Source organism: Bacillus sp. T17B1 (genome assembly GCF_026796395.1).
GTDB lineage: Bacteria > Bacillota > Bacilli > Bacillales > Bacillaceae > Bacillus > Bacillus spizizenii_A.
This window is the reverse complement of the sequence record NZ_JALAYA010000001.1, coordinates 173,014-229,707: the sequence shown is the minus strand read 5'-3', so window position 1 is coordinate 229,707 and position 56,694 is coordinate 173,014. Positions and strand designations below refer to the sequence as shown.

Below are 56,694 nucleotides of genomic sequence, written 5' to 3'. Positions count from 1 at the left end.
GAACAAAGGGAACAACAGCCAGCGGAATTGGAAGAGCCTGTGTTCCAGGGTGAACAAAATGAAGAGCAAACAGCACCAAGGTCTCTGACAGAGGCAATATCTGAGACCGAAGTATCTGAAGAGCCGTCTGACAGCTCAGTAAACAATCGTCATGAAATCGCGGCAGAAGCTGCTGAGACCCGATCTGTTCAAGAAGAGCAAGTGGAAATTCAACAAGAAGGGCCTTCCTTATTTGCTGATCATGAGCATTCAGCATCTGAGATTCTGACACAAGCAGAAACTAATGCGAATGAATCAGAAGTGCCATCAGAAGACAGCTTAGTAAATATTCAGACCGATATTCCGGGAGAAGCTGAGGATACGAAGATAGATGTTCAGCCAGAAAGCCAGACACAATCGGTGCAGAATGACAGCCGGGAGCAGGGTTCCAGATCGTTTCCTGCAGCCCATGAAAATCGGCAGGAAATCCATGCGAACGAAACACATGCAGCCATAGAGAAGCCGCAAAAAAGGCCTGTCATGCAGGAGAAACGGACTGAACGAAGCGCATCTCCGCAAAAAGGGCCGTCCGTTCCTTTTAATGTCATGATGCTGAAAAGGGATACGCATAAACAGCAAAAAGCAGAGGAGCGCCGCGGCAGCTATGTGTTTCCGAATGTCGCACTGCTTGATGTTCCGCCAGCACAAGTTCAGGATGATACTGCTTGGATTGAAGAACAGCGTCAGCTTCTTGATTTGACTCTGAAAAATTTCAATGTCCGCGCCAATGTTGTCCATGTGACCCAGGGACCGTCTGTCACAAGATTTGAAGTGCATCCTGAGCCAGGCGTAAAGGTGAATAAAATCACCAACTTATCTGATGATATTAAACTCAGCCTGTCCGCAAGAGATATTCGGATTGAAGCGCCGATTCCGGGGAAAAACACAATCGGAATTGAAGTGCCGAACCGCTCGAGCAAGGTGGTTGATTTGCGCCAAATGATTCGCAGCTCAGCCTTCAGGACAAGCAAGTCACCGCTCACGGCTGCGCTGGGATTGGATATCTCAGGAAACCCTGTCGTCATCGACTTAAAGAAAATGCCGCATGGTTTGATTGCGGGCGCCACTGGCTCGGGAAAAAGCGTTTGCATCAATACAATATTAGTCAGCCTGCTGTATAAAGCCGATCCGAGTGAGGTAAAAGTGCTGCTGATTGATCCGAAAATGGTAGAGCTGGCTCCTTACAACAAAATTCCTCATCTCGTCAGCCCAGTCATTACAGACGCCAAAGCGGCTACGGCTGCGTTAAAGTGGGTCGTTGAGGAAATGGAGCGGCGCTATGAGCTGTTTGCCCATTCAGGTGTTCGCGATATTGACCGCTTTAATCAATTAACCGCTGATCATCACACGGGCGAAAAGCTGCCGTATTTAGTTGTGGTTATTGATGAGCTTGCTGATTTGATGATGGTGGCTCCAAATGATGTGGAAGAGAGCATTGCGCGGATTGCCCAAAAAGCCAGAGCGTGCGGAATTCATCTGCTTGTCGCAACTCAGCGGCCGTCAGTCGATGTCATCACCGGCCTGATTAAGGCGAATATCCCGACGAGAATCGCATTTTCTGTCTCAAGCCAGGTTGATTCCCGAACGATCATTGACATCGCCGGTGCAGAAAAGCTTCTCGGAAAAGGGGATATGCTCTTTTTGGAAAACGGCTCGGGAAAACCTGTCCGCCTTCAAGGTAACTTTGTGTCGGACCGCGAAATCGACCGTGTTGTTTCCCACGTCAGAAAACAAATGCCGCCAACCTATTTATTTGAACAAGAAGAGCTTGTAAGACAAGGATCAGCCCTGAAAGAAGAGGATGAACTGTTTTACGAAGCGTGTGAGTTTGTTGTTGAGCAAAACAGCGCGAGCACTTCAAGTCTGCAAAGAAGATTCAGAATCGGATACAATCGCGCGGCAAGGCTGATTGATATGATGGAAGCGGAAGGCATGATCTCTGAGGCAAAAGGAAGCAAACCTCGAGAGGTGCTGATCACAGCAAGTGACTTAATAAACGAATAATAAATGTTCATTTTCACACCAAACATGGTATGATAGTGTTTAGAGCATTTAACAGCTATGCCGCTTTACAGCAGGTGCGCATAGACAATTCTTGATATCTAGGTTTAATCGGAAAGAAATAACCGGATACTAAATATAACAAAACATATAAAATACGCCGCTAAGGAGGCTTTTCAGCCGCCGCGGTCGCAAATTGAAATGAGCGTCATATACTGGGGAGCAGATAGACGTTTGTTGGAGGTACAATTATGACTGTTTATCATTTTGTTGGAATAAAAGGGACCGGTATGAGTCCGCTTGCCCAAATACTTCATGATAATGGATATACTGTCCAAGGATCGGATATCGAAAAATTTATTTTTACGCAAACAGCGCTTGAAAAAAGAAATATCACGATTCTTCCTTTTAGCGCGGATAATATCAAACCCGGCATGACAGTTATCGCCGGAAACGCATTCCCAGACACGCATCCTGAAATTGAAAAAGCCATGTCTGACGGAATTCCGGTGGTACGTTATCATAAGTTTTTAGGCGACTACATGAAAAAATTCACTAGTGTTGCCGTTACCGGTGCACACGGCAAAACGTCGACTACGGGTCTGCTGGCTCATGTGATCCAAAGCGCAAAACCGACGTCTTTCTTAATTGGGGACGGAACAGGCCAGGGAAATGAAAACAGCGAATACTTTGTGTTTGAAGCGTGTGAATATCGCCGCCATTTCTTAAGCTATCAGCCAGACTACGCAATCATGACAAATATTGATTTTGATCATCCTGATTACTTCTCAAGCATTGACGATGTGTTTGACGCTTTCCAAGAGATGGCTCTTCAAGTCAACAAAGGAATTATTGCCTGCGGAGACGATGAGCATCTGCCGAAAATCCATGCCAACGTACCTGTTGTATATTACGGCACGGGGGAAGAAAATGATTTTCAAGCCAGAAACATCGTGAAAAGCACGGAAGGGACAACTTTCGATGTATTTGTACGCAATACATTCTATGATACGTTTTATATTCCTGCGTACGGCCACCACAATGTATTAAACTCATTGGCGGTCATTGCGTTATGTCATTATGAAGAAATTGATTCCAGCATCATTAAGCATGCCCTCAAATCATTCGGCGGCGTCAAACGCAGATTCAATGAGAAGCAGCTCGGGGATCAAGTGCTGATAGATGACTACGCTCATCACCCGACAGAAATAAAAGTGACAATTGAGGCTGCAAGGCAGAAATACCCTGATCGTGAAATCGTCGCGGTGTTTCAGCCTCATACATTTACGCGGACGCAGCAATTCCTTGACGAATTCGCAGAAAGCCTGAGCGGAGCTGACTGTGTGTATTTATGTGATATTTTTGGCTCAGCCCGGGAGAATGCAGGAAAGCTGACAATCGGCGACCTGCAGGGAAAAATTCATAATGCAAAGCTGATTAAAGAAGATGACACATCTGTTTTAAAAGCTCATGAAAAAGCCGTTCTCATCTTTATGGGAGCAGGAGATATCCAAAAATATATGAGAGCCTACGAAAACGTCATGGCATAATAAAAAGCAGTGATCTCACTGCTTTTTATTTATCTGAAGGGAACAGCTTGTTAAAGGATTTTCTTACATAATGAAGAATAATATGTATACAGCCCAGTACACATGTTTATGATTGAAGAAAACGGGTAAACAGCAGTATATCCTGCAGCAAGGAGGTTTGAGATGATTATCATTCTTTATTTAAGCGTTGCACTCATCGCAGTCGCATTTCTGGTATTAGTGATCTACTTGTCTAAAACATTGAAGTCACTGCAGCTGACACTAAAAAACGTCGCATCCACTCTCGAAGGGCTGGAGGGACAAATGAAGGGCATCACAACTGAAACAGCCGAGCTATTACATAAGACCAACCGCCTGGCTGAAGATATTCAAGAAAAATCAGAAAAGCTGAACACGGTCGTTCATGCTGTTCAAGGGGTGGGAACTTCTGTACAGCAGTTCAATACATCCATGAAACAGGCGGCAGGGTCTGTATCGGCATCAGTAAGAGAAAATCAAGACAAGATCAATCAAGTTGTCACATGGAGCCAAGCAGCAATGGAAATTTGGGAGAAATGGAAACTAAGAAAAAAATCAACTCTCTAAGAGAAAAAAATACTATGAGGAGGAATAATGATGAGCAAAGATGGAATTAATAGTAAAGATTTTTTAATCGGAACTCTAATCGGGGGAATCATCGGTGCCACTACAGCTCTTTTTCTAGCGCCTAAATCAGGCAAAGAACTTCGTGACGATCTCGGCAGCCAAGCTGTTGCTTTGCGAGATAAAACTGACAAAATGACAGCAGATGCGAAGGAAAAAGGCACACAATATGTCAGCATCGCAAAAGACAAAACATCTAACATCACACAGCTTGTAGCAGATCAGTCAGGGCAGATCATGAACAAGGTCAAGGATTTAAAAGACCGTTCCAAATCTGAAAAAACAGATTCAACAACTGATATGCAAGAGATGAGAGAAGAAGTGATGCAGGCGGCCGATGAAACAAAAGATCAAGTCCTCCAGACGAAAGAGGATGTAAAAGACGAACTGAAAGATGCACAAAAACAGGCTGAGCATATCAATCGCTGAGCAGGGAAGGAAGAGCTTGAGTCATGGCAAAACAGCTTATTCAATCTGAAGAAGAATTCAAACGGATTGCAGAACAGGAAGGCACCTTCGTCTTCTTTAAACACAGCATCACATGCCCGATCAGCCAGGCAGCATTTCATGAGTTTGATGCCTTTGCAAATCAGCATGAGGATGTGCCGGCTTATTACCTGCAAGTACAAGAAGCTCGGCCGCTGTCAAATTTCATCGCAGAAACATACAGCGTAAAGCACGAAAGCCCTCAGGTTTTCGTCATCCAAAACGGCGAGGTTAAATGGCATACCTCACATTCACAAATTACAGAAGCGGCTATTGAGCAGCATTTGTCATAAAAAAAGCGTCCAGATTATAATCTGGACGCTTTTTTTTGAAAAAACTCTTGAACATTGCCCTCACATCATGTAGGATTACTTCATAGATTACTTTATCGCTTAAAAGCGTTTTGGTAATAAAGCGGTGTTTTTATAAAATTTTTTGTATTTCAGTATTTCCATTTGGAATTACTTATAGTAAGATGCATGATAACTACAAAATAAAAAGTGAATGTGCAGGGAAAGGATGAAAAAAATGAGCAACACAGAGTTAGAGCTTTTAAGGCAGAAAGCAGACGAATTAAACCTACAAATATTAAAATTAATCAACGAACGCGGAAATGTTGTAAAAGAGATCGGTAAAGCGAAGGAAGCACAGGGTGTTAACCGATTTGACCCTGTCAGAGAACGCACAATGTTAAACAACATCATTGAAAACAATGACGGACCGTTCGAAAATTCTACCATCCAGCACATTTTTAAAGAGATATTTAAAGCCGGTTTAGAGCTTCAGGAAGAAGATCATAGCAAAGCGCTGCTTGTCTCCCGTAAGAAAAAACCTGAAGATACAATTGTAGATATCAAAGGTGAAAAAATCGGAGACGGCCAGCAAAGATTCATTGTCGGCCCATGTGCGGTAGAGAGCTACGAGCAGGTGGCTGAAGTGGCTGCAGCTGCGAAAAAACAAGGAATTAAAATTTTGCGCGGAGGAGCCTTTAAGCCTCGTACGAGCCCATACGATTTCCAAGGTCTTGGTATTGAAGGCCTGCAAATTTTAAAACGTGTAGCGGACGAATTTGATCTGGCAGTGATCAGTGAAATCGTAACTCCGGCTCATATCGAAGAAGCGCTTGACTACATTGATGTGATTCAAATCGGAGCGCGGAACATGCAAAACTTTGAATTGCTGAAAGCGGCCGGCGCAGTGAAAAAGCCAGTGCTTCTGAAGCGCGGACTTGCTGCAACGATCTCTGAATTTATCAATGCTGCTGAATACATCATGTCACAAGGAAATGACCAAATCATCCTTTGTGAGCGCGGTATCAGAACATACGAAACAGCAACAAGAAACACACTGGATATTTCTGCCGTGCCGATTTTGAAACAAGAAACGCATTTGCCTGTCTTTGTTGATGTTACGCATTCAACTGGCCGCCGCGACCTCTTGCTTCCGACAGCTAAAGCCGCTTTAGCGATTGGTGCAGACGGCGTAATGGCTGAGGTTCACCCTGATCCGTCAGTCGCACTTTCTGACTCTGCTCAGCAAATGGCGATTCCTGAATTCGAGAAATGGTTGAATGAACTGAAACCTATGGTGAAAGTCAACGCTTAATTGAACAATCCAAAAGGCCGCGTCAGCGGCCTTTTTTATGCTTTCTCGTTTAATTAGTTATAAAATCCAAGTATACGTTTTCATCATCTATAAAAACGTGTATAATTTCATGAGAAGTAATTAAATTTGATGAATAATGAAAAATAATGTACACTACTGACTTACGCTTACAAATCATAAACGACATAAATTCGGACATTATGACATTTCTCTACATAAAGTGTTTATGCTATAGATAAGGATAAGTGTATCCAGTAAAAGGAGTGGTTTTAGGATGAGCAATATTACGATCTACGATGTAGCGAGAGAAGCTAATGTAAGCATGGCAACCGTTTCCCGTGTCGTGAACGGCAACCCGAATGTAAAACCGACAACGCGAAAAAAAGTCTTGGAAGCCATTGACCGTCTCGGCTACCGTCCAAACGCGGTGGCAAGAGGGCTGGCAAGCAAAAAAACAACAACTGTAGGTGTCATCATTCCCGATATCTCAAGCATTTTCTATTCAGAGCTTGCGCGCGGAATTGAAGATATCGCAACAATGTATAAATACAATATTATTTTAAGCAACTCCGACCAAAACATGGAGAAAGAATTGCACCTGTTAAACACAATGCTCGGCAAACAAGTAGACGGCATCGTGTTTATGGGCGGAAACATTACGGACGAGCATGTTGAGGAATTTAAGCGTTCTCCAGTGCCGATCGTACTTGCTGCTTCTGTAGAAGAGCAGGGGGAAACACCGTCAGTCGCGATCGATTACGAACAGGCGATTTATGATGCAGTGAAGCTATTGGTAGATAAAGGGCATACAGATATCGCATTCGTCTCCGGACCAATGACAGAACCGATCAATCGTTCGAAAAAACTGCAAGGCTATAAACGTGCGCTTGAAGAATCGAACCTTCCGTTTAATGAACAATTTGTCGCTGAAGGTGATTACACATATGATTCCGGACTTGAAGCGCTGCAGCATCTGATGAACCTGGACAAAAAACCGACTGCCATTCTTTCTGCAACTGATGAGATGGCACTCGGGATTATCCATGCAGCTCAGGATCAAGGCTTATCCATTCCTGAGGATCTCGAGATTATCGGCTTTGATAATACGAGATTAAGCCTCATGGTTCGTCCGCAGCTTTCAACGGTTGTTCAGCCAACATATGATATTGGCGCCGTAGCAATGAGGCTGTTGACGAAACTCATGAATAAAGAGCCCGTTGAAGAGCATATCGTCGAACTGCCGCACCGCATAGAGCTAAGAAAGTCAACCAAGTCATAAGAAAAACAAGAGAGCAAGCTTCACCATTAAGGTGAATTCTTGCTTTTTTAATGGGGAGAAATGATGAAACGTTTTGATTATCTTACACCTGTTGGTTTTGTGTTAGGAACGATTATTATTATTATAGGGATTATCTCGGGATCGGGAGTAAGCGGTTTCCGCTCTTTTCTTGATCTGACCTCTTTCTTCATCGTAACAGGGGGACTATGCGCCGCTGTTTTTATCAGTTTTCCGCCGAGAGAGCTGAAAAAAGCGCCCTCTGTGTTAAAGCAGGCATTTATCCGCCAGGAAGACAATGTGAAAGATCTTGTGAAAACCTTTGTCTCTCTTTCCGATCACGCGCGTAAACACGGGCTTTTATCATTAGATGATCAGACTCGGGAAATCAAAGATCCATTCATGAAAAAAGGGCTGCTTCTAGCAATTGACGGCTGGGATGAAGAAACGATTCGACTCGTCATGGATTCAGAAATCGCAGCAATGGAGGAGCGGCACCGCAAAGGACGGCGTGTTTTTGAAAAAGCGGGGGAATTCGCTCCGGCATGGGGAATGATCGGAACACTCGTCGGGCTCGTGCTGATGCTCAAAAACTTAAATGATCCACATATGCTTGGACCGAATATGGCCGTCGCACTTCTGACGACCTTATACGGTTCATTACTGGCAAACATGGTCTTCAACCCGATTGCTGCTAAGCTCGAAGAAAAAACAGAAAGTGAAATCTTTATCAAGCAGGTAATGGTGGAAGGTATTATCGGAATCCAATCCGGAAAAAACCCGCGCAATCTTGAAAGCCAGCTTGTCGTTTTCAGCTCCCGGGAAGAATGGCAAAAACAGCCAAATCAAGCAAAAGCAAAAAAGGGATCTGTACATGAAGCTTAGAAGAGAACGTTTTGATAGAAGGAATGGAAGCGGGAAAAACAGCCATTCTTCCTCGAGCTGGATGGTCACCTTTTCAGATTTGATCACTTTGATCCTTGTTTTCTTTATTTTACTTTTTTCCATGTCCCAAATTGATCTGCAAAAATTTAAAGCGGCAGTTGATTCGATCCAAAAGGAAGGCAGCGGACTCCAGCCGGACCAAACGTCCATAGAAAAAAAGGCTACCTCGCCAGCCGGTGCGAAGAAGCAAGAGAATCAGCAGGATCAGCTTCTCAAGAAAGTAAATACATATATAAAAGACAATCATTTGAAGGCCCAAATGACAGCCAAACGGGATGAACGCGGTGTCGTGCTCGTTCTGCAGGAGGCTGCACTGTTTGATTCAGGTGAGGCAAAGGTGCTGAAAAATGCTGAAACACTTCTTCACCAAATCGCTGTTTTTCTTCAAGTAATTCCAAATGACATTCAGGTGGAGGGCCATACAGACAGCCGAAACATTTCGACATACCGATATCCGTCTAATTGGGAGCTGTCGGCAGCGCGGGCGAGCGGAGTGATTCAATATTTCACATCAAAAGAAAAACTTCCCTCCAAGCGCTTTATCGCTGTCGGTTATGCAGATACAAAGCCTGTAAAGGATAACAAGACAAACGAACATATGAAGGAAAACCGGCGTGTGGAAATTGTCATCAAAAAATAAAAAACGACCTCTTCGTAAAGGTCGTTTTTTATTTTGTTCTTTGCTGCTGCTGCTCAGATCGTATTGCATATAATGCTTTTCTGACAGTTTGTGCATTTTTTTCTGTAATTTCTGGCTTGCGGGGAATCGGGGGATATAAATCGGCAGGATCGCTCCAGCTGGACGGAAGGGTGACGGGGCATTGTTTTTGCCATTTAGCGATCCAATCCTGCGGGATATCGTTTCCTGGATCAATTCCCTTCATCTCAAGCCATATTCTGGCCCAGGCACGGGGCACGACACGCCAAATATCATAGCCGCCGCCTCCTACTGCAATCCATCTTCCTTCGCAATACTGGTGCGCTAACGTGTGTGCAAGCCGGGGAATTTCTTCGTATATGTTGATTGTTGCAGATAAATGCGTCAGCGGGTCATAGTAATGGGCATCGGCGCCGTTTTGGCTGATAATGACATCCGGCTGGAAATAAGCGGCTACTTCAGAAGCCGCTGTCTGGTAAGCCTCAAGAAATGAGTCATCCTCTGTAAAAGCGTCAAGCGGGATATTAAAGGAATACCCATATCCTTTTCCGCTGCCTTTTTCCTGGATTTGGCCGGTTCCGGGGAATAAATACCTTCCTGTCTCATGAATGGACAGCGTGCATACGTCAGGATTATCGTAAAATGTAAATTGCACACCGTCTCCATGGTGGGCGTCCGTGTCAATATAAAGCACTCTGGCTCTGTATTTTTTCTGGATATATTGAATCGCCACAGCACTGTCGTTGTATATGCAAAACCCCGAAGCTCTCCCCCGAAAGCCGTGATGCAGGCCCCCTCCAAGGTTGGCGGCATGCAGTGCTTGTCCTGACATCACCCAGTCTGCGGCCGTTAAGGTCCCGCCGACTAAGAGTGATGCCGCTTCGTGCATGCCGGCAAAGACAGGTGTATCTTCTGTGCCGAGCCCGTAGCTTTCTCCTTCTTCAGCGGGAAGTTTTCCCGCGCCCGCAAGCTTGACCGCCTGAATATAATCGTCCGTATGGACAAGGGCCAGCTCCAGTTCTTCCGCGAGTCTGGGACTGACAATGTCTCCGTCATCAAAAGCATTGATCGTCTTGAGCAAGTCGTAAGTTAACAGAACCCGCTGCTGATTAAATGGATGTTCCTGATGAAACATATAGGTTTGATACGATGGAGAATAGATAAATACACTGTCTCTCATAGCAAATCCCTTTGCTCTGAAGGCCATATGACATGGTGCCTATTTCTTTGTAATGCCTGCAAAAACGGCAGCGGATTCATCGTTTTTACACGGAAGACAAGCACTTTTACACCGGGATCATCATGCGGATAAACAAGCACGCTTAATATTTTCACTTGAAGGTCTTGGCAAAGGCTGCTGATCTCCGCGAGGCTTTTGGTGATGTCGTTCACTTTTATTTCGATTTGCGATCCGGGCTGGTCAGCGCCTGTCAATTTGACAAATGTCCGGAGCAAATCGGTTTTTGTCAAAATGCCTACTAATTTTTGATGCTGCACCACTGGGAGACAGCCGATGCCATGCTCGTAGAACACAGCGGATATTTCTTCGACAAAATCTAACGGGTGGGCGCAGACAACATCTTTTTTCATAATTGAATCTACGCTTCGGGTGAGAAATTGGCACCGTTTGCTTTCTTCTTCAAAAATACTCGGGCTGGCCTGTTTCATGTCCCTGTCTGTAATCATGCCGATCACATGGAGATTTTCGTCTACAACAGGCAGATGCCTGATATGGAACTCCTTCAGTTTGCATATTGCTGTTTCAAGCGTATCCGTCTTCGTTAATGTAATGACATCCCTTTTCATGATTTGCTCAACAATCATTATTTTTTCCCCTTTGTCAGTGTCAGTTAATACATATAACGATGATAAAAACGGAGCCTGTCAAATTGTTCAATTGATTCTTGGCTGACGTTTTTTCCGATGCGGGCCATCAGACAGTTTGCAGGGTGGGAGCTGATCTCCGGCTCATCCGTTGCAAACCAGACCAATCCGCCTGCATTCATCATCTTTTCCATCATCTTTCTATATTCCCACACGTCTTTTTTCATCCCTTTTAAATCCCAATGCCAGTAATATTCCGTCGTCATCACGATGTAGTTTTCCATTTGTTCATCCATCATGCTGACGATCAGAAGCGTCTTTCCGACAGAACACCCCCGATAGGCCGGCGCCACCTCAATGGCACCGAGCTCAAGCAAATCCTCCATATTTCCTTCAGACCATCTTTCGAGCGGGTCAGGATATAAATACGTCACATAGCCGACAATGGTTCGGCTGTCTCTGGCAATTATAATGCGTCCTTCGGGAAGGCCTGCAATATCGACTAGCGCTTCATGCTGCTCACGGGGCGGGCGAAATGCGGTTAAATCGTTATGAAACTCGTAACCTGCTAAATCCTCTGGAGAGACAGGCCCTTCTATCAGTAAGGAGCCGGTTGCTGTTTTGATGTTTGCTGAATGGTATGTTTTATGATGTTCCACTGATCCACCGTCCCATCAATTCTTATAAAAATACATGCCTTCTTTAAGAATAACAAATTATAAAGCGTTTTCAATACGGTTTATATTTTAAAAATTGAGAAGAATATGAATATATACTATAATAAATGTGACAACTTCAGCAAAGGGGGATGTTTGGGCATGAATTTGAAAGCGTTACCAGCAGTGGAAGGGGATTATCATTTAAAAAATTATGAAGAAACGTACCGGCATTTTGATTGGGCCGAGGCAGAGAAACATTTCTCCTGGCATGAGACAGGGAAACTAAATGCGGCATATGAAGCGATTGACCGTCATGCCGAATCGTTTCGAAAAAACAAAGTAGCGCTTTATTATAAAGACGCAAACCGGAATGAAAAATACACATTTAAAGAAATGAAGGAAGAATCAAACAGAGCTGGGAATGTGCTGAAACGGTATGGAAATGTGGAAAAAGGGGACCGCGTTTTTATTTTTATGCCGAGACAACCCGAGCTTTATTTTATTATGCTTGGCGCTATCAAAATTGGGGCTATCGCCGGACCGCTGTTCGAAGCATTTATGGAGGGAGCGGTGAAGGACCGGCTTGAAAACAGCGAGGCGAAGGTTGTTGTCACAACGCCTGAGCTTTTAGAGAGAATACCGGCTGACAAACTGCCTCACTTACAGCATATATTTGTAGTCGGCGGAGAAGCTGAGAGCGGTACAAACATCATTCATTATGATGAAGCGGCTAAACAGGAGAGCACAAGACTGGATATCGAATGGATGGACAAAAAAGACGGCTATCTGCTTCACTATACATCTGGTTCCACTGGAACGCCAAAGGGTGTGCTTCATGTCCATGAAGCGATGATTCAGCAATATCAGACAGGAAAGTGGGTCCTTGATTTAAAGGAAGAAGATATTTACTGGTGCACAGCTGATCCGGGCTGGGTGACAGGTACGGTATACGGCATTTTTGCACCGTGGCTGAACGGAGCGACAAATGTCATCGTCGGCGGCCGTTTCAGCCCGGAAAGCTGGTATGGAACGATTGAGCAGCTTGGCGTCAACGTCTGGTACAGCGCGCCGACCGCTTTTCGAATGTTAATGGGAGCGGGAGATGAGATGGCTGCGAAATATGATTTAACCTCACTTCGGCATGTGCTCAGTGTCGGTGAGCCGTTAAATCCGGAAGTCATTAGATGGGGGCACAAAGTCTTTAACAAACGAATTCATGATACATGGTGGATGACAGAAACGGGCAGCCAGCTTATCTGCAACTATCCTTGCATGGATATCAAACCGGGTTCAATGGGTAAGCCGATTCCTGGTGTGGAGGCAGCAATCGTTGACAATCAGGGCAACGAGCTTCCGCCGTACCGAATGGGCAATCTCGCCATTAAAAAGGGCTGGCCTTCCATGATGCACACCATTTGGAATAACCCTGAAAAGTACGAATCGTATTTCATGCCGGGCGGCTGGTATGTGTCTGGCGATTCTGCTTATATGGATGATGAGGGGTATTTCTGGTTCCAAGGCAGAGTTGATGACGTCATCATGACATCCGGTGAGCGAGTCGGCCCATTTGAGGTAGAAAGCAAGCTTGTCGAACACCCGGCCATTGCAGAAGCAGGCGTGATTGGAAAGCCTGATCCGGTGCGGGGAGAAATCATTAAAGCTTTTATCGCACTCAGAGAAGGATTTGAGCCGTCTGATAAACTGAAAGAAGAGATCCGCCTATTTGTGAAGCAGGGTCTTGCAGCCCATGCGGCTCCGCGTGAAATTGAATTTAAAGATAAGCTCCCGAAAACCCGGAGCGGAAAGATCATGAGACGCGTGCTGAAGGCGTGGGAGCTGAATCTGCCGGCTGGAGATCTGTCAACGATGGAGGATTAAAAGGCGACGTTGACACGGAATTTTATTTATGTTAAAAATGATATAGCTTCATATGAAAAGGTAAAGATTGAGACAAGTAGAATATCCTTACGTCCCAGAGAGCTGATGGCCGGTGAAAATCAGCACAGACGGATATCTCGAATACACTCATGAACCGCTTTTGCAAACAAAGCCTGCCAGGCTTTCAGTAGTGAAAGAACGGACCTGATCCGTTATCAGGCAAAGTGATAAGACGAATGTTTTGCATTCTCTTATTAGTAGGGTGGTACCGCGATAATTAATCGTCCCTTCGTGTAAACGAAGGGGCGTTTTTATTTTAATCAAAAAAGGAGCTTTATCTCATGACAAACTTACTTGAAGACTTATCCTTCCGCGGATTGATTCAGCAAATGACAGATGAAGAGGGATTAAATAAACAGCTGAATGAAGAGAAAATCCGCCTGTACTCAGGCTTTGATCCGACAGCAGACAGCTTGCATATCGGACACTTGCTGCCTATTTTAACACTTCGCCGTTTCCAGCTTGCGGGGCATCATCCGATTGCGCTTGTGGGCGGCGCGACGGGCCTTATTGGCGATCCGAGCGGAAAAAAAGCGGAGCGTACATTAAATACTGCTGACATCGTATCCGAATGGTCCCAAAAAATCAAAAACCAGCTGTCCAGATTTCTGGATTTTGATGCTGCAGAAAATCCTGCTGTCATCGCCAACAACTTTGACTGGATCGGCAAAATGAATGTGATCGACTTCCTTCGTGATGTCGGTAAAAACTTCGGCATCAATTACATGCTGGCAAAAGACACGGTCAGCTCAAGAATTGAATCCGGCATTTCATACACGGAATTCAGCTACATGATTCTTCAATCTTATGATTTCTTAAATCTGTACAGAGACAAAAACTGTAAGCTGCAAATCGGCGGAAGCGATCAATGGGGCAACATTACAGCGGGTCTTGAACTGATCAGAAAATCAGAAGAAGAAGGGGCAAAAGCGTTCGGTCTTACCATTCCGCTTGTCACAAAAGCAGACGGCACGAAGTTCGGAAAAACGGAAGGCGGCGCTATCTGGCTTGATAAGGAAAAAACATCGCCGTATGAATTCTATCAATTCTGGATCAACACAGATGACCGTGACGTTGTGAAATACTTAAAATACTTTACGTTCCTATCAAAAGAGGAAATTGAAGCATACGCTGAGAAAACAGAAACGGCGCCTGAAAAGCGAGAAGCGCAAAAGCGCCTGGCAGAAGAAGTGACAGCGCTCGTTCATGGACGTGAGGCGCTGGAACAAGCTATTAATATATCCGAAGCATTGTTCAGCGGCAATATTAAAGAGCTTTCTGCCCAAGACGTAAAAGTCGGCTTTAAAGATGTTCCATCTATGGAAGCTGACAGCAGCCAGGAGCTTTCACTTGTAGATGTATTGGTGCAATCTAAATTATCTCCATCTAAACGCCAAGCCCGTGAAGACATTCAAAACGGAGCTGTTTACATTAACGGCGAACGCCAGACGGAAATCAATTATATCTTATCGGCTGGAGACCGCATCGAAGGCCAATTTACTGTCCTACGCCGCGGGAAGAAAAAATACTTCCTTGTAACTTATAAATAAGAAAAAAATCCTTTGCCGCTAAGGGCAAAGGATCTTTTTTTGTTTAGCGCATAGCAAAGACAGGAAAAGAGTATATTAGATAGGGCAAACACGATCAATCACCACCTTTTACAGAAAGGAGCGCTCACCGTGAATCTCATGTTTACGATTGCAAAAGAAAGGCTGCAGCGGGATTATTGGGAGCAGCAGGCGCGAGATAGTGTTGGCCAGCAAGAGGTAAAAGACGAAACAGACGATAAAAAAACCCCGACCGCATAGCGGCAGGGGTTTTTAAAACGATTAACGAGAGTAGAACTCAATAACGTTATAAACCCTAGTATTGATAGGTTTTAGAGGGCTCTTTTTAAAAACCTCCCTCAATCTTTAAAATTCTTCACACATGTAGCCTCTGTTTTACTTCCTCTATATAATAATCATGCCCTGTCACTTCCTAGATTAAAAATCTGAGCTATCTCTGTATAAATGATCAGAACAGATGTCAATAAGGTTAGATTTTTTAGATTATTCACAAGCTAAAGCGTGACGGTATTTATGGACCTAAGACTAAGGCGAAAATTGAAGGGAAATTGAAATAATAAAAGAGCCTCTCATATATTGAGGGGCTCTAAATTGCAATCCTTCTGATTTAATCTTCCCAGTCTTCATCTTCTTCCCAGTTTTCTTTAGATTCCTCAAGATCCTCCATTAAAAACTCTAAAAAGTTACGGGCCACAGTTCGACCGTAACCCTCTTGATTGTCCCAAAGGATAACCGGACATTCTCCATCATCATCCATTCTGTTTGTATCAAGGCAATAAGAAAATTCATCTATATATTCGATAACCACAATTCCATTAATTAAATCATAGTACTTCCTGTATTCTTCAGTCACTGTAACCACTCTTGCAGTAGCTTTACCATGACCTAGTATATTTACTCCGTAAACTCCACCAGATCCATATTTCTCAAGAAACCATTTATAACTGTTGGGTAACTTAACGTTTAGTTTTTCCTCTATAGCATTAATTTTATCAATGCTGATTCCACCCGTAAAATCGTCTTCTTCTGCATTCTCTTTAATAAATTGCTCAACTTGTGAATAGTTCATTAAAATCACCTCTTACTCTTGATTCTCGAATTGTCTAGCTCTCCATTTCCAATATCTCTTTCTAAAATTATTGTACTGCTTTTCAAGTATTGGATCATTTCTAAAGCTCTGTCCATTTCCCTTCAAGCCATGCAGCACTTTACTATATTTGTTGTGCCAGTTTTCAGGTATTTCAAGCATTGTACCACTCTCTTCTTGGATAAGGTGATGCAAATTAACTTTAGTTCCATCATTAGCGTAAGGAGCATCTCCTTTTTTCATTATCTGAAGATTCGTTTTCCCTGTATCTGGGTCTACTCTGTTAATATCAATGTCTTTCATTGTGTATACTCTCCGGCTTACATCTCTAACTTCACCTTTAACCTTTACTTTGCCGTCTATTTCAACAGCACTGTACTTTTCTTTATTTAACCAAGGAAGATTTATTGCCTTACCTGTAAATGGCTTTCTTGTTTCATCTAATTTTTTAGCAAGCTGAAGTAGCCTATCTTTTGCGCTCACATCGTTGATGACATTATACGGCACACCACCTGCTACAACTACATCTTCACGCATGACAAACGGTTTAATTGCTGTTAGTGGATCAGGAGTTTCATCCAGTTTTTTAGACACTTTTTTGACTGCAGCTTTTCCGGCTGTTTTCACTCCTATTTTAGCAACTGAACCAGCACCTTTTAAAGCAAAGATGTTTACTGCTGCACACGTAATCCAGTGAGCCGTTGATTCTGCGTCTCCGTTCTTTACGTCTCTAATATAGGAGGTTATTATTGCATCTTTAATTGAATTGAACGTGGAATCATAGTGATAAACTGCAACTGCAGAATTAATAAGCATGTCGACAGGATGATTGTGTGCCATATAGTCTAATGTTTCAGCTGTCATATCATAAAGAGCTGTAACAGTACCTTTGGCTCCAGCCATCAACTCACGTGTGTTTTCAATTTGTGTGAAATACCTCTGTTGATCTTTAGTAAGATTCTCAAAACCAATGGTTTTTGCCATTGAGTAAAATTCATCGGCATCCGCATAATCGTAGTTTTTTAGTCTTTTTTTCAGTTTTTCAATTTCTCGTTCTTTTTCTTCCTTCTTCTTAATCGTCAAATAAGCTTCTGTACGTTTTTCAATATCGCCTTTTTTCTTATGTATGTCGCTTTCTCTATACGCTTTGGCATTATAGTGAATAGGTGTAGCATTTTTCCCTTTACCTGTTGATTCTTGAAGTTTTTTAAAATCTTGCTGAATGAATTGTTCGTTAGGCTCTGTTAGTGCATATTCAGTTGTTAAATCATCATCTACTTCTCGAATTTTATCAATTGTTTTTTCACGTTTCTTATCTGCACTGGCAAGTTCATCTTTAAAGTTTTCTGTTGAAAACAAATCAAGTGGTAGGATATCGTCAATATCGTTCAGAATGTCCTTCATTGCTTTCTTCTGTTCGGACATAATAGCCTTTGATTTCTTATATGCATTTGCAAGTTCATGCTCTAAAAAAGACTCCTCGACGTATGCATCTGATAAGCTGGCTTCCTCAACAACACCAGAGATACTTGTAAGGAAAGCAATTTTCATATCGATAAGATCAATCCATTGATCTGTAACACCGACATGATCATGATAAAATGCTTTGATATTGTTTGCACCTTTACCTGAAAACTCGCTGTCATCCAGGTTAGCTACGTCTTTAAATGCTTTTCTGAGCTTAACCATTTGTGATCTGAGTTCCTTGTACTCTTTTGCACGTTTATCCGCTTCAGAAAGTAATGACTTTGCTTCAAATACCTTCATACCATTCTCCTTTTTTCTGACACTCAATACTCAAAATTTTACCATAGTTTAGGAGAGTTAACGGCTTTAAGATCGGACAAATACCAGAAATCCTCCAATAGAAGTAGTTATTTTTACTCAATTCATTGTCCGAAAAAAGACATTTCCTTATAATCGATATACAAGACCTAGGTGATCTGTTCTTTCGCATCCTAAAAATAGGCATATTATCCCTTGAGTTTGATTGCGTCATCACGAAAGCAGAATTGCGCTATGTCGAAAATTTTTTCTATATATTACATTTAATGTTAAAGTTGTGTTAACATTTGTTTGATAATTTAGAATTTTGACAGAAAGAGGGGTTTATTATGAGTAAACTTGCTTCTGAATATGTTGCTAATTTCTTAAATGAATGGTATATGGCCATAAAACAGCAGAATGTTGAGGCTGCTGAAAAATATTTTAAAGAAGTCAAATCTTTATTTGATGACATGGAAGAAGACCAGGAAGTATTGATGTATTACTCTCTACTTGAAGAGAGACATAAAATGATGATGTATCAAGTAAAAGGAACAGACTTTCCAAAGCATTCCTACTTCAACAAAAGACATGCAAGAGAAATTCAAAAAACAGATAACATGATAGAGTACTATTTCTTTTTGTTTGAAGCGTTATTCGAATCCTACAATCGGAACTTTGAGAATGCCATAAGCTTATTTAAAATTGCTGAGAAAAAGTTATCGATTATTCCTGATGAAATTGAAGTCGCTGAGTTTTATTCTAAAGTGGCATCAATGTACATGATGCTCCGGCAAAGTATTGTTTCATTAAATTATATAAACAACGCACTCAACATTTATAAAGGGAATGAAAATTACAAAAGGAAGTATGCAACTGCTCTTATGGTTGTTGGAACTAACTATACAGATCTAGGCCAATTTGATAAAGCTGAAGAAGCTTATTTCCAAGCCATTAGAATTTCAAAAGAGCTTGATGATAAATTTTTCGAAGCGCAAATTCATCACAATTTAAGTATTACATACTCAGCAGCAAACAGATCCCAAGACTGTCTCAACGCACTGAGAAAAGCCATAAGAAATAAAGAGTGGCGACAATCAGTTTATTACATTAACTCTCTTTACATGGCTACCAAAGAGTTATTCCTCATGGGTCAAAAAGATAAAGCTGTATATTATTACAAAAAGGGACAGGAAAATTTAACCCAGAAAGAGAATAAAGTGTATGAGGCTAAAATAAACATCATTTATGCACTTCTTCAAGATAATCAAAACGAAACCATTGAGCAATGTTGGAGTTACATTCATTTCCTTCAAGAAAAGAATGACTTAGACAGTGTTCTTGATCTTTCCTTGATTATCTCTCAGTACTGTGAGGAGAAAGAATGTTATAAGGATGCTCTTGAATTTTCTAAGCGAGCTATTTTAGCCGAAAAGAAAATGAGGCAGTTGGAGGGAATAGGATGAAAAGATTAATACTTCGTGTATCTGTTACAGCTATTATCTTAAGCGGGTTAGCTGCTGGCGCTAGTTTGTTTACTCAGTCAGACATTCAATTTAGTGAAAAACCAGTCGGAACTGATATCCAAATTGCAGAGAGACCGGTTGGAACTTAATAAAAAGTGAGGGGCATAAGATGACAAAAGGCGTTAAAATAACGTTATGGAGCATCCTAGCCGTATTCATCGTGTTAGCAATAATAGGAGTTGTATCTTATTATCAGACTCCGTCAGCGTAAAAAGCAGATCTCTAAAGTGCAGCCCTATAATGGGCTTTTTTGTTTTAGATAAGAACTTAGGTTACTAAGTGCGAGGTGAAAAAGATGAGCAAAGAAATAAATACAAAAGAGCTTGATAAGGAACTAAAAAAGAGTGCTTAAAATGTTGATGATGTATTAGAGGTTTATGAACAGCATGAAGGCGAACCTAATATTAAATCTGGTGTACCTTGTCCTTCATGTCAAAAAAAATCAACTAATTATGTTTGTAACTGGAATGGGAACAAGCATGTACACTTTATTTGTGAATGTGGCCATCGAGTATACCAATGAAAAAGTTATTATATGAAAGGGGAGAAGCGTCCGTCCAAAATTTTTTATGCCTCCAAACCTCCCCCAAACCTCCCCCAAATAATTATGGAAGAATACACAATTCTACATAGCAGAATATAAAAGAAAAACCCTAGAAACGTTGATTTATCAAGGTTTCTAGGGTTTAGGTGAATGCTCTTTAAAGAGCACTTCAATTAACGAGAGTAGAACTCAACGATAAGCGCTTCGTTAATTTCCGGAGCAAGTTCAGAACGCTCAGGAAGACGAGTGAAAGTACCTTCAAGCTTTTCAGCATCGAAAGTAAGGTATTCAGGAACAAAGTTGTTCACTTCAACAGATTCTTTGATGATAGAAAGGTTTCTTGATTTTTCGCGAACACCGATTGTTTGACCAGGTTTTACTTGGTAAGACGGGATGTCAACGCGGCTTCCGTCTACAAGAATGTGACCGTGGTTAACCAATTGGCGAGCTTGACGGCGAGTACGTGCTAAACCTAGCTTGTACACAACGTTATCAAGACGAGAATCTAAAAGAATCATGAAGTTTTCACCGTGTTTACCAGCTAGTTTGCCAGCTCTGTCAAACAAAGTGCGGAATTGGCGTTCGTTTACACCGTACATGTGACGAAGCTTTTGCTTTTCTTGCAATTGCAAACCGTATTCTGATAATTTTTTACGTTGTCCTGGACCGTGTGGACCTGGAGCGTAAGGGCGTTTTTCTAATTCTTTTCCTGTACCGCTAAGAGAGATTCCTAGACGGCGGGACAGTTTCCAAGATGGACCTGTATAGCGAGCCATAATGTGACTCCTCCTTTGGTTTTATTTTTGTGGAAAATAAAAACCGTCTGCTCTATTCGACCATGTACATTTTGTTTTCATGTATCCTCGCTCCAGCAGCAGAGAGTTACACGATACACCTTATGGATAAGGAACAAAATGAAAACATAGAAGCTGAACAAAAAGGCTGCAATATTTCACACAAAGGTCATTATATAATTTATTTGTTTTGAAGTCAACCATTCCTTCATTATTGCTTCGCCGTTTATGATATAATGAACAAAAATTAGTGGTAAACTTTTAGGTGATAAAAACATGGTAGAACAAACAAAAGCACAATTATCCGCCTTTCATTATCATATGCTAGATTTTTTATTAACCAAATCTGAAAAAGTCACATTCACCGACTCATTCATATGGCTGACTTCGGCTATTCAAACCTACTTTTCATCCCTTTGCGTTTCGCTTACACCGTCACTATCTGACTCTGCTGAAAAACTGGCAGATGATGAGTTGTATTTTTCCGCTTCGAAAATAAACGCTAAATTTTATATGATTAAGGACGGCTCCGGCAGGCGCTTTCATCTTACATGCAGACAGGATGGAGAGGTCCCTGAAGGGCTTCCGGACCTGATTGCTTCATTTTTAAACCAGTCAATGAAACAGGAAAGGCTCTATATCCAAACGATCTATCAAAAAAAGATATACAAAATGACAGAGCTGTTCCATTCACTGCTTGATCAGACAGAGGTGCTGAAGCAGCTTTTAGAAAGCTTGACCCGCACGTTCTCTCCTTTTGAGTTTTCATTATTTATTTCGCACGACCAAGATCAATGTTTAGGTGTTCCTGCAAAAGAGCTGTATATGGAAGGGGAAAATTCCGATTCCTTTGCTCTCGAAGTGTTTTTGTCCGGGGATATTTTGCGGAAGAATGAATCAGCCGCCTACATTCCGATCAAAGGACAGCAGGGAACATATGGGGTGTTGATGGCTGAAGGAACGGACGGCAGTTTCATTACTGACGTCTACCTTGATGAAATGTCACTGTTAGCAAACGCGGCGGGAAAAGCATTTGAAAATGCCCAGCTCTATGAACAATCCAAAGCAAGCATCGCAAATTTGGAATTGATCAATGAAACGACACGCCGCCTGAATCAACGGCTGACACTGACCGATACAATGAATGATCTGGCTGTGAGAATGGCAGAATCATTTCAGGCAGAAGAAGTGGGTTTTTTTCATATAGACCATTTTGAAAAGCTAACATTGCTCCCTGGCAGCACAGCGTTTTTTAAAGAAGCGAAACCATCTGATTTTTATGATGAGTTGAAAGAAAAGCTGTATGAAGGTGAAAAAGGGGTTTTTATCGGAAATGGCCGGTCTGTTTTTGGGAAGGCTGGCTATGGATCGCTGATGGCCGCTCCGATGATTGAGAATGACCGGCTTTTAGGCTTTGCGGTTTTATTAAAACAGGAACTGTACGCTTTTACATTTGAAATGTACAAGCTGTTTCAAGCGCTAATTCATCATGCAACGCTGGCTGTAACCAATTCAATGCTCCGCGACCGCCTTGAGCATCTTGTGAAAACAGATCAGCTAACGGAACTGTATTCAAGGGTATATTTAGATGAAAAAATTCAATACAGCATGAAAATCCACCAAAAGGGTGTCTTTATTCTAGTAGATATTGATAATTTCAAGAATGTAAATGATACGTACGGTCATCAGACTGGCGACGAGATTTTAATTCAAGTCGCAACGGTAATTAAAAGCAACATCCGAAAGCATGATGTAGGCGCCCGCTGGGGAGGCGAGGAGCTGGCGATTTATTTGCCGAATGTGCCGGTTGCAGTGGGGAAACGGATTACTGAGCGATTGGTTTATGCGGTCAGAAAAAACACGAAACCCGAGGTGACCATTTCATGCGGTATCTCCTGCTGGACTGCAGAAAAAAGAAAGTCTCTGAAAGAGCTTGTGCATGAGGCTGATGAAGCGCTCTACAGCGCGAAACGAAACGGAAAAAACCGCTTGATGATTCACGAATCAATAAAATAAAAAAAGCCCAAAACAATCAGTTTTGGGCTTTTTTATTACTGTGCTAACGCTTTTTCAAGCGTTTCGGCAAACTGTGATAAGTATTTTTCATCAATTTCGTCGAAACGGTTTTTCACTGGGCTGTCGATGTCCAGGACTCCGACGACTTTTCCGCCTACATGAATCGGAAGCACAATTTCTGATTGAGACGCTGCATCGCAAGCGATATGTCCCGGAAACGCGTTTACATCCTCAACACGCTCCACTTTTCCGTTTGCATACGCTGTACCGCAAACGCCTCTGCCGAAAGGAATTCGAACACATGCCGGCAGACCTTGGAACGGCCCTAACACAAGCTGTCCGTCCTCTTCTTTGGCAAAATAGAAACCAGCCCAGTTTACTTCAGGCAAAGAATGATACAGAAGCGCTGAGGCATTTGCATAGTTTGCAATTTGATCTGTCTCGTCTTCAGTCATGGCTTCGAGCTGTTTTAGCAGAAGCTGATAGTCTTTTTCTTTATCTCCAGATTGTTTTTCGACATGGAACATGGAAAACCCTCACTTTTTCTATAATATAAAACAAAGTTCCGGCTTTTCTGCCGGCATTTGTCGATAAGTTCTTACAGGAACAGCGGCCTTCTGCTTGAATAGTACATAAAGGAAGGAGTGAGCCGTATGAAAGTAAGCACCAAAGACAAAATTATTGAATCTGCTGTCATGCTCTTTAACCAAAAAGGATTTTCTGGCACGTCTGTCCGTGAAATTGCAAAGTCAGCTGATGTAAATGTTGCGCACATCTCCTACTATTTTAAAGGTAAAGGAGGTTTGATGGAACACTTAGTTTCAGAGTTTTATGAAGGCTACAGCAAAACGCTTGAAACAGCGGCAGGCAATATCTCTTCCCAAAGCACGCAGGAACAGCTTCTCCAATTGGTTTTCGATATTTTATCCTATCAGCATAATCATCGTCAATTAACTCGTTTTGTCTACCGGGAAGTCACGATTGACTCCACGTTAATCAGGGAAATTATGTCGACATATTTAATGAAGGAAAAGTATATCTTCCAGCTGATCATTGAGGAAGGAGAAAAACAGCGTGAACATCTAACGCTGCCGCTGCCCCATTTTATTCTTCAATTAAAATCTCTCTTAATGATGCCATATCTCCAGCCTCAATATATTTCAGAAGTGCTCTACATGCAGCCGCACGAGCCGTATTTTTATAAAATGTATTTTGAAGAAATCAAAATTTGGATCAGAAGCGTCTTCCGGACAGGAGACGTGGCGCTTATCAATTAGAACTCTTCAAAAACGTCTCATATGCGTATCCGACATCTCCCGCTTGATGGGCATCAGACCCAAACACAAGCGGGATTTTCTTTTGCTTCGCTTCATTCAGCATCCAATCCTCAATATAAATGCCGCCAGCGTACGCTTTTCTTAAGCCGGAAGTATTGAAGTCGAGCTCCATTCCGTTTTCATGTATGGCATTCAGGCACTGAGAAACGAGTCCGCGAATATGTTCAGACATGCTGTATGGAAACAGCTTGATGAATTTTTGAACGAGTGTGATATGGCCGACTCTTCTTGGCTTATTAGAGCCAAGAGGTGCTACAATGGAAGAATAGATGCTGCGGTAATACTGTTCATATACAGCTTCAATGCTCCCGCAGGCTGAAATCAGCTCCTTAAAGGTATGCTCATCATAATCAAGGCACAGATAGGAAGAACCTGCGCGCAAAAAATGAACGGATAGGATGCTGTCATCTAAATATGGCCCGTATGTGTCCAGAAACAATTTGATTTCGTCTTCAAATTCAGCAATATAATCGACCTCAAGCCCCGTCCGTATGGTGAGCTGTCCGCGATATTCATTCTTTAATCGGGAAATTTCATTGATATAGCGCTCCAGAGAGGCTTGTGCCATTGCGCTGTCTTTCAGCGGTGTCGGATCAGTAAAAGAGGGCGGCAATGGGGCGTGTTCGGTAAAAGTGATCGAAGCAAAGCCTTTTTTTAAGGCTTCCTCTGCATATTGCCTGAGTGTGTCATTTGAGCCGTGAGGGCAAAATGGTGTGTGAATATGTCCGTCTCGCTTTTGCATTGGCGTCACTCCATGAAAAAATAGTCAAATCCTGCCGATTTTGCACAAAAAGTTTTTGATTTCTGGTCAAAAAATGTTGGTTACATGGTATCATAATAACAATGAAAACGACAGTTTTTCTCAATACATATCCTGAAATCTTTCTGATTAAATAAAATACCCTGACAGATTAAGGTTAACAGCAAGGGGGCTCATTATGGAGTTTGTCATTGGATTATTAATTGTACTGCTCGCGCTGTTTGCGGCAGGCTACTTTTTCAGGAAAAAAATCTACGCTGAAATTGACCGGCTGGAATCGTGGAAGATTGAAATTCTAAACCGGTCGATTGTGGAAGAAATGTCCAAAATCAAACATTTAAAAATGACGGGTCAGACAGAAGAGTTCTTTGAGAAGTGGCGCGAAGAATGGGATGAGATTGTCACAGCCCATATGCCGAAAGTTGAAGAGCTCCTTTATGATGCCGAGGAAAATGCAGACAAATACCGTTTTAAAAAGGCCAATCAAGTGCTCGTTCATATCGACGACCTGCTGACAGCGGCGGAATCGAACATTGAAAAGATTCTTCGCGAAATCAGCGACCTCGTCACAAGTGAGGAAAAGAGCCGTGAAGAGATTGAACTGGTGAGAGGACGCTATTCAAAATCGAGAAAAAATCTGCTGGCTTACAGCCACCTTTACGGAGAGCTTTATAACAGCCTTGAAAAGGATCTTGACGAAATCTGGAGCGGAATCAAACAATTTGAAGAAGAGACAGAAGGCGGAAACTATATTACTGCACGTAAAGTGCTGCTTGAGCAGGACCGCAATCTTGAACGGCTTCAGTCATACATTGATGACGTGCCGAAGCTGTTAGCTGACTGCAAGCAGACGGTGCCAGGCCAGATTGCAAAGCTCAAGGACGGCTATCGCGAAATGAAGGAGAAAGGGTATAAGCTTGAGCATATCCAGCTTGATAAGGAATTAGAAAATCTGTCCAATCAGCTGAAACGGGCGGAACATGTCTTGATGACTGAGCTGGATATTGATGAAGCGTCCGCAATCCTGCAGCTCATAGACGAAAATATTCAATCTGTTTATCAGCAGCTGGAGGGCGAAGTTGAAGCCGGCCAATCTGTGCTAAGCAAAATGCCTGAATTGATCATTGCTTATGACAAGCTGATAGAAGAGAAAGAGGATACAAAGGCGGAAACTGAGCTGGTAAAGGAAAGCTACAGACTGACAGCTGGCGAGCTCGGTAAACAGCAGGCTTTTGAAAAGCGCCTTGATGGAATTGGCAAGCTGCTCTCATCCGTTAAAGATAAGCTCGATGCAGAGCACGTCGCCTACTCACTTTTAGTAGAAGAAGTTGCTTCAATAGAGAAGCAGATTGAAGAAGTGAAAAAAGAGCATGCCGAATACCGTGAAAAGCTGCTAGCGCTGAGAAAAGAAGAGCTTCAGGCAAGAGAGACGCTCAGCAATTTGAAAAAAACAATTTCTGAGACAGCAAGATTGCTGAAGACAAGCAATATACCAGGCATTCCGAGTCATATTCAAGAGATGCTGGAAAACGCATATCATCATATTCAAGAAACAGTCAATCAACTAAACGAACTTCCATTAAATATGGAAGAAGCCGGAGCCCACTTAAAGCAAGCAGAAGATATCGTCAACAGGGCAAGCCAGGAATCAGAGGAACTTGTCGAGCAGGTGATCCTCATTGAAAAAATCATTCAGTTCGGAAACCGGTTCAGAAGCCAGAATCATATTTTATCTGAACAGCTGAAAGAAGCGGAAAGACGTTTTTATGAATATGAATACAGTGAAGCGTATGAAATTGCAGCAGCAGCAGTTGAAAAAGCCTCACCAGGGGCTGTCCGAAAAATAGAATCACAAAAGACAAAAGAGCATCAATATCAATAACGTGTATATAAAAGGCCGACGCGTGAGTGCTCGGCCTTTTAATGTATTCAGAATATAAAAGCCTTAAAGGCTTTTTCGTTTTTACTCGTTGATATTAGCTGTTTTTTTATTCGAAGCAGCAGCAAGAGAAATCAGATAACCGGCAATGGCTCCAATGATTGCAGGGATAACCCAGCCGAATCCTAAGCTGTAAAGCGGCAGCGATTGCCCGAGAACTTTATTTAAAGAATCGAGCGGAATGCTCGCGGCATTCAGGCCATCAATAATACTGAAAATACCAGTTGCAATCAAACATAGGATATATACTTCACGTCTGCCCTTAAATGATTTTTCAATAAATGAAAGCAAAATGATAACAATTGCTAACGGATAAATAGCTGATAAAATAGGGACTGAGAACAAAATAATATTTGACAGCCCAAAGTTAGAAATAATAAAACTGAACACAGTGACAATCGTTACAACGGCTTTATAAGATAAAGAAGGAATCAGCTTTGAGAAATAATTTCCACATGAAGAGACAAGGCCAATGCTTGTTGTCAGGCACGCGAATAGGATAGCGACGCCTAAAATCATATTTCCTAATGACCCGAACAGGTGCTGTGAAGATTCTGATAAAATTTTGCTGCCTGCACCAAGGAGTCCGACAGATTCTGTGCTTGTTGCTCCTAAATAGGCGAGTGAAACGTAAACCAGGCCGAGTCCCGCTGCGGCAACCAGCCCCGCTTTAATACATACGGAAGCAACTGATTTACGGCTGGTAATGCCTCTCTCCTTAACGGCATTAACAACGACAATTCCGAACACGATAGAAGCAAGTGCATCCATTGTTTTATAGCCTTCTAAAAATCCTTTAAACAATGATTCGGAAGCATACGCTTCAAGCGGCGACTGTATGTCCCCCATCGGCGTCACGATGCTTTTGATGACTAATATTGCGATAACAGCAAGTAATATAGGCGTTAATACCTTACCAATCCTGTCAACTAGCTTTGTAGGATTTAAAGCCAGGTAGTACGTAACTGCAAAGAAAAGAAACGTAAATATAAGAAGCGTGAGCCATGCCGGCATGCCGCCTACAAAAGGTACAGCCGCAATTTCATAAGAAACAGTGCCTGTTCGCGGAATTGCAAACAGCGGTCCAATTGTTAAATAAAGAACGACAGTAAAAATGGTTCCGAAGACAGGATGTGCTTTATCTGCAAGGCCTTTAGCATCTGTACCTGTTAAAGCAACAGCTACAACACCTAAAAGCGGCAGGCCGACACCGGTCACGAGAAAGCCTGTCATCGCTTTCCAAACATTCTCACCGGCTGCTTGTCCAAGTTCCGGCGGAAATATCATATTTCCTGCGCCAAAGAACAAAGCAAAGAGCATAAGCCCAATGGCGATCGTTTCCTTGGCTGATAGTGATGATTTCATAACGTATAAATCCTCCTAATTTCACTTTGGTAGAATATTCTGTCAATTAATTGTCAGATAATATGACGAAAGTAACAAATCTAATTATAGGTGAATGTATGAAGAAGTCAATAGTAATTTTATTTACTTTTTCAGCAGTAATTTGATATGGTAACATATAAAATTAGTTTTGGATTGCTTTCATATTAAAGGAGTAAAAAGATGTTATATTTAGACAATAGTTCAACGACCAAACCTTACGATGAAGTCTTGAACACATATGAACAAACAAGCAGACGATATTTTGGAAATCCCTCATCTTTGCACCGGTATGGAGCAGAAACGGAACAGCTGCTTCAGGCAGCTAAACATCAGATAAAAAGAGCCATAGGCATAAAGAATTATGATATTGTATTTACGTCAGGCGCTACAGAAGCTAATAATATGGCTTTAAAAGGAGCCGCTTTGTCAAAAATAAAAGCAGGCAAACATATCATTGCCACTTCTATTGAACATCCGTCGGTTACGGAATCATTAGAACAGCTTACGGAGTTATTCGGGTTTGACGTCACTTATCTTTCAGTGAACGAAGACGGATTGGTTTCCATTGAAGAACTGAAACAAGCCATCCGCCCGGATACCGTGCTTGTCACCATGATGCATGTGAACAATGAAGTCGGTTCCGTGCAGCCGATTGAAAAGGCAGGAGAAGTGCTGAAAGAGCACTCGAACATTTTGTTTCACGTCGATTATGTGCAGGGCATCTATAAAGTGCCCTTGGCGATTGAAAAGGCAGGCATTGATCTTTGTTCGATTTCCGGGCATAAATTTCACGGGCTGAAAGGGACAGGCGCGCTTATCGTAAAAGAAGGAACACGTCTTATTCCCCTACTAACGGGAGGCTCCCAGCAAAAAGGCATTCGGGCCGGAACGGAGCATACTGCGGGGGCGGTTTCGCTAGCCAAAGCCATGAATCTTGCCGCTTCTGATTTTGAAACAAGGCTTGACACGATGGCTGCAGCAAAGGAATTGTTTATGAAAAGGCTGAGTGAAACCGAAGGCGTTGTTGTCAATACGCCTCAAATGAATAGTGCGCCGCACATTATTAATTTCTCTGTTCCTGGGATTAAAGCAGAAGTGCTTTTACACATGCTCGAGGAACAGGATATATTCGTCTCAACCACATCGGCCTGCTCGGCAAAAGAGCATAAGCCCAGCGAAGTTCTCCTGCAGATGGGCAAGGGAGAGCAAATTGCCGGAAGCAGCATCAGAATCAGCTTAAATTACAGCCAGACAAGCAATGTAGTAGAGCCGTTTATGAACGCGCTCCGTCCTGGCATCAAAAAATTAAAGAAAATGATGAGGTAGAATATGAATTACGATCATATATTAATTCGTTTTGGGGAAATTTCGACCAAAGGCAAAAACAGAAAAAGCTTTATTGAGCGCTTAAAGCAAAACGTCAGACTCGTTTTGAAAGGCTATCCGAACTTAAAATACTTTTCCAATCGGGACCGTATGACGATTACATTAAATGGAGAAGATCCTGAGGCTCTTTTTCCTCATTTAAAGCAGGTGTTTGGCATTCAAAGCTTCAGCCTGGCGATTAAGTGTGATAGCCGTCTTGATGATATTAAGGCCACTGCTCTGCAAGCTGTCGAAAATCAGTATCAGCCTGGTGATACGTTTAAAGTCGCAACGAAGAGAGCGTATAAACAATTTGAATTAGATACGAATCAAATGAATAACGAAATCGGCGGCCATATTTTGCGAAATACAGAAGGATTGACGGTCGATGTTCGCAATCCTGACATCACGCTCAGAATTGAAATCAGGGAAGAAGCGACTTTTTTGACGATCCGCGATGAAAAAGGTGCAGGCGGCCTGCCCGTTGGTTCAGCAGGCAAAGCGATGCTGATGCTTTCCGGCGGTTTTGACAGCCCTGTGGCTGGTTTTTATGCGATGAAACGGGGACTGTCGGTAGAAGCTGTTCATTTCTTCAGCCCGCCATACACAAGCGAGCGCGCAAAACAAAAGGTAATGGATCTGGCAAAATGCCTGGCCCGCTTCGGGGGAAGCATGACGCTTCATATCGTTCCGTTTACGAAAACGCAAGAGCTCATCCAAAAACAAATACCTGAGAACTACACAATGACGGCAACCCGCCGCCTCATGCTTCAAATTGCCGACAGAATCAGAGAAAAGAGAAATGGGCTTGCCATCATTACGGGGGAAAGCCTCGGTCAGGTAGCGAGCCAAACGCTTGAAAGCATGTATGCGATTAACGCGGTGACGCCAACACCGATTTTGCGTCCGTTAATCGCCATGGACAAAACAGAAATCATCGAAAAATCACGTGAAATCGGCACATATGAGACAAGCATTCAGCCGTTCGAAGACTGCTGCACGATCTTTACGCCGCCAAGTCCGAAAACACGCCCTAAAAAAGAAAAAATCGAACACTTTGAAAGCTTTGTTGATTTTGAGCCGTATATTCGAGAAGCGGTTGACAACATTGAAACAATGACGCTTTATAGTGAACAAGAAGCAAACGATAAATTCGCAGAACTCTTTTAAATCGCTCCGGCTCCTGTATACAATTACCAAAGTTTTTCTGTATGAAGCCATGTGTTTTAACACATTCTATACTCACAAGGAGGTGAGACACATGGCACAAAACAGTCAAAACGGTAACAGCAGTAACCAACTCCTAGTACCAGGAGCTGCTCAAGCCATCGACCAAATGAAATTAGAAATCGCTTCTGAATTCGGTGTAAACCTTGGAGCAGACACAACTTCTCGCGCTAACGGTTCTGTTGGAGGAGAGATCACAAAACGTCTTGTATCTTTTGCTCAACAAAACATGGGCGGAGGACAATTCTAATTTACAATTTCACATAATGGCTTAGGAGTGGGGATATCCCCACTCTTTTTCGTTTTTTATGTATAAAAAAGGACCAGCGGCCTATAAAAACCTATGTTTACAGAGCTTGTTTTTAGGCATATCCTTACGGAAAGAGCCTGTATTTATGTATAATGGGTGAAGAAAGTGAGGAGTTGTACGTGTTAAAACGAGAAGATTTAATTGCCCCTATGGAATATAATTTAGTGAATGAAATGGAAAAGTTCAGTGCCACTGGACAAAAAACCGCTCTTCTATGGGAGGATGAGTCAGGTAAGCAAATATCTTGGTCATATGAAAAGCTGATGGAAGAAACAAATAAAATTGGAGCAGCTTTGGCTGACCTTGGATTTAAAAAGGGAGACAAGCTGATTGTAATGGTTCCGCGTGTGCTTGAAGCCTATGCTGTTTATTTGGCTATCCTAAAATCAGGAATGGTTGTCATTCCGTGCTCGGAAATGCTTCGTGCGAAAGATCTTGAATACCGGATTGAACATGCAGAAGTAAAAGGCGCCATCGTCTATTCTGAATTTATCGGCGCTTTCCGTGATGTCACTACGGCTGACAAACTGATTAAACTGTCTATTGGCGAAAACGATGCCGGCTGGAAAAATCTCTTATCGATTGAAGCGGACGGAAGTCAATTCCAAACAGCTGACACAACAAGAGAAGATATGGCTTTCTTATCTTATACATCCGGAACAACAGGTCAGCCTAAAGGTGTTGTACATACACACGGATGGGCATTTGCTCATTTACAAACATCTGCTGGCGCTTGGCTTGATATTTCTGAAAAAGATGTCGTCTGGGCGACTGCTGCCCCTGGCTGGCAAAAGTGGGTGTGGAGCCCGTTTTTAGCGGTACTCGGCAGCGGAGCAACGGGTTTTGTATACCACGGCAGATTCAAAGCAGAAAAATATTTAGAACTTTTAAGCCGTTACAAAATCAATGTCTTCTGCTGTACGCCGACGGAATACCGCTTAATGGCGAAGGTTGAAGGTTTAGACCGGTATGATCTTTCTGCCCTGCACAGCGCCGTGTCCGCAGGCGAGCCGCTTAACCGTGAAGTCATTGACGTGTTCCAAAAGCACTTCGGCATTAAGGTGCGGGACGGGTATGGCCAAACAGAAAGCACGCTTTTAGTCGGTGTCTTGAAAGATATGGATATTAAACCGGGAAGCATGGGAAAACCGACACCGGGAAATCAGGTGGAGATCATTAATGAAGACGGTGAAATCTGCAAATCTGGTGAGGTTGGCGATATCGCAGTTCACCTTAGCACGCCGGCACTCTTTAAAGAATATTACAAAGATCCTGAAAGAATGAAAACACAAATTCGCGGCGATTTTTTCCTTACAGGAGACAGAGCTAAAAAAGATGAGGAAGGTTACTTCTGGTTTGAAAGCCGAAATGACGATATCATTATCAGCTCCGGCTACACGATCGGGCCATTCGAAGTGGAAGACGCGCTTGTTAAGCACCCTGAAGTAAAAGAATGTGCTGTAGTCGCAAGCCCTGATGAAATCAGAGGATCCATCGTTAAGGCGTACGTTGTCCTGCAAAATCACGAAAAACGCAGTGATGAGCTTGTCAAAATACTGCAAAACCATGTAAAGACCATTACAGCTCCATACAAATATCCGAGAGAGATTGAATTTGTGGAAAGCCTGCCGAAAACGGCTTCTGCTAAAATCAGACGAGTGGAATTAAGAAAACGTGAAGAACAGCTCAAAGCCAATAAAAAGGCGTAAAGAAAGAGAGTGAACGTGGATGAAGGCGATATGGCACGGCGGTTTCATTTATACGATGCTCGAAGAAGGCGATTTGACAGAGGCAGTTTATGTCGAGGATGGTGTCATAAAGGGCACCGGCAGCTATGAACGTCTAAAAAAAACGTACGGGTCCCCGGAAACAGAAGAAATCAGCCTGAACGGAGCAGTGATGTTTCCTGGTTTTGTCGACAGCCATCTACATTTGATCGGCCACGGTGAGAAACAGCTTCAGCTCGATCTGTCCGCGCTAACGTCAAAAGAAGCTATTTTGCAGGCTGCCAAAGAAAGAGAGCGACAGCTTCCTGAAGGCGATTGGCTCATTGGAGAGGGATGGAATGAAAATCAGTTTGAGACACCGGACTATTTGGTTAAGCATGATCTTGATCACTTATTTCCAGACAGGCCTGTCTTGCTCAAGCGAATATGCCGGCATGCGATAGCCGTCAATTCTGCTGCTCTTCAAGTGGCAGGGATTACTAGAAACACTCCTGATCCTGAGGGCGGAGTCATCGCAAAAGATGCAAACGGTGAGCCGACCGGGCTTCTGTTTGATAAGGCGCAGCATTTGATTTTGCAGGCTGTCCCGCCAGTCTCCCAGCACTATGTTGATGAGGCGCTTACGGCTGCGATAAAGGACTGCTGGACAAAAGGCCTGACGGGCGGACATTCGGAAGACTTGTCCTATTATGGTGACGTTTCGGTGCCGATGAAAGCTTATGAGAAAGCTGCCGCTAGCGGACAGCATCCGTTCCGCTGTCATTTGCTCGTTCATCACGAAGCGGTAGATCGGTGGGAGCAGCTGGAGAAGCCGTCCGGCCCGTATGTGGAGTTCGGTGCGATGAAAATCTTTGCTGACGGGGCGCTTGGCGGGAGAACGGCGTTATTAAAAGAACCATACCAGGACGATCCGTCCACTAATGGTGTTCAAGTTCATGATGACGAAACCCTTGACAGGCTCATTCGAAAAGCGAGAGAAAAAGGCATGGAAGTTGCCGTTCATGCAATCGGCGACCTAGCTTTTGAAAAAGTGCTGAACGCAATAGAAAAGCAACCGCCCAAAAACGGCCGCCATGATCGGCTGATTCATGCTCAAGTGCTGAATGACGAATTAATCGAAAAAGCAGCACGTATGCCAGTCGCACTTGATCTTCAGCCTCATTTTGTCGCCAGTGATTTTCCCTGGGTGATTGACCGTCTCGGAAAAGACCGGATGAACACAGCCTTTGCGTGGAAAACACTGATGTCTAAAGGTATATTATGCGCGGGCGGCTCAGACGCCCCAATTGAGCCTGTTGACCCGCTTCTTGGCATCCAGTCCGCGGTGCTCCGTAAAAGCAGTCATGAACAGAACGGGCCAAGCTATAATGAAAACGAATGCTTAACGGTATATGAAGCAATTAAGCTCTATACAGAAGGAAGCGCCGGGATCATTTATAAAGAGACATCACGCGGAAAAATTGCCGAAGGCTATGACGCGGATTTTACGGTTCTCAGCGAGGATCCGTTTACAATTGACCCTGCAAAGCTTCATCTTTTAGACATTGAAAAAACCGTAATTAACGGCCAGATTGTATATGAGAAATAATAAAAGGACGGGCGGGTAGCCTGTCCTTTTCATGTTCTATAAAAAAGTGCGTTTTACTTTCTCCCAAAATGAATTGTCTTTTAATTTGACTGTTTTGATTTTCTTGTCAGACAGTTTGATTTCGATTGTTTTTACGTTTCTCGTGCTGAGTGCTTCATTGTCCAACCCGATGATTGGGTGCTCATTGCCGTCTTGTACCACACGAAGGGTCAGCTTTCGGTCAGAGCTGAGGACAAATGGCGAGCCGAGTGTCCGGTAGTTGTTATTGTTGAGAGAAGCAAGCTCAGATACCTGCATGCATGGGAGCAGCGGATCAACAACCGCTCCTGCAACAGATTTGTTATATGCGGTGCTGCCTGTAGGCGTAGAGATAATCATCCCGTCACCTCTAAACGTTTCAAAGTGCAGATCATCAATCAACACGTCCATCACAAAGGTCTTAATGATGCTTGAACGGATGGAAACCTCGTTTAGGCAGTGAAAAGGCCTGGCATTATCCACTGTCACTTCAATCAACGGATATTTTCTGACTTCAATTTGTTCAAACGTCATCGCATCGACCATTTTTTGACGCTCATCACTATGAAAGTCGCAATATAAATGAGCTTTCCCCTTTTTGGTAATACCGACGTACAAGCAGTCGTCACGGAAATTCGTCTTTCTGACTGCCTGCAAAAATGTGCCGTCCCCGCCAATGCTAGCAATGATATTGGCGTCTGAGTGCTGATTCACAACTGTAAATCCATGCTCTTCAGCCAATTGCGCTAAAGAGTTGGCTTGTTCGTTTGTTTCCTGGTCCTGTTTGTGAAAAAAATAAACATTACGGCGTTGATCGGTCATCTCCCATTTCCCCTTTGCTGTCATATTTAAGTTTTTCTGCCATCCAGTATTTGTGATAAAATACCTTTGGCCATAAGTGTACCACGTTTGCCGGCAGCCCGTTAAGCCGGAGCTTTCTCATCACATGAAACATTTTTCATATCGAATCGTATAATGAGAGAGTGTGGGAAAAAGGAGGAGAAAAAGATGAATGCAAAAAGATGGATTGCATTAGTGATTGCCCTGGGAATTTTCGGCGTGTCCATCATCGTCAGCATTTCAATGAGTTTCTTTGAAAGTGTCAAAGGCGCTCAAACGGATCTCGCATCACTGACAGGTGAATCGCATGAAAAGACGCTGGAAAACGGCAGTCTTTCAAGTAAAATTGCCGTATTGGAGGTTAGCGGCACCATTCAGGATAATGGGGATTCAAGCAGTCTGCTCGGATCAGCCGGATATAACCACAGAACGTTCTTAAAAAACCTTGAGCGTGCTAAAGATGACAAAGCGGTCAAAGGCATCGTTCTCAAGGTGAACTCTCCGGGCGGCGGAGTATATGAAAGTGCTGAAATACATAAGAAGCTGGAAGAAATCAAGAAAGAAACTAAAAAACCAATTTACGTATCGATGGGATCAATGGCAGCATCCGGCGGCTATTACATTTCAACGTCGGCTGATAAGATCTTTGCGACCCCAGAAACTCTGACTGGGTCACTCGGCGTCATTATGGAAAGCGTCAATTATTCAAAGCTTGCTGATAAGCTCGGCATTTCTTTTGAAACGATTAAGAGCGGGGCCCATAAGGATATTATGTCACCTTCCCGTGAGATGACGAAAGAAGAAAAGAACATCATGCAATCCATGGTTGATCATTCGTATGAAGGCTTTGTTGCTGTTATTTCTGAAGGCCGCGGCATGTCGAAAGCAGAGGTAAAGAAAATCGCGGACGGACGCGTGTATGACGGACGGCAGGCGAAAAAACTGAATCTCGTCGATGAGCTTGGTTTTTATGACGATACCATTTCAGCGATGAAAAAGAATCATAAAGATTTGAAAAACGCCTCTGTCATCTCTTACGAGGAAAGCTTCGGATTAGGCTCACTGTTTTCCATGGGCGCGAACAAAATGTTTAAGAGTGAAATTGATTTTCTGAATATGAGAGAAATTCTTTCACAATCCGGTTCGCCGAGAATGATGTATCTCTATGCGAAGTAGGAGGGATCAATAATGGACGCGACATATGAAGAGTTAGAGCGCAATGGCATTAAAAGCCCACAAGAAGCAGAGCAGCTGACACACGCCTATGCCGGCTTTTGGGTTCGTTTCTGGGCTTTCCTGCTTGACTGGCTCGTTGTATGGGGATTAAACCACTTACTTGTTTCTCCCCTCTTTACCGTATTGGATCTGCCGAAAACATCTGGTATGTTTACCTTCTCGGCCTACAGTGTGACTACACTTGTTGTTTATCTTGCCTATTTTGCGCTGATGACAAAATTTTTCCGTCAGACGCTTGGAAAAATGGTGTTCGGCCTCAAAGTGGTTTCCGTGAAGCCAGATCATAAGCTGACATGGAGTACAGTGATTTTTCGTGAAGTAGTCGGACGATATATAGATAAGATTTGGATTTTATATATCGTTGTTGCTTTTTCGCCTACAAAACAGGGGATTCATGATTACATTGCGGATACGACTGTGGTGCATGAAAAACTATATCACAATAACCGATAAACCCGGACCTCGTCCGGGTTTATTTTTTTCTGATTTGGCGATAATGCTCCTAGAGGAAGTGAAGAATATGGTATATGTGCTGACAGCCCTTTTTATTCTCATAGGTATCGTGCTGCTTCTTAGAATGAAAGTTCATGTCGCTGCAGAGTATCTTCACACTGATGATAACGACAAATTGACCTTGAAGATCACGACGCTGTTTGGCCTCATACGGATCAAAAAAACAATTCCGGCGATTAAGGTGAATAAAGAGGACGGAACAGTTGATATCAAACAAAAATCAACATCGAAAATAAAAAAAAGCAGCAGCAAGAAAAAAATTTCATTTGATGATGTAGAGCAAAGCATTCATAAAATCGAAATGCTTCTGCATCAGGTCACCAAATTACGGAAAATTAGTGCGTCTTTTCTGGCGCATTTGCATATCACAAAACTCGAATGGGTCACAGTTGTCGGAATTCAAGACGCGGCAGTGACAGGTGTATTATCAGGTGCTGTATGGGGTGTGAAAGGTGGTATCGCTGCAATGCTGTATGACCATCTGGATTTTGTGAATAAACCCGTCTATCAAGTGATTCCATCGTTTCAAGTCCCTGTCTCTAAGACCCATTTCCAGTGTATATTCTTTTTTCGCTTTGGACATGCTATGCTTGCAGCTTTCAAATTCGTCAAATACGGACGGGAGCTATCCGTATTAAAGAAGAATCCGTCGTCCCGAATGACCTCAAAGAATGATTCATCAGTTTAAGGAGGAAGCATATATGGCAGACCATCCCATCCAAGGTTTAATGAAAACAGCAATGGAAAACTTGAAGGAAATGATTGATGTTAACACCATCATCGGAGATCCGGTTGAAACGCCGGATGGAAGCGTGATTTTAACCGTTTCTAAAGTTGGATTCGGATTCGCCGCAGGCGGAAGCGAGTTTGGCGGAAAGCCGGCAGAAAAGAAATCGGAAGACGATGAGACAAGGGAACAAAAACTTCCTTTCGGAGGCGGAAGCGGGGGCGGTGTGTCCATTACGCCGATCGCGTTTTTAATTGTTGGATCGACAGGAATCAGAATGCTTCATTTAGATGAAAATACTCATTTGATTGAGAAAATTTTAGATGCGGCCCCTCAAACCCTTGAGCGCATCCAGCAAATGTTCAAGAAAAATAACAAGAACCAAGGTCAGGGCCAAAATCAAAACCAAATGAACAATATGAATTATTAAAGAAGGTTAACTGCGGCCGCCGCAGTTAACTTTTTTTTGGCATATACTTTGCAGTTTGCAGGAAACTTTACTATGATAGAGACATACATACAAAAGGGAGGAATTATAATGGCTGAAATTACATTTAAAGGCGGTCCGGTTACACTCGTTGGACAAGAAGTGAAAGTAGGAGATCAAGCTCCTGATTTCACAGTGCTGACTAACAGCCTTGAAGAAAAATCGTTAGCTGATATGAAAGGAAAGGTAACGATTATTTCTGTTATCCCTTCAATTGATACAGGTGTTTGTGATGCGCAAACACGCCGTTTTAACGAAGAAGCTGCAAAGCTTGGAGATGTTAACGTCTATACAATCAGTGCAGACCTTCCATTTGCACAAGCGCGCTGGTGCGGTGCTAACGGAATTGACAAAGTGGAAACACTGTCTGACCATAGAGATATGTCATTTGGCGAAGCGTTCGGTGTGTATATTAAAGAACTTCGTCTGCTTGCACGTTCCGTATTCGTCCTTGATGAGAACGGAAAAGTCGTTTACGCTGAATATGTAAGCGAAGCAACAAACCACCCGAACTATGAAAAGCCAATTGAGGCTGCCAAGGCATTAGTGAAGTAAGCACGGAAAAAAGCTCCAGGCTGCCGCCGGAGCTTTTTTCATGGCAAGGAGGAACATATATGCAAAAAGACCATGTAGGTGCGGTTTACGAGCTGTTAAACGAAGCCGCGATCTTGATAAAAAATGAATTGCAAATTTCATATATAGAGGCGCTGGCTGAAGCGGGAGAAATGTATTTTCTTGAAAAAACGGATCAGTTAAAACTGCCTGACGAGAAAGCCAAACAGCTTCAGGCTCTTCTAGAAAAAGCGGAATTCGGCACGTATGAGCACGAGTGGGTTCGCAAAGCTTTTCAGCTTGCCGTCCTAAAGGGACTGAAAGATATCTCCCATCCGAACAGACAAATGACGCCGGACACGATCGGGCTGTTCATCAGTTATCTAGTGAATAAGTTTATGGCGGACAAAAAGGAACTGACGGTTCTTGATCCGGCAGTAGGAACGGGAAACCTTCTGTTCACCGTGCTGAACCAGCTGTCTGAAAAAACGGCAAATAGCTATGGCATTGAAATTGATGATGTGCTGTTGAAGATCGCGTATGCCCAAGCGAACCTTCTGAAAAAAGAGCTTGAGCTTTTCCATCAGGACAGCCTTGAGCCGCTGTTTATCGATCCTGTTGACACGGTCATATGCGATCTGCCAGTCGGCTATTATCCGAATGACGAAGGAGCAGAAGCGTTTGAGCTTAAAGCTGACGAAGGCCATTCCTTCGCTCATCATCTGTTTATTGAGCAAAGCGTCAAGCACACCAAACCGGGCGGCTACCTATTTTTTATGATCCCGAATCATTTATTTGAGAGCTCCCAAAGCGACAAGCTGAAGCAGTTTTTCAAAGATAAAGTTCATATCAACGCGCTTTTGCAGCTTCCAAAATCCATTTTTAAAGACGAGGCTCATGCCAAAAGCATCCTTGTGCTCCAGAAAAAAGGAGAGGAGACAAAAGCGCCAAGCCAAATTTTGCTTGCGAATCTTCCGTCTTTCTCCAATCAGAAGCCTATGCTTGATATGATGGCTCAATTGGATGCGTGGTTTAAGAAAGAAAAATAGATGTTAAATAGCAGCTTAGGCAGCCGTCATGCGATGGATGCTTAAGCTGTTTTTATTTGTGCACTTGAAGACATGACCGGCGAATTGAATTCCGCTTTGAAACACAAAATACAGAAAGAAAAACCGCAACATGTAAGCGTTCGTCAACATGAATTCTGTAGGTAATATGTCTGAAAATAACGACTTCTCGTTGTAAGCGTTATCAATACATAAGTTGACTTGAAATGCCGACATGACAATGTTTAAATGGAAAAGTCAGATATTTTTCGGAGAAGATGATGATATTCACCGGGAAAAAAGTACGAAAACGAAGTTGTTGATACAGAGTATAAAGGAGCGTCAATCATGTCCAAAATTATTGCAATTAACGCAGGAAGCTCGTCTTTGAAATTTCAGCTTTTCGAAATGCCTTCAGAAACCGTTTTAACGAAGGGTTTAGTTGAACGAATTGGTATCGCCGACAGCGTCTTCACGATTTCTGTAAACGGCGAAAAAAATACAGAAGTAACTGATATTCCGGATCATGCGGTAGCTGTTAAAATGCTGCTGAACAAGTTAACGGAATTCGGCATTATTAAAGATCTGAATGAAATTGACGGTATCGGCCACCGCGTCGTGCACGGCGGAGAAAAATTCAGCGATTCTGTTTTATTAACGGATGAAACCATAAATGAAATTGAAGATATTTCTGAATTGGCACCGCTTCACAACCCGGCAAATATCGTTGGAATTAAAGCGTTTAAAGAAGTGCTTCCAAATGTTCCTGCGGTTGCTGTTTTTGATACGGCATTCCACCAAACAATGCCTGAGCAGTCTTACCTGTACAGCCTGCCGTATGAATACTATGAAAAGTTCGGCATCCGTAAATACGGCTTCCACGGCACTTCACATAAATATGTGACTGAGCGCGCGGCAGAGCTTCTCGGCCGCCCGTTAAAAGACTTACGCTTGATTTCCTGCCACCTTGGAAACGGCGCAAGTATTGCGGCTGTTGAAGGCGGCAAATCAATTGATACATCCATGGGCTTTACGCCGCTTGCCGGTGTTGCAATGGGGACACGTTCTGGAAACATCGACCCAGCCCTGATTCCATACATCATGGAGAAAACAGGCCAAACGGCTGACGAAGTATTGAATACATTAAACAAAAAAAGCGGATTGCTCGGCATTTCCGGTTTCTCAAGCGATCTTCGTGACATCGTTGAAGCAACGAAAGAAGGAAATGAGCGTGCGGAAACTGCCCTTGAAGTCTTCGCAAGCAGAATCCACAAATACATCGGTTCATACGCTGCAAGAATGAGCGGTGTAGATGCGATCATCTTTACTGCTGGTATCGGTGAAAACAGTGTAGAAGTCAGAGAACGCGTGCTTCGCGGCCTAGAATTCATGGGCGTATACTGGGATCCTGCACTTAATAACGTACGCGGCGAGGAAGCTTTCATCAGCTATCCGCACTCTCCAGTAAAAGTCATGATCATTCCGACAGATGAAGAAGTCATGATTGCGCGTGACGTTGTCCGTTTAGCAAAATAAATCGCATGAAAGCACATTCTCTTGAATGTGCTTTTTTGTTGATGCATGATAGTGACAGACAGAAAAAATAAAGAGGTGGGCCAATGAGCGTTCAAGAGCATAGACAGGAAGCTCCGGATATCGTTCGGTGCAAAGTCATGACAGTCAGTGACACGAGAACAGAGGAAACCGATAAAAGCGGCAAACTGATGATCTCGTTTTTAGAAGAAGCCGGTCATCATATTGCTGCATATGAAATTGTAAAAGACGAAAAGGATGCTTTGCAGCGGGCAGTGCTTGCGGGCTGCATGGATGAACAGACAGACGCGGTTCTCTTAAACGGAGGGACAGGCATAGCAAATCGAGACGTCACAATTGAGGCCATCACGCCATTGTTTTCGAAAGAGCTGCCCGGCTTTGGAGAAATCTTCAGGATGCTGAGTTATACAGAGGATATCGGCTCTGCCGCAATCATGTCGAGAGCCACTGCTGGTGTCATTCAGCATACAGCTGTTTTCTCGACACCAGGCTCAAGCGGCGCAGTAAAGCTGGCAATGAATAAGCTGATAATTCCCGAACTTGCACATGTAGTCAGAGAAATCAGAAAAGACAAGTAAATGAATAAATACTACGAAACTTCACCTGCAAAAATAGGTGAAGTTTTTTTCATAAAAGGCTTGAAAAAAAGAAACGTACTTGTTAAAGTGTATACATACAAAATGTATTTTTATTAAATATAACTTATTTTTATACAAAAACGAAACACGGTTGAGAGGGGATTTTTATCATGTCAGAACAGAAAAAAGTCGTATTAGCATACTCAGGAGGTCTTGATACTTCCGTCGCAATAAAATGGCTTCAGGAGCAAGGGTATAATGTAATCGCCTGCTGCCTGGACGTCGGTGAAGGCAAAGATTTGGCATTTGTTCAGCAAAAAGCGCTGGAAGTCGGCGCGACAAACTCCTACGTGATCGATGCAAAAGAAGAATTTGCACAGGACTACGCGCTTATCTCTTTACAGGCCCATACGATGTATGAAGGAAAATATCCGCTCGTTTCAGCATTATCTCGACCGCTGATTGCGAAAAAACTGGTTGAAATCGCGGAAAAAGAAGATGCACAGGCGATTGCGCACGGATGCACAGGGAAAGGAAATGACCAAGTTCGTTTCGAAGTATCCATTAAATCATTAAACCCTGACCTCGAAGTTATCGCGCCGGTTCGGGAATGGCAATGGTCACGTGAAGAAGAAATTGAATATGCAACAAGCCGCGGTATTCCGATTCCGATCAATCTTGACAGCCCGTATTCAATCGATCAAAACCTGTGGGGACGTGCAAATGAGTGCGGTATTTTAGAAGATCCATGGGCTGCGCCGCCAGAAGGTGCATACGATTTAACAGCTCCGCTGGAAAAAACGCCGGATACGCCCGAAGTGATTGAAATTGCATTTGAACAAGGTGTGCCTGTATCCATTGATGGTGTATCTTACTCACTTTCTGAACTGATTCTGAAGTTGAACGAAATGGCAGGCGCACACGGTGTCGGACGTATCGACCACGTGGAAAACCGTCTTGTTGGCATTAAATCCCGGGAAGTATACGAATGCCCTGGTGCGATAACACTCATCAAAGCGCATAAAGAACTGGAAGATATAACCTTGGTTAAGGAGGTAGCCCACTTTAAACCGATTATCGAGCAAAAAATGTCAGAAATTATTTACAACGGCTTATGGTTCTCACCGTTAAAAGACGCCCTGCATGCTTTCTTAAAAGAAACGCAAAAGCATGTCACAGGCATTGTCCGCGTAAAGCTGTTTAAAGGCCATGCAATTGTGGAAGGTCGTAAATCAGAATACTCTCTATATGATGAAAAACTTGCAACATATACAAAAGACGATGCGTTTGATCACCATGCGGCAATTGGGTTTATCGAGCTATGGGGACTTCCGACAAAAGTGAACAGCATCGTGAAAAAAAAGGAGCAGATTAAAGCATGAAGAAGCTTTGGGGAGGCCGATTTCAAAAAACACCGGAAAAATGGGTCGACGAGTTCGGCGCGTCTATATCATTTGACCGAAATTTAGTCACTGAAGACATTACAGGGTCTCTCGCACATGCTGCCATGCTGGAAAAATGCGGTATCCTGACAACAGAGGAAGAACTGAAAATCCGTGAGGGACTGAATACCCTTCTGCAAAAAGCAGAGGAAGGAACATTGGAATTCTCAGTTGATTATGAAGATATTCATTTGAACATTGAGAAAATGCTTATTGACGAAATCGGATCTCTAGGCGGCAAGCTGCATACCGGCAGAAGCCGGAATGACCAGGTGGCAACTGACATGCATTTATACTTGAAACATCATGTGGGCCACATCATCGAGCTGATTGAGGCGTTCCAATGCGCGCTGATCGAAAAGGCGGAAGCGAATGTCGAAACGATTCTGCCAGGATACACTCACCTGCAGCGCGCCCAGCCGATTTCGTTCGCTCACCATTTGCTTGCGTATTTCTGGATGCTGGAGCGTGATAAGGAGCGTTTTCAGGATTCAATGAAGCGGATTAACAAATCTCCGCTTGGCTGCGGGGCGCTGGCGGGAACAACCTTCCCAATCGACCGTAATTATTCAGCAGAACTGCTCGGATTTGACTCTATTTATGAAAACAGCCTGGACGGTGTCAGCGACAGAGATTTCATTTTGGAGTTTTTAAGCAACAGCAGTATGCTGATGATGCACCTATCCCGTTTCTCTGAAGAAATTATTTTATGGTGCTCTCAGGAGTTTAAATTCATCGAGCTTGACGATACGTACGCAACAGGAAGCAGTATGATGCCACAAAAGAAAAACCCAGATATGGCAGAGCTGATCCGCGGAAAAACGGGACGCGTATACGGTGATATGATGGGGCTGTTTACAATCATGAAAGGTCTTCCGCTCGCTTACAACAAAGACCTTCAAGAAGACAAAGAAGGCATGTTTGACACAGTGAAAACGGTTGAAGGCAGCCTGCAAATCTTCACAGGCATGATCCAAACAATGACTGTAAACAAAGAGGTCATGAAGCAAGCGACAAAACAAGACTTTTCAAATGCGACAGAACTGGCCGATTATTTAGCGAAAAAAGGAATGCCGTTCAGAGAAGCGCATGAAGTAGTTGGAAAACTTGTGTACACATGCATCGAAAAAGGGATCTATTTAAGCGATATGCCGTTTGCCGATTTTCAGCAGGCGAGCACGCTCTTCGATGAAGATATTTACACTGTGTTAGACCCTTACTACGCAGTTGAAAAAAGAATGAGCGCCGGGGGCACCGGATTCAAACAAGTGGAGCAGGCGCTTAAAAAAGCAAAAGCTAGCGTGGCAGAAGGAGTTTGTTAAAATTTCCTTCATAAAATCCCGCCATTATAGCCAACCTACCTCTATAATGATGGGAGGCAGAAGGATGAAAAAAGAACTGGAACGCTATATATATGATGAACAAGAAAGCCAGGAGACAACAAGGCTCATTTCAGAAGCATATCAAAGCGGTTATGTCGATATGCATGATCAGGAGCCTTCATCTTCTGCAGAATAAGCTGTCTGTACAGGCAGCTTTTTTTGTATGTCAAAGTGTAAAAAGTGATATTGAAGGCCTTTTATAGTAAAGTAGAAGAAGAAACACTTTATTGAAAGCGGCGACGTTGCTTGGGAGGTATTCATGTGCGACATGCTTTAATTACTGCCGGTTCGAAGGGTTTAGGCCGCAAAGTGACTGAGACGTTGCTTGCAAAGGGGTATTCAGTAACAGTCAATTACAGACAGGACGAGGAGGCTGTCAGCCGCCTAAAGGAAGCCTGTCCTGATTGTCTTGACCGGCTGCAATTTGTAAAAGGTGATGTCACCAAAAAAGAAGATCTGCTGCGTATTGCAGAGGCAGCCTTAAACCGCTTCGGAAGGGTCGACTTTTTGATTAACAACGCGGGACCATACATATTTGAACGTAAAAAGTTAGCCGATTATACTGATAATGAATGGTACGGAATGCTGGAAGGTAATTTAAGCGCTGTCTTTCATTTATTCAAAGCGGTTATTCCTATTATGAGGAAACAGCAATTCGGACGTATTATCACGTACGGATTCCAAGGTGCGGCGCACGCGCCCGGCTGGCTTCACCGGTCGGCATTTGGCGCTGCGAAAGTGGGTTTGGCTTCTTTAACGAAGACCATTGCCATTGAAGAAGCCGAATTCGGCATAACTGCCAACATGGTTTGCCCGGGTGACATTGTCGGTGACATGAAGGAAGCATCAATAGAGGAAGCCAGAAAGCGAATCGGCAAAGACAAAACGCCGATAGGAAGATCCGGCACAGGCGAGGATATCGCCCGGATTATCGCTTTCTTGTGCGAGGAGAACTCAGACCTTGTGACAGGGACTGTCATTGAAGCCACCGGAGGCCTCAATGTCATTAATAAGAATCAAACAACATAAGTTTTTCAGCTTTTTAAAAAGGGAAAATAAAAAAATGGACGAGGTGAAAGAAATGAAAGTGACATATCACGGACATTCTGTAATCACAGTGGAAACGAAGGATCACCATATTATATTTGATCCGTTTTTGACAGGGAATTCGTCAACGGATGTAAAGCCGGAGGATGTAAAAGCAGACGTTATCTTATTGACGCATGGCCACAATGATCATGTCGGCGACACTGAGCAAATCGCCAAGCAAAACAACGCGCTGGTTGTAGCTCCGAACGAGCTCGCCGTGTACCTAGGCTGGAAAGGTTTGAATGTTCATCCGATGCACATCGGCGGCTCCCGCCAGTTCGATTTTGGAAAAGTGAAACTCACACAGGCCTTTCACGGATCAGCCATCACAGATGAAGAAAACAAAACGATTACTTACACAGGCATGCCAGCCGGTATTTTGCTGACAGTAGAAGATAAAACGATTTTCCACGCGGGCGATACGGCTCTTTTCTCTGATATGAAACTTATTGGCGAATTGAATCATATCGACATTGCCTTTTTGCCGATTGGCGATAACTTTACGATGGGGCCTGAAGACGCAAAGCTTGCCGCTGAATGGCTGCGCGCAAAACAGGTCGTGCCGGTGCATTACAATACATTCCCGGTCATCGAACAAGACCCTGAGGCATTCGCTGACAGCCTGCCGGGCGGAGTCGGAAAAGTCATGGCGGTCGGTGAGACGATCGAGCTTTAAACGAATGAAAACATCCCCTGATTTCTCTGGGGGATGTTTTTTATTTTCTCCGCTCATTGCGTATAAATCCTCCGAAACCTTATAATAAAAGCAGAAGACTGTCCTTAGAGGTGAAACGCTTGGCAACGAAGCATGAACAAATTTTATCGTATATTGATTCACTGCCTGTCGGTGAAAAAATTTCTGTGCGAAGAATTGCAAAGGAAATGAAAGTAAGCGAAGGGACCGCGTACAGAGCAATTAAGGAAGCAGAGAATAAAGGGTTTGTCAGCACGATTGAACGTGTGGGTACAATTAGGATTGAACAAAAGAAAAAAGAGAATATTGAAAAGCTTACATATGCGGAAGTCGTAAATGTCATAGACGGACAGGTGCTCGGAGGACGAGCCGGACTCCATAAGACATTGAATAAATTTGTCATCGGCGCGATGGAGCTGGATGCGATGATGCGTTACACCGCAGCGGGCAATCTTTTAATTGTCGGAAACAGAATCAACGCACACAGACAGGCGCTCGAAGCGGGCGCGGCTGTATTGGTGACCGGGGGCTTTAACACGGATGACAGCATTGTGCAGCTGGCAGATGAGCTTGAGCTGCCGATTTTATCCACAAGCTATGACACTTTTACAGTCGCCGCAATGATCAACCGGGCGATTTATGACCAGCTGATCAAAAAAGAAATTGTCCTGGTCGAGGACATTTTAACGCCTGCTGACCGTACGGTATATCTTTCGCCTAAGGATAAACTTGAAAAGTGGTATGAGAAAAACTTTGAAACGGGGCACGGCCGGTTCCCGGTTGTCGACGACCAGTCGAAAATCCACGGCATCCTAACATCAAAAGATATCGCCGGCCATGACCGAAACGCACCTATCGAAAAGGTCATGACTAAAAATCCTGTTACGGTTATTGGGAAAACCTCTGTCGCCTCAGCGGCGCAAACGATGGTATGGGAAGGAATCGAAGTGCTTCCCGTCACTGACGGCCACCAAAAACTGATTGGCATGATCAGCCGCCAAGACGTGTTAAAAGCGCTTCAAATGATTCAAAAGCAACCGCAGGTCGGGGAGAAGCTTGATGATATCGTTTCAAGGGGATTTAAAGATGAGGGTGATGATAAAGAGGATCAAACGGTTTACGAGTATGAAGTCACGCCGCAGATGACAAACCAGCTCGGAACCATTTCTTATGGTGTGTTTACGACCATTCTGACGCAAGCGGCCAACCGGTTTTTGCGCTCGAAAAAACGCGGCGAGCTCGTCATCGAAAGCATCACCATTTTCTTTTTGAAGCCTGTGCAGATGGAATCGGTCATCGAAGTCAAACCGCGCATTTTGGAGGCGGGCCGAAAGTTTGGAAAAATGGAAGTTGAAGTGCACAGCCAGGGCCATATCGTGTCAAAAGCGATGCTGATGGTTCAGCTGATGGAAAGAAGCTAAGGGACGTTTAAGGCGCCCCTTACGCGTGATCTCTTTCAGCTTCTTTGGCGTGAAGGGGATAGTAATGCCTATAGGCTTTATAACCTGCCCAAGCGCTTCCTGCTCCTATGACGATAAAGATACCGCCAATTACTAACGTTAATACAGAATGAAATAATATCATTTGGTTGAGCCCGTAGAACAGGACCAGTGACCCTAAGGCCATGCTTGATTTTGCTGAACAGATTTCTTTCTCCAAAGATTGCTTAGCCCGAACGCCTTTTACTTTATAGTACACATAAAAGCAGGCTGAAAGCCCAATCAAAAAAACAAGAACCAGCATAAATGAAATCCTCCATCGTAAAAGTTTACAAACCCATTCTATACCAAAACGGGCTTGGTTTTGACGTTATTTTTCTTTTCCGTCGGCAGAGAATGTGATTTAATGAATAAAAACAATAAAGGAGTATCAAATGAAAACAGAACTGATCAGAACCATATCATTATATGACACGATTATCTTACATAGACATGTGCGTCCTGATCCGGATGCCTACGGATCACAGTGCGGACTTACAGAAATCCTGCGTGAAACATATCCTGAAAAAAATATTTTTGCGGTCGGAACGCCTGAACCGTCCCTCTCTTTCTTATATTCCCTTGATGAGGTGGACAATGAAACATATGAAGGCGCACTTGTCATTGTCTGCGATACGGCAAATCAGGAAAGAATCGACGATCAGCGTTATCCTTCCGGCGCTAAACTGATAAAAATCGACCACCATCCGAACGAAGATCAATACGGTGACCTTCTCTGGGTCGATACAAGCGCCAGCTCAGTAAGTGAAATGATTTACGAGCTGTATTTAGAAGGAAAAGAGCACGGCTGGAAGCTGAATACGAAAGCGGCAGAGCTCATCTACGCCGGCATCGTCGGAGATACCGGACGCTTCTTATTTCCGAATACAACGGAAAAAACATTAAAATATGCAGGCGAGCTCATTCAGTATCCATTCTCTTCCTCAGAGTTGTTTAATCAATTGTATGAAACAAAACTGAATGTGGTGAAGCTTAACGGCTATATCTTTCAAAATGTGTCATTGTCCGAAAACGGTGCAGCTTCTGTTTTTATCAAAAAAGATACGCTTGAAAATTTCGGCACAACGGCATCAGAAGCGTCGCAGCTCGTCGGGACGCTTGGGAATATCTCAGGTATTCGGGCTTGGGTGTTTTTCGTAGAAGAAGACGATCAAATCAGAGTTAGATTCCGCTCGAAGGGGCCTGTCATTAACGGACTTGCCCGGAAATATAATGGCGGAGGGCATCCGCTTGCTTCAGGCGCCTCTATTTACAGTTGGGATGAAGCTGATCGGATATTAGCTGATCTGGAAGCATTATGTAAAGAACACGAGTAGAGGGGAGACCCTCTCTCTTAGTGTTCATCTGTGACGGGGATGAACCAGCAGCCAAAATCAGTAAGGTCCTCATAGACTTGGAGATTGTGAGATTGAAGTTCTTTTTTGATGAGGGAAGCGAGTGAGTGTGTTTCGGCATATGCAGAAAAACCTTGTCTGAGCCGGGCTGTTTGATCTTTTGCTAACTGACGGTCACTGTAAACCTCCATTTCCCTTCCTCCTTCCTTTCGCCATTAAGCCTCACATATAGTTTATAAAAAAGAATGGAAAAAAGCGACAGAAGTTTGGAGGATTTTAAAAAAATCCATAATTATGTGGCGAATGATATTTCAAGTTCTACTGTCAATCTTGTATAAATCGTTAATTCCTTGACGGTTGCCTCGTATTTTTTTTCATTGATCATATACACCTTATTTTCGATTGTCCGTTTTAAAAGATCTTTTGTTTGATAGACGCTCTCTATGTCTTTTGTAATCACCTCTGAAATATCATCCTTTACATGCTCCTCGAATTTCGTTTTATCCGGCTGCGATATTTTATATTTATCCCCATTCAGCAATTTAACGCTGACGCTTTGAATCAGCAGTTTTCTTTTATTATCTTCATTCAGTTTATGGAGGTCTTCCTGATAGATTGAAATTTGATTGTTCAAGTCTTTTACATGCTCTTTTTGTTTTTCGATGAGGCTGACCTGCTCCTCTTGGAATGTTCCGTAGGTAAACAGGAAAAAAAACCAGCTGATTACGGCTCCGCACATCATTCCCGCGAAAAAACGCTGCCACCCCGGTTTTTTGTAATGCTGGGGGACCCTCATGAAGAAAGATGCTCCTGAGTCAGCCATGAGATAATGAGCCAGCCGCTTTGCGCGCCGCCCATAGCCGAGATAATCAAAAGAAGCTGCTTAAAGATATCTCTCGTATTGCCTTCAAGAATACCTCGTTCAAAGCTGTATACCGCATCAAAGGTGCCTCCGATTGCTGCGACAAGCGCCCATATCTTTAACCGGTTCGCAAGCTTTGTAATCGCCGTAAGCGGGGCTTCACCTGCCAAATATGCTCCGAGACCTCCGATGAGTGCGCCCCCGATCAGCACCCCTAACGCAATGAAGTAACTATTAATAAAATTCACCATAAATCCTGCTTCCTGATCCATCTTTATCACCTCGCCTTTTATATCATATTGGGCTTTCAGGACAAGTATGATGAGTAGTCGAAAAAGAACATTTGTTTCTTTTGCAAACCGGACTTATAATGAAGAAAGAAATGGATCGTAAGGAGAAAGAGGTGATAGCATGTCCTTTGTTCACCTGCAAGTGCATAGCGGGTACAGCCTGCTAAATAGCGCCGCGGCTGTGGAAGAGCTCGTCAGTGAAGCTGACAGGCTCGGATATACGTCTTTGGCGCTGACAGATGATCATGTCATGTACGGAGCTATTCAATTTTATAAAGCATGCAAGGCGAGAGGAATCACTCCGATAATCGGTTTGACGGCTTCTGTTTTTACAGATAATAACGAGCTTGAAGCCTACCCGCTCGTCCTGCTGGCTAAATCAAATACAGGCTATCAAAACCTGTTGAAAATCAGCAGCGTCCTGCAATCGAAATCAAAAGACGGGCTGAAGCCGAAATGGCTTTACAGTTATCGAGAAGGCATTATCGCAATAACGCCCGGCGAAAAAGGATATATTGAAATGCTTCTTGAAGAAGGGCTGTTTGAACAGGCTGCGCAAGCCGCACTTGAATTTCAGTCTATATTCGGAAAGGGGGCTTTTTATTTCTCCTATCAGCCTTTTAAAGGGAATCAAGCCTTGTCTGAGCAGATTCTGCGTCTGTCTGAAGAAACGGGTATCCCTGTAACGGCGACAGGCGATGTGCATTACATAAAGAAAGAAGATAAGGCTGCCTACCGCTGTCTGAAAGCGATTAAAGCAGGTGAAAAACTGACGGATGCACCCGCCGAAGACCTTCCTGATCTCGATTTGAAACCGCTCGAAGAAATGCAAAACATTTATCGAGAGCAACCCGAAGCACTGCAAGAATCTGTTGAGATCGCGAAACAATGCCGGGTTGATGTCAGCCTCGGGCAGACCCGTCTCCCGTCTTTCCCGACTCCAAACGGAACGTCCGCTGATGATTATTTAACGGGCATCTGTATGGCAGGACTCCGCAGCCGTTTTGGCACGCCTGATGAACGATATCTTCGCCGTCTTCAATATGAGCTTGGTGTCATCAAGCGGATGAAATTCAGCGATTACTTTCTGATCGTATGGGATTTTATGAAATATGCCCATGATAAAGGGATCGTCACGGGACCGGGAAGGGGTTCTGCGGCTGGCTCTCTTGTGGCTTATGTGCTGTATATCACAGATGTTGATCCGATTAAACATCACCTGCTGTTTGAACGATTTTTAAATCCCGAACGTATCAGTATGCCGGATATCGATATTGACTTCCCGGATACAAGAAGAGATGAAGTCATCCAATACGTTCAGCAGAAATACGGTGCGATGCATGTTGCGCAGATTATTACCTTTGGAACACTTGCGGCAAAAGCGGCGCTTCGGGACGTCGGCAGAGTATTTGGCGTAAGCCCGAAGGAAGCAGATCAGCTTGCAAAACTCATTCCTGCAAGGCCGGGCATGACGCTGGATGAAGCGAGAAAGCAGTCGCCGCAGCTGGATAAGCGGATTCGGGAGTCAAGCCTGCTTCAGCAAGTCTATACGATTGCCAAAAAAATAGAAGGGCTGCCAAGGCACACATCAACCCACGCAGCAGGCGTTGTCCTGAGTGAAGAACCATTAACAGATGTTGTTCCTCTTCAGGAAGGGCATGAAGGGATATATTTGACGCAATACGCGATGGATCATCTTGAAGACTTGGGCCTTTTAAAAATGGATTTCTTAGGTTTGCGCAACCTGACTCTCATCGAGTCCATCACTTCAATGATCGAAAAAGAAGAAAACATTAAAATAGATCTTTCAAGTATTTCCTACCGTGATGACAAAACGTTCTCCTTGCTGTCAAAAGGGGATACGACAGGAATTTTCCAGCTTGAATCTGCAGGGATGAGAAGTGTCTTGAAGCGGCTTAAACCTTCAGGCTTGGAGGATATTGTGGCGGTCAATGCGCTGTACCGGCCTGGTCCGATGGAAAATATTCCGCTATTTATCGACCGTAAACACGGTCGGGCGCCTGTTCACTATCCTCATGAAGATTTAAGGAGCATCTTGGAAGATACATATGGCGTCATTGTGTATCAGGAACAAATTATGATGATTGCTTCCCGCATGGCAGGATTTTCTTTAGGCGAAGCGGACATGCTGAGACGGGCGGTCAGCAAAAAGAAAAAAGAAATCCTGGACAGAGAACGGAGCCATTTTGTTGAAGGGTGCTTAAAAAAGGAGTATTCTGTAGACACTGCAAATGAAGTCTACGATTTAATCGTCAAATTCGCAAATTATGGCTTTAACCGAAGCCATGCGGTGGCATACAGCATGATTGGCTGCCAGCTTGCGTATTTGAAAGCTCATTATCCGTTATATTTTATGTGCGGATTGCTGACAAGTGTCATTGGCAATGAGGATAAAATATCTCAATATCTTTACGAAGCTAAGGGGAGCGGGATTCGTATCCTTCCTCCGTCAGTGAACAAAAGCAGTTTTCCGTTTACAGTTGAAGACGGATCTGTCAGATACAGCCTTCGCGCGATTAAAAGTGTAGGCGTCTCAGCAGTAAAAGATATATATAAAGCAAGAAAAGAGAAACCATTCGAAGATCTTTTCGATTTCTGCTTTCGCGTACCGTCAAAAAGCGTAAATCGCAAGATGCTTGAAGCACTTATCTTTTCTGGTGCGATGGACGAATTCGGCCAAAATCGGGCCACGCTTCTAGCATCCATTGATGTTGCTTTGGAACATACTGAGCTATTCGCCGCGGACGATGACCAAATGGGATTGTTTTTAGATGAATCGTTTTCAATTAAGCCAAAGTATGTGGAGACGGAGGAGCTTCCGCTTGTGGATTTACTTGCGTTTGAAAAAGAGACGCTCGGCATTTATTTTTCAAATCATCCGCTCGCTGCCTACCGAAAACAGCTGGCTGCGCACGGGGCAGTGTCCATTCTGCAGGCCCAGCAGGCTGTCAAAAGGCAGCTTTCTCTCGGCGTTCTGCTGTCGAAGATCAAGACGATTCGGACGAAAGCAGGTCAAAACATGGCGTTTTTAACGCTCAGTGACGAAACCGGTGAAATGGAAGCCGTAGTCTTTCCTGAACAATTCAGACAGCTTTCTCCCGTTTTAAGAGAAGGAGCTCTTTTGTTCACAGCGGGGAAATGTGAAGTAAGGCAGGATAAGGTCCAGTTTATCATGTCCCGGGCAGAAATATTAGAAAATATGGATGCAGAAAACGTGCCATCGGTTTATATAAAAATAGAAAGCAGTCAGCACAGTCAGGAGATCCTGGCAAAGATTAAGCGCATTTTGCTGGAGCATAAAGGGGAAACAGGCGTTTATCTCTATTATGAAAGGCAGAAACAGACGATTAAGCTTCCTGAGTCGTTTCATATCAATGCGGATCACCAGGTATTATATCGCTTAAAAGAGCTGTTGGGTCAAAAAAACGTCGTTTTAAAACAGTGGTAACGACTCCCTTTTTGTTATACAATTGGAGCAATTATGTGACCCTGTTTAAATATTCAGATAGATTAACTCCGCAGAATGCAGCATTCAACGCAGCAATATACGAATCAAAAATATCCATAAGGAGTGTTTAGGAGAATGACATTAAGAGAAGAAGCATTACACCTGCATAAAGTCAACCAAGGGAAACTTGAGTCTAAATCGAAAGTAGAAGTCAGAAACGCGAAAGATTTAAGTCTTGCGTATTCCCCAGGTGTTGCAGAACCGTGTAAGGATATTCATGAAGACATTAACAAAGTATATGATTATACAATGAAGGGGAACATGGTAGCAGTTGTAACTGACGGTACAGCTGTGCTTGGCCTTGGAAATATCGGTCCTGAAGCCGCGCTTCCTGTCATGGAAGGGAAAGCTGTTCTATTCAAAAGCTTTGCAGGCGTGGATGCGTTCCCAATTGCTTTAAACACAAACGATGTTGATAAAATCGTTGAAACTGTTAAATTGCTTGAACCAACATTTGGCGGCGTCAACCTTGAAGATATTGCAGCGCCAAACTGCTTTATCATTGAAGAACGCCTTAAAAAAGAAACAAACATCCCGGTTTTCCATGATGACCAGCACGGTACTGCCATCGTAACGGTAGCAGGTCTAGTAAACGCGCTGAAACTATCTGGAAAATCAATGTCATCCATTAAAGTTGTCGCAAATGGCGCCGGTGCAGCTGGTATTGCGATTATCAAGCTTCTTCACCATTACGGCGTGCGTGACATCGTGATGTGCGATTCAAAAGGAGCGATTTATGAAGGGCGTCCGGAAGGCATGAACGATGTCAAAAATGAAGTGGCGAAATTCACAAACCAAGACCGCAAAGACGGTTCTCTGAAAGATGTCATCGTTGATGCTGACGTATTTATCGGCGTGTCTGTTGCAGGAGCGTTAACAAAAGAAATGGTTCAAAGTATGGCAAAAGATCCTATTATCTTTGCGATGGCAAATCCAAATCCGGAAATTATGCCGGAAGATGCGCGTGAAGCTGGCGCAAGCGTTATTGGAACGGGTCGTTCTGACTTCCCGAACCAAGTAAACAATGTTCTTGCATTCCCTGGCATTTTCCGCGGTGCGCTTGATGTACGCGCCACTCACATTAACGAAGAAATGAAAATCGCAGCAGTTGAAGCCATTGCTTCACTGGTTTCAGAAGATGAGCTTAGCGCAGACTACGTCATCCCTGCACCGTTTGATAAACGTGTTGCGCCTGCTGTTGCGAAAGCTGTGGCAAAAGCGGCGATGGAAACAGGTGTTGCTAGAATCACTGTTGACCCTGAGGAAGTCGCAGAAAAAACGAGAAAACTTACGATTATTGGTGAATAATTTTAATTAATTCATTCCAAAAATGGCAGCGCGTTGGCTGAGACCGGCGCGCTGTTCTCAAGTTGAACTGCGGCTGAAATTTTTTTAGGGGGGTCGCCCTTAAAAAAATTTCAGCCGGGTTTAACATTGCTTTTGAATGCGTTGCCAACCCTGTTATTTCAACGTCTTATCTGAATTCATCCGAACCTTTCCGAACACGGCATTGAATAAAAAGTTGTCGAATTGAGGATGACAGCGTTTGACAAAAAAAGTACAATAGTTTCGGTAAAGTTATTAGCAAGTCCATCTGATTGATGACATGCGGTGAAGAGAACCCTTCACAAAAGGGAGGTAATCATTTGTTAAAGGATATATTCACGAAAAAGAAAAAGTATGCTTCCGTACCGTCTGATCAAGCGAAAAACGATGTTCCGGAAGGCATTATGACAAAATGTCCTAAGTGTAAAAAAATCATGCTCACTAAAGAGTTGGATAAAAATATGCGGGTATGCATGAACTGCGATTATCATTTCCCAATGAACGCAAAACAACGTATCGAAAGCCTGATGGATGAACAATCCTTTGAGGAATTCAATCAGGGAATGTTATCTGAAAACCCGCTCGGCTTTCCTGGTTATCTGGAAAAGCTTGAAAAAGATCGCGAGAAAACATCCTTAAACGAGGCTGTTATGACAGGCAAGGGCACCATCGGCGGACACCCGGCTGTTGTCGCTGTCATGGATTCTTCATTCAGAATGGGCAGCATGGGTTCAGTCGTCGGTGAAAAAATCACGCTTGCGATTGAAAAAGCAAAAGCTGATAAGGTTCCGTTTATTATTTTTACGGCCTCAGGCGGCGCTAGAATGCAGGAAGGCGTATTAAGTCTGATGCAGATGGCTAAGACAAGCTCTGCCTTAAAACTGTTCAGTGAAGAACAAGGCCTCATTATCTCAGTGATGACGCATCCGACTACGGGGGGCGTATCAGCAAGCTTTGCATCCCTTGGCGATTACAATTTCGCTGAGCCTGGCGCGCTGATCGGTTTTGCCGGAAGACGCATTATTGAACAGACAATAGGAGAAAAACTGCCTGAGGACTTCCAAACGGCTGAATTTTTATTAAAACATGGACAGCTTGATGCGGTTATTCACCGCGACGATATGAAAAGAACGTT

54 protein-coding genes and 1 other annotated feature (1 of these 55 only partly in view) are annotated in these 56,694 nt (G+C 43.4%); of the genes, 40 read left to right on the top strand and 14 right to left on the bottom strand.

What is annotated here, in order from left to right:
- The 9 genes from MOF34_RS01115 to motS form a co-directional block, all read left to right on the top strand.
- The coding region (locus MOF34_RS01115) for a DNA translocase FtsK (RefSeq protein ID WP_268398042.1) at positions 1-2,043 on the top strand (2,043 nt) is incomplete at its 5' end.
- A gap of 248 nt (positions 2,044-2,291) precedes the next feature.
- A complete protein-coding gene (gene murC / locus MOF34_RS01110; RefSeq protein WP_268398040.1) occupies positions 2,292-3,590 on the top strand; it encodes a UDP-N-acetylmuramate--L-alanine ligase in 1,299 nt (432 codons plus the stop codon).
- 162 nt (positions 3,591-3,752) lie between these two features.
- A complete protein-coding gene (locus tag MOF34_RS01105) occupies positions 3,753-4,175 on the top strand; it encodes a DUF948 domain-containing protein (RefSeq protein ID WP_019715395.1) in 423 nt (140 codons plus the stop codon).
- A gap of 30 nt (positions 4,176-4,205) precedes the next feature.
- Entirely contained in the window at positions 4,206-4,661 is a 456-nt protein-coding gene (locus tag MOF34_RS01100) for a YtxH domain-containing protein (RefSeq protein WP_268398039.1), read from the top strand.
- Positions 4,662-4,684: 23 nt separating this feature from the next.
- The gene (gene ytxJ, locus MOF34_RS01095) at positions 4,685-5,011 is read left to right on the top strand and encodes a bacillithiol system redox-active protein YtxJ (protein WP_014114796.1); all 327 of its coding nucleotides are present in this window, start codon (positions 4,685-4,687) and stop codon (positions 5,009-5,011) included.
- 235 nt (positions 5,012-5,246) lie between these two features.
- Positions 5,247-6,323 carry a bifunctional 3-deoxy-7-phosphoheptulonate synthase/chorismate mutase gene (locus MOF34_RS01090; RefSeq protein ID WP_268398037.1) on the top strand — a complete coding sequence of 359 codons (1,077 nt, stop codon included), beginning with the start codon at positions 5,247-5,249 and terminating at the stop codon, positions 6,321-6,323.
- 274 nt (positions 6,324-6,597) lie between these two features.
- On the top strand, positions 6,598-7,602 hold the full coding sequence (gene ccpA / locus MOF34_RS01085; protein WP_019715392.1) for a catabolite control protein A: 1,005 nt from the start codon (positions 6,598-6,600) through the stop codon (positions 7,600-7,602).
- A 63-nt stretch (positions 7,603-7,665) separates the two neighbouring features.
- Positions 7,666-8,484, top strand: coding sequence for a flagellar motor protein MotP (gene motP / locus MOF34_RS01080; protein WP_268398034.1), 819 nt, complete (start codon positions 7,666-7,668; stop codon positions 8,482-8,484).
- Positions 8,474-9,184: a flagellar motor protein MotS gene (motS, locus tag MOF34_RS01075; RefSeq protein WP_268398033.1), complete on the top strand. Its 711-nt coding sequence runs from the start codon at positions 8,474-8,476 to the stop codon at positions 9,182-9,184. The genes motP and motS overlap by 11 nt, the downstream gene beginning before the upstream one ends.
- A gap of 28 nt (positions 9,185-9,212) precedes the next feature.
- Here motS and MOF34_RS01070 read toward each other — a convergent pair whose 3' ends face one another.
- The 3 genes from MOF34_RS01070 to acuA are packed head-to-tail and all read right to left on the bottom strand — an operon-like array spanning position 9,213 to position 11,685.
- Positions 9,213-10,382 (bottom strand): acetoin utilization protein AcuC, encoded by a 1,170-nt coding sequence (locus tag MOF34_RS01070; RefSeq protein ID WP_268398031.1) that lies wholly within the window; start codon positions 10,380-10,382, stop codon positions 9,213-9,215.
- Positions 10,379-11,026 (bottom strand): acetoin utilization AcuB family protein, encoded by a 648-nt coding sequence (locus MOF34_RS01065; protein ID WP_268398030.1) that lies wholly within the window; start codon positions 11,024-11,026, stop codon positions 10,379-10,381. Before MOF34_RS01065 ends, MOF34_RS01070 begins: the two co-directional genes overlap by 4 nt.
- A 26-nt stretch (positions 11,027-11,052) precedes the next feature.
- Entirely contained in the window at positions 11,053-11,685 is a 633-nt protein-coding gene (acuA, locus tag MOF34_RS01060) for an acetoin utilization protein acetyltransferase AcuA (RefSeq protein ID WP_268398029.1), read from the bottom strand.
- 159 nt (positions 11,686-11,844) lie between these two features.
- On the opposite strand from acuA, the gene acsA reads away from it, so the two are divergent.
- The 3 genes from acsA to sr7p all read left to right on the top strand — a co-directional run bounded on the left by acsA (position 11,845) and on the right by sr7p (position 15,431).
- Complete coding sequence (gene acsA, locus MOF34_RS01055; protein ID WP_019715387.1) at positions 11,845-13,563, top strand: acetate--CoA ligase; 1,719 nt, start codon at positions 11,845-11,847, stop codon at positions 13,561-13,563.
- Between the two features lie 54 nt (positions 13,564-13,617).
- Positions 13,618-13,855 (top strand) — a binding site (T-box leader).
- A 49-nt stretch (positions 13,856-13,904) separates the two neighbouring features.
- Positions 13,905-15,173: a tyrosine--tRNA ligase gene (tyrS, locus tag MOF34_RS01050; RefSeq protein ID WP_019715386.1), complete on the top strand. Its 1,269-nt coding sequence runs from the start codon at positions 13,905-13,907 to the stop codon at positions 15,171-15,173.
- A gap of 129 nt (positions 15,174-15,302) precedes the next feature.
- Complete coding sequence (gene sr7p, locus MOF34_RS01045) at positions 15,303-15,431, top strand: small protein SR7P (RefSeq protein ID WP_003223472.1); 129 nt, start codon at positions 15,303-15,305, stop codon at positions 15,429-15,431.
- A 367-nt stretch (positions 15,432-15,798) separates the two neighbouring features.
- Here the strand turns inward: sr7p and MOF34_RS01040 are convergent, their stop codons facing one another.
- Positions 15,799-16,260: an SMI1/KNR4 family protein gene (locus tag MOF34_RS01040; protein ID WP_268398028.1), complete on the bottom strand. Its 462-nt coding sequence runs from the start codon at positions 16,258-16,260 to the stop codon at positions 15,799-15,801.
- A 12-nt stretch (positions 16,261-16,272) separates the two neighbouring features.
- Positions 16,273-18,045, bottom strand: coding sequence for a T7SS effector LXG polymorphic toxin (locus MOF34_RS01035; RefSeq protein ID WP_268398026.1), 1,773 nt, complete (start codon positions 18,043-18,045; stop codon positions 16,273-16,275).
- A 347-nt stretch (positions 18,046-18,392) separates the two neighbouring features.
- Here MOF34_RS01035 and MOF34_RS01030 point away from each other — a divergent pair, with 347 nt between their 5' ends.
- Positions 18,393-19,508 (top strand): Rap family tetratricopeptide repeat protein, encoded by a 1,116-nt coding sequence (locus MOF34_RS01030; RefSeq protein WP_268398024.1) that lies wholly within the window; start codon positions 18,393-18,395, stop codon positions 19,506-19,508.
- Positions 19,505-19,657 (top strand): PhrK family phosphatase-inhibitory pheromone, encoded by a 153-nt coding sequence (locus MOF34_RS01025; RefSeq protein WP_014479495.1) that lies wholly within the window; start codon positions 19,505-19,507, stop codon positions 19,655-19,657. The genes MOF34_RS01030 and MOF34_RS01025 overlap by 4 nt, the downstream gene beginning before the upstream one ends.
- Positions 19,658-20,285: 628 nt before the next feature.
- On the opposite strand, the gene rpsD is transcribed toward MOF34_RS01025, so the two are convergent.
- Entirely contained in the window at positions 20,286-20,888 is a 603-nt protein-coding gene (gene rpsD, locus MOF34_RS01020) for a 30S ribosomal protein S4 (protein ID WP_019715385.1), read from the bottom strand.
- Positions 20,889-21,182: 294 nt separating this feature from the next.
- On the opposite strand from rpsD, the gene MOF34_RS01015 reads away from it, so the two are divergent.
- The gene (locus MOF34_RS01015; RefSeq protein ID WP_268398023.1) at positions 21,183-22,922 is read left to right on the top strand and encodes a diguanylate cyclase domain-containing protein; all 1,740 of its coding nucleotides are present in this window, start codon (positions 21,183-21,185) and stop codon (positions 22,920-22,922) included.
- A 35-nt stretch (positions 22,923-22,957) separates the two neighbouring features.
- On the opposite strand, the gene MOF34_RS01010 is transcribed toward MOF34_RS01015, so the two are convergent.
- A complete protein-coding gene (locus tag MOF34_RS01010) occupies positions 22,958-23,449 on the bottom strand; it encodes a GAF domain-containing protein (protein ID WP_014114784.1) in 492 nt (163 codons plus the stop codon).
- Between the two features lie 126 nt (positions 23,450-23,575).
- Between MOF34_RS01010 and refZ the strand changes: the two genes are divergently transcribed.
- Positions 23,576-24,199, top strand: coding sequence for a transcriptional regulator RefZ (gene refZ, locus MOF34_RS01005; protein ID WP_003223478.1), 624 nt, complete (start codon positions 23,576-23,578; stop codon positions 24,197-24,199).
- Here refZ and hisJ read toward each other — a convergent pair.
- Positions 24,192-25,001 carry a histidinol-phosphatase HisJ gene (gene hisJ / locus MOF34_RS01000; protein WP_268398021.1) on the bottom strand — a complete coding sequence of 270 codons (810 nt, stop codon included), beginning with the start codon at positions 24,999-25,001 and terminating at the stop codon, positions 24,192-24,194. The two genes, refZ and hisJ, sit on opposite strands and share 8 nt — an antisense overlap.
- Positions 25,002-25,197: 196 nt before the next feature.
- Here hisJ and ezrA point away from each other — a divergent pair, with 196 nt between their 5' ends.
- Positions 25,198-26,901, top strand: coding sequence for a septation ring formation regulator EzrA (gene ezrA / locus MOF34_RS00995; protein ID WP_268398018.1), 1,704 nt, complete (start codon positions 25,198-25,200; stop codon positions 26,899-26,901).
- An 81-nt stretch (positions 26,902-26,982) separates the two neighbouring features.
- Here the strand turns inward: ezrA and brnQ are convergent, their stop codons facing one another.
- The gene (brnQ, locus tag MOF34_RS00990) at positions 26,983-28,323 is read right to left on the bottom strand and encodes a branched-chain amino acid transport system II carrier protein (RefSeq protein WP_268398016.1); all 1,341 of its coding nucleotides are present in this window, start codon (positions 28,321-28,323) and stop codon (positions 26,983-26,985) included.
- Between the two features lie 201 nt (positions 28,324-28,524).
- Between brnQ and MOF34_RS00985 the strand changes: the two genes are divergently transcribed.
- The 5 genes from MOF34_RS00985 (at position 28,525) to MOF34_RS00965 (ending at position 34,561) form a co-directional block, all read left to right on the top strand.
- Positions 28,525-29,670, top strand: a complete 1,146-nt coding sequence (locus MOF34_RS00985; RefSeq protein ID WP_268398015.1) for a cysteine desulfurase family protein — start codon at positions 28,525-28,527, stop codon at positions 29,668-29,670.
- Between the two features lie 3 nt (positions 29,671-29,673).
- Positions 29,674-30,879 (top strand): tRNA uracil 4-sulfurtransferase ThiI, encoded by a 1,206-nt coding sequence (gene thiI, locus MOF34_RS00980; protein ID WP_268398013.1) that lies wholly within the window; start codon positions 29,674-29,676, stop codon positions 30,877-30,879.
- Positions 30,880-30,970: 91 nt separating this feature from the next.
- Positions 30,971-31,186 (top strand): alpha/beta-type small acid-soluble spore protein, encoded by a 216-nt coding sequence (locus MOF34_RS00975; RefSeq protein ID WP_010329658.1) that lies wholly within the window; start codon positions 30,971-30,973, stop codon positions 31,184-31,186.
- A 179-nt stretch (positions 31,187-31,365) separates the two neighbouring features.
- On the top strand, positions 31,366-32,955 hold the full coding sequence (gene mbcS / locus MOF34_RS00970) for an acyl-CoA synthetase MbcS (RefSeq protein ID WP_268398011.1): 1,590 nt from the start codon (positions 31,366-31,368) through the stop codon (positions 32,953-32,955).
- A gap of 19 nt (positions 32,956-32,974) precedes the next feature.
- The gene (locus MOF34_RS00965) at positions 32,975-34,561 is read left to right on the top strand and encodes an amidohydrolase (protein ID WP_268398010.1); all 1,587 of its coding nucleotides are present in this window, start codon (positions 32,975-32,977) and stop codon (positions 34,559-34,561) included.
- Between the two features lie 36 nt (positions 34,562-34,597).
- Here the strand turns inward: MOF34_RS00965 and MOF34_RS00960 are convergent, their stop codons facing one another.
- The gene (locus tag MOF34_RS00960) at positions 34,598-35,401 is read right to left on the bottom strand and encodes an NAD kinase (RefSeq protein ID WP_268398008.1); all 804 of its coding nucleotides are present in this window, start codon (positions 35,399-35,401) and stop codon (positions 34,598-34,600) included.
- Positions 35,402-35,587: 186 nt separating this feature from the next.
- On the opposite strand from MOF34_RS00960, the gene sppA reads away from it, so the two are divergent.
- From sppA to MOF34_RS00890, 14 genes are all read left to right on the top strand, one after another.
- A complete protein-coding gene (gene sppA, locus MOF34_RS00955) occupies positions 35,588-36,595 on the top strand; it encodes a signal peptide peptidase SppA (protein WP_268398006.1) in 1,008 nt (335 codons plus the stop codon).
- Between the two features lie 12 nt (positions 36,596-36,607).
- A complete protein-coding gene (locus tag MOF34_RS00950) occupies positions 36,608-37,108 on the top strand; it encodes an RDD family protein (RefSeq protein ID WP_268398004.1) in 501 nt (166 codons plus the stop codon).
- A 67-nt stretch (positions 37,109-37,175) separates the two neighbouring features.
- Positions 37,176-37,856, top strand: coding sequence for a DUF2953 domain-containing protein (locus MOF34_RS00945; RefSeq protein WP_268398003.1), 681 nt, complete (start codon positions 37,176-37,178; stop codon positions 37,854-37,856).
- A gap of 13 nt (positions 37,857-37,869) precedes the next feature.
- Entirely contained in the window at positions 37,870-38,325 is a 456-nt protein-coding gene (gene ytfJ, locus MOF34_RS00940) for a GerW family sporulation protein (protein ID WP_003223504.1), read from the top strand.
- 108 nt (positions 38,326-38,433) lie between these two features.
- Positions 38,434-38,937: a thiol peroxidase gene (tpx, locus tag MOF34_RS00935; RefSeq protein WP_003223506.1), complete on the top strand. Its 504-nt coding sequence runs from the start codon at positions 38,434-38,436 to the stop codon at positions 38,935-38,937.
- A 59-nt stretch (positions 38,938-38,996) separates the two neighbouring features.
- On the top strand, positions 38,997-39,983 hold the full coding sequence (locus MOF34_RS00930) for a class I SAM-dependent methyltransferase (RefSeq protein ID WP_268398002.1): 987 nt from the start codon (positions 38,997-38,999) through the stop codon (positions 39,981-39,983).
- Positions 39,984-40,328: 345 nt separating this feature from the next.
- Positions 40,329-41,516, top strand: a complete 1,188-nt coding sequence (locus tag MOF34_RS00925) for an acetate kinase (protein WP_019715371.1) — start codon at positions 40,329-40,331, stop codon at positions 41,514-41,516.
- An 83-nt stretch (positions 41,517-41,599) separates the two neighbouring features.
- Positions 41,600-42,112: a MogA/MoaB family molybdenum cofactor biosynthesis protein gene (locus MOF34_RS00920; protein ID WP_019715370.1), complete on the top strand. Its 513-nt coding sequence runs from the start codon at positions 41,600-41,602 to the stop codon at positions 42,110-42,112.
- Between the two features lie 170 nt (positions 42,113-42,282).
- A complete protein-coding gene (locus MOF34_RS00915; RefSeq protein WP_019715368.1) occupies positions 42,283-43,494 on the top strand; it encodes an argininosuccinate synthase in 1,212 nt (403 codons plus the stop codon).
- Entirely contained in the window at positions 43,491-44,876 is a 1,386-nt protein-coding gene (gene argH / locus MOF34_RS00910; protein ID WP_268397999.1) for an argininosuccinate lyase, read from the top strand. Before MOF34_RS00915 ends, argH begins: the two co-directional genes overlap by 4 nt.
- A gap of 64 nt (positions 44,877-44,940) precedes the next feature.
- Positions 44,941-45,072, top strand: a complete 132-nt coding sequence (locus MOF34_RS00905; RefSeq protein ID WP_019715366.1) for a hypothetical protein — start codon at positions 44,941-44,943, stop codon at positions 45,070-45,072.
- 125 nt (positions 45,073-45,197) lie between these two features.
- Positions 45,198-45,965 (top strand): SDR family oxidoreductase, encoded by a 768-nt coding sequence (locus tag MOF34_RS00900; protein WP_019715365.1) that lies wholly within the window; start codon positions 45,198-45,200, stop codon positions 45,963-45,965.
- Positions 45,966-46,017: 52 nt separating this feature from the next.
- Positions 46,018-46,701, top strand: coding sequence for a metal-dependent hydrolase (locus MOF34_RS00895; RefSeq protein WP_268398065.1), 684 nt, complete (start codon positions 46,018-46,020; stop codon positions 46,699-46,701).
- A gap of 119 nt (positions 46,702-46,820) precedes the next feature.
- Complete coding sequence (locus tag MOF34_RS00890; protein WP_268397998.1) at positions 46,821-48,140, top strand: CBS domain-containing protein; 1,320 nt, start codon at positions 46,821-46,823, stop codon at positions 48,138-48,140.
- A gap of 19 nt (positions 48,141-48,159) precedes the next feature.
- Here the strand turns inward: MOF34_RS00890 and MOF34_RS00885 are convergent, their stop codons facing one another.
- The gene (locus MOF34_RS00885) at positions 48,160-48,462 is read right to left on the bottom strand and encodes a YtpI family protein (RefSeq protein ID WP_003223529.1); all 303 of its coding nucleotides are present in this window, start codon (positions 48,460-48,462) and stop codon (positions 48,160-48,162) included.
- Between the two features lie 130 nt (positions 48,463-48,592).
- Here MOF34_RS00885 and nrnA point away from each other — a divergent pair, with 130 nt between their 5' ends.
- Positions 48,593-49,534 (top strand): bifunctional oligoribonuclease/PAP phosphatase NrnA, encoded by a 942-nt coding sequence (gene nrnA, locus MOF34_RS00880; RefSeq protein WP_268397997.1) that lies wholly within the window; start codon positions 48,593-48,595, stop codon positions 49,532-49,534.
- 17 nt (positions 49,535-49,551) lie between these two features.
- Here the strand turns inward: nrnA and MOF34_RS00875 are convergent, their stop codons facing one another.
- From MOF34_RS00875 to ytrH, 3 genes are all read right to left on the bottom strand, one after another.
- Positions 49,552-49,743 (bottom strand): hypothetical protein, encoded by a 192-nt coding sequence (locus MOF34_RS00875; RefSeq protein WP_019715361.1) that lies wholly within the window; start codon positions 49,741-49,743, stop codon positions 49,552-49,554.
- A 101-nt stretch (positions 49,744-49,844) separates the two neighbouring features.
- Positions 49,845-50,348 carry a sporulation membrane protein YtrI gene (gene ytrI, locus MOF34_RS00870; RefSeq protein ID WP_003223535.1) on the bottom strand — a complete coding sequence of 168 codons (504 nt, stop codon included), beginning with the start codon at positions 50,346-50,348 and terminating at the stop codon, positions 49,845-49,847.
- Positions 50,345-50,686, bottom strand: coding sequence for a sporulation membrane protein YtrH (ytrH, locus tag MOF34_RS00865; RefSeq protein WP_003223537.1), 342 nt, complete (start codon positions 50,684-50,686; stop codon positions 50,345-50,347). Before ytrH ends, ytrI begins: the two co-directional genes overlap by 4 nt.
- 139 nt (positions 50,687-50,825) lie before the next feature.
- On the opposite strand from ytrH, the gene dnaE reads away from it, so the two are divergent.
- From dnaE to accD, 3 genes are all read left to right on the top strand, one after another.
- Positions 50,826-54,173 (top strand): DNA polymerase III subunit alpha, encoded by a 3,348-nt coding sequence (gene dnaE, locus MOF34_RS00860; RefSeq protein ID WP_268397995.1) that lies wholly within the window; start codon positions 50,826-50,828, stop codon positions 54,171-54,173.
- A 135-nt stretch (positions 54,174-54,308) separates the two neighbouring features.
- A complete protein-coding gene (maeB, locus tag MOF34_RS00855) occupies positions 54,309-55,541 on the top strand; it encodes an NADP-dependent malic enzyme (RefSeq protein WP_019715359.1) in 1,233 nt (410 codons plus the stop codon).
- Positions 55,542-55,879: 338 nt separating this feature from the next.
- A protein-coding gene (gene accD, locus MOF34_RS00850) for an acetyl-CoA carboxylase, carboxyltransferase subunit beta (RefSeq protein ID WP_268397993.1) crosses the window boundary here: on the top strand, positions 55,880-56,694 show its 5' portion. Its footprint extends 58 nt past the window's final position; 815 of the gene's 873 nt are visible here — the first part of the coding sequence; the start codon lies at positions 55,880-55,882; its stop codon lies beyond the right edge, outside the window.

What these genes read in the sequence shown, in the direction of transcription:
- murC (WP_268398040.1), top strand. Translation starts at nt 2,292, where the DNA reads ATGACTGTTTATCATTTTGTTGGAATAAAAGGGACCGGTATGAGTCCG.
- MOF34_RS01105 (WP_019715395.1), top strand. Translation starts at nt 3,753, where the DNA reads ATGATTATCATTCTTTATTTAAGCGTTGCACTCATCGCAGTCGCATTT.
- MOF34_RS01100 (WP_268398039.1), top strand. Translation starts at nt 4,206, where the DNA reads ATGAGCAAAGATGGAATTAATAGTAAAGATTTTTTAATCGGAACTCTA.
- ytxJ (WP_014114796.1), top strand. Translation starts at nt 4,685, where the DNA reads ATGGCAAAACAGCTTATTCAATCTGAAGAAGAATTCAAACGGATTGCA.
- MOF34_RS01090 (WP_268398037.1), top strand. Translation starts at nt 5,247, where the DNA reads ATGAGCAACACAGAGTTAGAGCTTTTAAGGCAGAAAGCAGACGAATTA.
- ccpA (WP_019715392.1), top strand. Translation starts at nt 6,598, where the DNA reads ATGAGCAATATTACGATCTACGATGTAGCGAGAGAAGCTAATGTAAGC.
- motP (WP_268398034.1), top strand. Translation starts at nt 7,666, where the DNA reads ATGAAACGTTTTGATTATCTTACACCTGTTGGTTTTGTGTTAGGAACG.
- motS (WP_268398033.1), top strand. Translation starts at nt 8,474, where the DNA reads ATGAAGCTTAGAAGAGAACGTTTTGATAGAAGGAATGGAAGCGGGAAA.
- MOF34_RS01070 (WP_268398031.1), bottom strand. Translation starts at nt 10,382, where the DNA reads ATGAGAGACAGTGTATTTATCTATTCTCCATCGTATCAAACCTATATG.
- MOF34_RS01065 (WP_268398030.1), bottom strand. Translation starts at nt 11,026, where the DNA reads ATGATTGTTGAGCAAATCATGAAAAGGGATGTCATTACATTAACGAAG.
- acsA (WP_019715387.1), top strand. Translation starts at nt 11,845, where the DNA reads ATGAATTTGAAAGCGTTACCAGCAGTGGAAGGGGATTATCATTTAAAA.
- tyrS (WP_019715386.1), top strand. Translation starts at nt 13,905, where the DNA reads ATGACAAACTTACTTGAAGACTTATCCTTCCGCGGATTGATTCAGCAA.
- MOF34_RS01040 (WP_268398028.1), bottom strand. Translation starts at nt 16,260, where the DNA reads ATGAACTATTCACAAGTTGAGCAATTTATTAAAGAGAATGCAGAAGAA.
- MOF34_RS01035 (WP_268398026.1), bottom strand. Translation starts at nt 18,045, where the DNA reads ATGAAGGTATTTGAAGCAAAGTCATTACTTTCTGAAGCGGATAAACGT.
- MOF34_RS01030 (WP_268398024.1), top strand. Translation starts at nt 18,393, where the DNA reads ATGAGTAAACTTGCTTCTGAATATGTTGCTAATTTCTTAAATGAATGG.
- MOF34_RS01025 (WP_014479495.1), top strand. Translation starts at nt 19,505, where the DNA reads ATGAAAAGATTAATACTTCGTGTATCTGTTACAGCTATTATCTTAAGC.
- rpsD (WP_019715385.1), bottom strand. Translation starts at nt 20,888, where the DNA reads ATGGCTCGCTATACAGGTCCATCTTGGAAACTGTCCCGCCGTCTAGGA.
- MOF34_RS01015 (WP_268398023.1), top strand. Translation starts at nt 21,183, where the DNA reads ATGGTAGAACAAACAAAAGCACAATTATCCGCCTTTCATTATCATATG.
- MOF34_RS01010 (WP_014114784.1), bottom strand. Translation starts at nt 23,449, where the DNA reads ATGTTCCATGTCGAAAAACAATCTGGAGATAAAGAAAAAGACTATCAG.
- refZ (WP_003223478.1), top strand. Translation starts at nt 23,576, where the DNA reads ATGAAAGTAAGCACCAAAGACAAAATTATTGAATCTGCTGTCATGCTC.
- hisJ (WP_268398021.1), bottom strand. Translation starts at nt 25,001, where the DNA reads ATGCAAAAGCGAGACGGACATATTCACACACCATTTTGCCCTCACGGC.
- ezrA (WP_268398018.1), top strand. Translation starts at nt 25,198, where the DNA reads ATGGAGTTTGTCATTGGATTATTAATTGTACTGCTCGCGCTGTTTGCG.
- brnQ (WP_268398016.1), bottom strand. Translation starts at nt 28,323, where the DNA reads ATGAAATCATCACTATCAGCCAAGGAAACGATCGCCATTGGGCTTATG.
- MOF34_RS00985 (WP_268398015.1), top strand. Translation starts at nt 28,525, where the DNA reads ATGTTATATTTAGACAATAGTTCAACGACCAAACCTTACGATGAAGTC.
- thiI (WP_268398013.1), top strand. Translation starts at nt 29,674, where the DNA reads ATGAATTACGATCATATATTAATTCGTTTTGGGGAAATTTCGACCAAA.
- MOF34_RS00975 (WP_010329658.1), top strand. Translation starts at nt 30,971, where the DNA reads ATGGCACAAAACAGTCAAAACGGTAACAGCAGTAACCAACTCCTAGTA.
- MOF34_RS00965 (WP_268398010.1), top strand. Translation starts at nt 32,975, where the DNA reads ATGAAGGCGATATGGCACGGCGGTTTCATTTATACGATGCTCGAAGAA.
- MOF34_RS00960 (WP_268398008.1), bottom strand. Translation starts at nt 35,401, where the DNA reads ATGACCGATCAACGCCGTAATGTTTATTTTTTTCACAAACAGGACCAG.
- sppA (WP_268398006.1), top strand. Translation starts at nt 35,588, where the DNA reads ATGAATGCAAAAAGATGGATTGCATTAGTGATTGCCCTGGGAATTTTC.
- MOF34_RS00950 (WP_268398004.1), top strand. Translation starts at nt 36,608, where the DNA reads ATGGACGCGACATATGAAGAGTTAGAGCGCAATGGCATTAAAAGCCCA.
- MOF34_RS00945 (WP_268398003.1), top strand. Translation starts at nt 37,176, where the DNA reads ATGGTATATGTGCTGACAGCCCTTTTTATTCTCATAGGTATCGTGCTG.
- ytfJ (WP_003223504.1), top strand. Translation starts at nt 37,870, where the DNA reads ATGGCAGACCATCCCATCCAAGGTTTAATGAAAACAGCAATGGAAAAC.
- tpx (WP_003223506.1), top strand. Translation starts at nt 38,434, where the DNA reads ATGGCTGAAATTACATTTAAAGGCGGTCCGGTTACACTCGTTGGACAA.
- MOF34_RS00930 (WP_268398002.1), top strand. Translation starts at nt 38,997, where the DNA reads ATGCAAAAAGACCATGTAGGTGCGGTTTACGAGCTGTTAAACGAAGCC.
- MOF34_RS00925 (WP_019715371.1), top strand. Translation starts at nt 40,329, where the DNA reads ATGTCCAAAATTATTGCAATTAACGCAGGAAGCTCGTCTTTGAAATTT.
- MOF34_RS00920 (WP_019715370.1), top strand. Translation starts at nt 41,600, where the DNA reads ATGAGCGTTCAAGAGCATAGACAGGAAGCTCCGGATATCGTTCGGTGC.
- MOF34_RS00915 (WP_019715368.1), top strand. Translation starts at nt 42,283, where the DNA reads ATGTCAGAACAGAAAAAAGTCGTATTAGCATACTCAGGAGGTCTTGAT.
- argH (WP_268397999.1), top strand. Translation starts at nt 43,491, where the DNA reads ATGAAGAAGCTTTGGGGAGGCCGATTTCAAAAAACACCGGAAAAATGG.
- MOF34_RS00905 (WP_019715366.1), top strand. Translation starts at nt 44,941, where the DNA reads ATGAAAAAAGAACTGGAACGCTATATATATGATGAACAAGAAAGCCAG.
- MOF34_RS00895 (WP_268398065.1), top strand. Translation starts at nt 46,018, where the DNA reads ATGAAAGTGACATATCACGGACATTCTGTAATCACAGTGGAAACGAAG.
- MOF34_RS00885 (WP_003223529.1), bottom strand. Translation starts at nt 48,462, where the DNA reads ATGCTGGTTCTTGTTTTTTTGATTGGGCTTTCAGCCTGCTTTTATGTG.
- nrnA (WP_268397997.1), top strand. Translation starts at nt 48,593, where the DNA reads ATGAAAACAGAACTGATCAGAACCATATCATTATATGACACGATTATC.
- MOF34_RS00875 (WP_019715361.1), bottom strand. Translation starts at nt 49,743, where the DNA reads ATGGAGGTTTACAGTGACCGTCAGTTAGCAAAAGATCAAACAGCCCGG.
- ytrI (WP_003223535.1), bottom strand. Translation starts at nt 50,348, where the DNA reads ATGAGGGTCCCCCAGCATTACAAAAAACCGGGGTGGCAGCGTTTTTTC.
- ytrH (WP_003223537.1), bottom strand. Translation starts at nt 50,686, where the DNA reads ATGGATCAGGAAGCAGGATTTATGGTGAATTTTATTAATAGTTACTTC.
- dnaE (WP_268397995.1), top strand. Translation starts at nt 50,826, where the DNA reads ATGTCCTTTGTTCACCTGCAAGTGCATAGCGGGTACAGCCTGCTAAAT.
- maeB (WP_019715359.1), top strand. Translation starts at nt 54,309, where the DNA reads ATGACATTAAGAGAAGAAGCATTACACCTGCATAAAGTCAACCAAGGG.